General features: G+C 69.1%; 52 protein-coding genes and 1 tRNA gene (2 of these 53 cut by a window edge). 36 read left to right on the top strand and 17 right to left on the bottom strand.

Annotated elements, in window-relative coordinates; genetic code table 11:
- From ACWH49_RS15345 to ACWH49_RS15295, 11 genes are all read left to right on the top strand, one after another.
- Positions 1-1,058: the 3' portion of a ribonuclease catalytic domain-containing protein gene (locus tag ACWH49_RS15345; RefSeq protein WP_448172233.1), read on the top strand. It extends 997 nt beyond the left edge of the window; 1,058 of the gene's 2,055 nt are visible here — the last part of the coding sequence; the start codon falls outside the window, past its left edge; its stop codon occupies positions 1,056-1,058.
- Positions 1,059-1,070: 12 nt separating this feature from the next.
- Positions 1,071-1,931 (top strand): energy transducer TonB, encoded by an 861-nt coding sequence (locus tag ACWH49_RS15340; protein ID WP_448172232.1) that lies wholly within the window; start codon positions 1,071-1,073, stop codon positions 1,929-1,931.
- Positions 1,928-2,785 (top strand): shikimate dehydrogenase, encoded by an 858-nt coding sequence (gene aroE / locus ACWH49_RS15335; protein ID WP_448172231.1) that lies wholly within the window; start codon positions 1,928-1,930, stop codon positions 2,783-2,785. The genes ACWH49_RS15340 and aroE overlap by 4 nt, the downstream gene beginning before the upstream one ends.
- Positions 2,782-3,561, top strand: a complete 780-nt coding sequence (locus ACWH49_RS15330; RefSeq protein ID WP_448172230.1) for a transglycosylase domain-containing protein — start codon at positions 2,782-2,784, stop codon at positions 3,559-3,561. Before aroE ends, ACWH49_RS15330 begins: the two co-directional genes overlap by 4 nt.
- Positions 3,562-3,583: 22 nt before the next feature.
- Positions 3,584-4,186, top strand: a complete 603-nt coding sequence (locus ACWH49_RS15325) for a hypothetical protein (protein WP_448172229.1) — start codon at positions 3,584-3,586, stop codon at positions 4,184-4,186.
- On the top strand, positions 4,183-4,707 hold the full coding sequence (locus ACWH49_RS15320) for a TlpA disulfide reductase family protein (protein ID WP_448172228.1): 525 nt from the start codon (positions 4,183-4,185) through the stop codon (positions 4,705-4,707). Before ACWH49_RS15325 ends, ACWH49_RS15320 begins: the two co-directional genes overlap by 4 nt.
- Before the next feature lie 276 nt (positions 4,708-4,983).
- A complete protein-coding gene (gene accB / locus ACWH49_RS15315; RefSeq protein ID WP_448172227.1) occupies positions 4,984-5,448 on the top strand; it encodes an acetyl-CoA carboxylase biotin carboxyl carrier protein in 465 nt (154 codons plus the stop codon).
- Between the two features lie 7 nt (positions 5,449-5,455).
- Positions 5,456-6,805 carry an acetyl-CoA carboxylase biotin carboxylase subunit gene (gene accC / locus ACWH49_RS15310; protein ID WP_448172226.1) on the top strand — a complete coding sequence of 450 codons (1,350 nt, stop codon included), beginning with the start codon at positions 5,456-5,458 and terminating at the stop codon, positions 6,803-6,805.
- Positions 6,806-6,807: 2 nt separating this feature from the next.
- The gene (gene prmA / locus ACWH49_RS15305; protein ID WP_448172225.1) at positions 6,808-7,710 is read left to right on the top strand and encodes a 50S ribosomal protein L11 methyltransferase; all 903 of its coding nucleotides are present in this window, start codon (positions 6,808-6,810) and stop codon (positions 7,708-7,710) included.
- Positions 7,711-7,736: 26 nt separating this feature from the next.
- On the top strand, positions 7,737-8,693 hold the full coding sequence (locus tag ACWH49_RS15300; RefSeq protein ID WP_448172224.1) for a zinc-ribbon and DUF3426 domain-containing protein: 957 nt from the start codon (positions 7,737-7,739) through the stop codon (positions 8,691-8,693).
- Positions 8,694-8,753: 60 nt separating this feature from the next.
- On the top strand, positions 8,754-9,659 hold the full coding sequence (locus ACWH49_RS15295) for a carbohydrate kinase family protein (protein ID WP_448172223.1): 906 nt from the start codon (positions 8,754-8,756) through the stop codon (positions 9,657-9,659).
- Between the two features lie 78 nt (positions 9,660-9,737).
- Here ACWH49_RS15295 and ACWH49_RS15290 read toward each other — a convergent pair whose 3' ends face one another.
- The 8 genes from ACWH49_RS15290 to ACWH49_RS15255 form a co-directional block, all read right to left on the bottom strand.
- Positions 9,738-10,163 carry a histone H1-like DNA-binding protein gene (locus ACWH49_RS15290; RefSeq protein WP_056461439.1) on the bottom strand — a complete coding sequence of 142 codons (426 nt, stop codon included), beginning with the start codon at positions 10,161-10,163 and terminating at the stop codon, positions 9,738-9,740.
- Between the two features lie 252 nt (positions 10,164-10,415).
- A complete protein-coding gene (locus ACWH49_RS15285; protein WP_448172222.1) occupies positions 10,416-11,606 on the bottom strand; it encodes a ribonucleotide-diphosphate reductase subunit beta in 1,191 nt (396 codons plus the stop codon).
- 178 nt (positions 11,607-11,784) lie between these two features.
- Complete coding sequence (locus ACWH49_RS15280) at positions 11,785-14,667, bottom strand: ribonucleoside-diphosphate reductase subunit alpha (RefSeq protein ID WP_448174358.1); 2,883 nt, start codon at positions 14,665-14,667, stop codon at positions 11,785-11,787.
- 443 nt (positions 14,668-15,110) lie between these two features.
- Complete coding sequence (ampD, locus tag ACWH49_RS15275) at positions 15,111-15,704, bottom strand: 1,6-anhydro-N-acetylmuramyl-L-alanine amidase AmpD (RefSeq protein ID WP_448172221.1); 594 nt, start codon at positions 15,702-15,704, stop codon at positions 15,111-15,113.
- Entirely contained in the window at positions 15,701-17,248 is a 1,548-nt protein-coding gene (locus ACWH49_RS15270; RefSeq protein ID WP_448172220.1) for a sigma-54-dependent transcriptional regulator, read from the bottom strand. The genes ampD and ACWH49_RS15270 overlap by 4 nt, the downstream gene beginning before the upstream one ends.
- A 19-nt stretch (positions 17,249-17,267) precedes the next feature.
- Complete coding sequence (locus ACWH49_RS15265; RefSeq protein WP_448172219.1) at positions 17,268-19,217, bottom strand: ATP-binding protein; 1,950 nt, start codon at positions 19,215-19,217, stop codon at positions 17,268-17,270.
- A complete protein-coding gene (locus ACWH49_RS15260; protein ID WP_448172218.1) occupies positions 19,214-19,465 on the bottom strand; it encodes a PP0621 family protein in 252 nt (83 codons plus the stop codon). The genes ACWH49_RS15265 and ACWH49_RS15260 overlap by 4 nt, the downstream gene beginning before the upstream one ends.
- 12 nt (positions 19,466-19,477) lie before the next feature.
- Positions 19,478-20,323 carry a cytochrome C assembly family protein gene (locus tag ACWH49_RS15255; RefSeq protein ID WP_448172217.1) on the bottom strand — a complete coding sequence of 282 codons (846 nt, stop codon included), beginning with the start codon at positions 20,321-20,323 and terminating at the stop codon, positions 19,478-19,480.
- Between the two features lie 63 nt (positions 20,324-20,386).
- On the opposite strand from ACWH49_RS15255, the gene ffh reads away from it, so the two are divergent.
- Both ffh and ACWH49_RS15245 read left to right on the top strand, forming a co-directional pair.
- A complete protein-coding gene (ffh, locus tag ACWH49_RS15250; protein ID WP_448172216.1) occupies positions 20,387-21,763 on the top strand; it encodes a signal recognition particle protein in 1,377 nt (458 codons plus the stop codon).
- A gap of 46 nt (positions 21,764-21,809) precedes the next feature.
- Entirely contained in the window at positions 21,810-22,526 is a 717-nt protein-coding gene (locus ACWH49_RS15245; protein ID WP_448172215.1) for a DUF2726 domain-containing protein, read from the top strand.
- 27 nt (positions 22,527-22,553) lie between these two features.
- On the opposite strand, the gene ftsY is transcribed toward ACWH49_RS15245, so the two are convergent.
- Complete coding sequence (ftsY, locus tag ACWH49_RS15240) at positions 22,554-23,741, bottom strand: signal recognition particle-docking protein FtsY (protein ID WP_448172214.1); 1,188 nt, start codon at positions 23,739-23,741, stop codon at positions 22,554-22,556.
- Positions 23,742-23,846: 105 nt separating this feature from the next.
- Between ftsY and ACWH49_RS15235 the strand changes: the two genes are divergently transcribed.
- Positions 23,847-23,923: transfer RNA gene (locus tag ACWH49_RS15235), tRNA-Met, on the top strand.
- Between the two features lie 62 nt (positions 23,924-23,985).
- Here the strand turns inward: ACWH49_RS15235 and ACWH49_RS15230 are convergent.
- On the bottom strand, positions 23,986-25,068 hold the full coding sequence (locus tag ACWH49_RS15230) for an NAD-dependent epimerase/dehydratase family protein (protein ID WP_448172213.1): 1,083 nt from the start codon (positions 25,066-25,068) through the stop codon (positions 23,986-23,988).
- A 290-nt stretch (positions 25,069-25,358) separates the two neighbouring features.
- On the opposite strand from ACWH49_RS15230, the gene ACWH49_RS15225 reads away from it, so the two are divergent.
- The 10 genes from ACWH49_RS15225 to ACWH49_RS15180 are packed head-to-tail and all read left to right on the top strand — an operon-like array spanning position 25,359 to position 36,393.
- Positions 25,359-26,396 carry a glycosyltransferase family 2 protein gene (locus ACWH49_RS15225; protein ID WP_448172212.1) on the top strand — a complete coding sequence of 346 codons (1,038 nt, stop codon included), beginning with the start codon at positions 25,359-25,361 and terminating at the stop codon, positions 26,394-26,396.
- Between the two features lie 8 nt (positions 26,397-26,404).
- Positions 26,405-27,670 carry a methyltransferase domain-containing protein gene (locus ACWH49_RS15220; RefSeq protein WP_448172211.1) on the top strand — a complete coding sequence of 422 codons (1,266 nt, stop codon included), beginning with the start codon at positions 26,405-26,407 and terminating at the stop codon, positions 27,668-27,670.
- Between the two features lie 13 nt (positions 27,671-27,683).
- Positions 27,684-28,268: a dTDP-4-dehydrorhamnose 3,5-epimerase family protein gene (locus ACWH49_RS15215; RefSeq protein WP_448172210.1), complete on the top strand. Its 585-nt coding sequence runs from the start codon at positions 27,684-27,686 to the stop codon at positions 28,266-28,268.
- Positions 28,258-29,601: a DUF4910 domain-containing protein gene (locus ACWH49_RS15210; protein ID WP_448172209.1), complete on the top strand. Its 1,344-nt coding sequence runs from the start codon at positions 28,258-28,260 to the stop codon at positions 29,599-29,601. The genes ACWH49_RS15215 and ACWH49_RS15210 overlap by 11 nt, the downstream gene beginning before the upstream one ends.
- Complete coding sequence (locus ACWH49_RS15205) at positions 29,598-30,374, top strand: sugar phosphate nucleotidyltransferase (protein WP_448172208.1); 777 nt, start codon at positions 29,598-29,600, stop codon at positions 30,372-30,374. The genes ACWH49_RS15210 and ACWH49_RS15205 overlap by 4 nt, the downstream gene beginning before the upstream one ends.
- Positions 30,375-30,388: 14 nt before the next feature.
- Positions 30,389-31,039 carry a PIG-L deacetylase family protein gene (locus ACWH49_RS15200; RefSeq protein ID WP_448172207.1) on the top strand — a complete coding sequence of 217 codons (651 nt, stop codon included), beginning with the start codon at positions 30,389-30,391 and terminating at the stop codon, positions 31,037-31,039.
- Position 31,040: 1 nt separating this feature from the next.
- Positions 31,041-31,802, top strand: a complete 762-nt coding sequence (locus ACWH49_RS15195; RefSeq protein WP_448172206.1) for an SDR family NAD(P)-dependent oxidoreductase — start codon at positions 31,041-31,043, stop codon at positions 31,800-31,802.
- A gap of 30 nt (positions 31,803-31,832) precedes the next feature.
- Positions 31,833-32,942, top strand: a complete 1,110-nt coding sequence (locus tag ACWH49_RS15190) for a polysaccharide biosynthesis/export family protein (RefSeq protein ID WP_448174357.1) — start codon at positions 31,833-31,835, stop codon at positions 32,940-32,942.
- Positions 32,939-35,107: a GNVR domain-containing protein gene (locus tag ACWH49_RS15185; protein ID WP_448172205.1), complete on the top strand. Its 2,169-nt coding sequence runs from the start codon at positions 32,939-32,941 to the stop codon at positions 35,105-35,107. Before ACWH49_RS15190 ends, ACWH49_RS15185 begins: the two co-directional genes overlap by 4 nt.
- Positions 35,104-36,393 (top strand): oligosaccharide flippase family protein, encoded by a 1,290-nt coding sequence (locus tag ACWH49_RS15180; RefSeq protein ID WP_448172204.1) that lies wholly within the window; start codon positions 35,104-35,106, stop codon positions 36,391-36,393. The genes ACWH49_RS15185 and ACWH49_RS15180 overlap by 4 nt, the downstream gene beginning before the upstream one ends.
- Positions 36,394-37,562: 1,169 nt before the next feature.
- Here the strand turns inward: ACWH49_RS15180 and ACWH49_RS15175 are convergent.
- The 3 genes from ACWH49_RS15175 to ACWH49_RS15165 are packed head-to-tail and all read right to left on the bottom strand — an operon-like array spanning position 37,563 to position 40,619.
- On the bottom strand, positions 37,563-38,819 hold the full coding sequence (locus tag ACWH49_RS15175; protein ID WP_448172203.1) for a glycosyltransferase: 1,257 nt from the start codon (positions 38,817-38,819) through the stop codon (positions 37,563-37,565).
- 6 nt (positions 38,820-38,825) lie between these two features.
- Positions 38,826-39,971, bottom strand: a complete 1,146-nt coding sequence (locus ACWH49_RS15170) for a glycosyltransferase family 4 protein (RefSeq protein ID WP_448172202.1) — start codon at positions 39,969-39,971, stop codon at positions 38,826-38,828.
- Positions 39,972-39,992: 21 nt separating this feature from the next.
- Entirely contained in the window at positions 39,993-40,619 is a 627-nt protein-coding gene (locus ACWH49_RS15165; protein ID WP_448172201.1) for a sugar transferase, read from the bottom strand.
- 500 nt (positions 40,620-41,119) lie between these two features.
- Here ACWH49_RS15165 and ACWH49_RS15160 point away from each other — a divergent pair, with 500 nt between their 5' ends.
- Positions 41,120-42,688, top strand: coding sequence for a glycosyl hydrolase family 28-related protein (locus ACWH49_RS15160; protein WP_448172200.1), 1,569 nt, complete (start codon positions 41,120-41,122; stop codon positions 42,686-42,688).
- A 7-nt stretch (positions 42,689-42,695) separates the two neighbouring features.
- Here the strand turns inward: ACWH49_RS15160 and ACWH49_RS15155 are convergent, their stop codons facing one another.
- From ACWH49_RS15155 to ACWH49_RS15145, 3 genes are read right to left on the bottom strand one after another with little or no spacing between them, the layout of a single operon-like run.
- Positions 42,696-44,192 (bottom strand): tripartite tricarboxylate transporter permease, encoded by a 1,497-nt coding sequence (locus ACWH49_RS15155; RefSeq protein WP_448172199.1) that lies wholly within the window; start codon positions 44,190-44,192, stop codon positions 42,696-42,698.
- Between the two features lie 7 nt (positions 44,193-44,199).
- The gene (locus ACWH49_RS15150; RefSeq protein WP_448172198.1) at positions 44,200-44,682 is read right to left on the bottom strand and encodes a tripartite tricarboxylate transporter TctB family protein; all 483 of its coding nucleotides are present in this window, start codon (positions 44,680-44,682) and stop codon (positions 44,200-44,202) included.
- A gap of 9 nt (positions 44,683-44,691) precedes the next feature.
- Positions 44,692-45,654 (bottom strand): tripartite tricarboxylate transporter substrate binding protein, encoded by a 963-nt coding sequence (locus ACWH49_RS15145; RefSeq protein WP_235580301.1) that lies wholly within the window; start codon positions 45,652-45,654, stop codon positions 44,692-44,694.
- A 150-nt stretch (positions 45,655-45,804) separates the two neighbouring features.
- Between ACWH49_RS15145 and ACWH49_RS15140 the strand changes: the two genes are divergently transcribed.
- From ACWH49_RS15140 to ACWH49_RS15115, 6 genes are all read left to right on the top strand, one after another.
- Positions 45,805-47,160, top strand: coding sequence for an MATE family efflux transporter (locus ACWH49_RS15140; protein ID WP_448172197.1), 1,356 nt, complete (start codon positions 45,805-45,807; stop codon positions 47,158-47,160).
- Between the two features lie 119 nt (positions 47,161-47,279).
- A complete protein-coding gene (locus tag ACWH49_RS15135) occupies positions 47,280-47,570 on the top strand; it encodes a BufA1 family periplasmic bufferin-type metallophore (protein ID WP_056461362.1) in 291 nt (96 codons plus the stop codon).
- Between the two features lie 17 nt (positions 47,571-47,587).
- Positions 47,588-48,436, top strand: a complete 849-nt coding sequence (gene bufB, locus ACWH49_RS15130) for an MNIO family bufferin maturase (RefSeq protein WP_448172196.1) — start codon at positions 47,588-47,590, stop codon at positions 48,434-48,436.
- Positions 48,433-49,203, top strand: a complete 771-nt coding sequence (locus ACWH49_RS15125) for an HvfC/BufC family peptide modification chaperone (RefSeq protein ID WP_448172195.1) — start codon at positions 48,433-48,435, stop codon at positions 49,201-49,203. The genes bufB and ACWH49_RS15125 overlap by 4 nt, the downstream gene beginning before the upstream one ends.
- The gene (locus ACWH49_RS15120) at positions 49,200-49,685 is read left to right on the top strand and encodes a DoxX family protein (RefSeq protein WP_448172194.1); all 486 of its coding nucleotides are present in this window, start codon (positions 49,200-49,202) and stop codon (positions 49,683-49,685) included. Before ACWH49_RS15125 ends, ACWH49_RS15120 begins: the two co-directional genes overlap by 4 nt.
- A 134-nt stretch (positions 49,686-49,819) precedes the next feature.
- Positions 49,820-50,377: a hypothetical protein gene (locus ACWH49_RS15115; protein ID WP_448172193.1), complete on the top strand. Its 558-nt coding sequence runs from the start codon at positions 49,820-49,822 to the stop codon at positions 50,375-50,377.
- A 20-nt stretch (positions 50,378-50,397) separates the two neighbouring features.
- Here ACWH49_RS15115 and ACWH49_RS15110 read toward each other — a convergent pair whose 3' ends face one another.
- Positions 50,398-51,237: an IclR family transcriptional regulator gene (locus ACWH49_RS15110; RefSeq protein WP_448172192.1), complete on the bottom strand. Its 840-nt coding sequence runs from the start codon at positions 51,235-51,237 to the stop codon at positions 50,398-50,400.
- A gap of 110 nt (positions 51,238-51,347) precedes the next feature.
- On the opposite strand from ACWH49_RS15110, the gene ACWH49_RS15105 reads away from it, so the two are divergent.
- The 5 genes in view from ACWH49_RS15105 to fahA are tightly spaced (at most 11 nt apart) and all read left to right on the top strand, a layout consistent with a single transcriptional unit that may run on beyond the window.
- Entirely contained in the window at positions 51,348-52,307 is a 960-nt protein-coding gene (locus ACWH49_RS15105; protein WP_448172191.1) for an MBL fold metallo-hydrolase, read from the top strand.
- A gap of 4 nt (positions 52,308-52,311) precedes the next feature.
- Positions 52,312-53,991: an FAD-dependent oxidoreductase gene (locus ACWH49_RS15100; RefSeq protein WP_448172190.1), complete on the top strand. Its 1,680-nt coding sequence runs from the start codon at positions 52,312-52,314 to the stop codon at positions 53,989-53,991.
- 11 nt (positions 53,992-54,002) lie between these two features.
- The gene (locus ACWH49_RS15095; protein ID WP_448172189.1) at positions 54,003-54,209 is read left to right on the top strand and encodes a DUF2783 domain-containing protein; all 207 of its coding nucleotides are present in this window, start codon (positions 54,003-54,005) and stop codon (positions 54,207-54,209) included.
- 4 nt (positions 54,210-54,213) lie between these two features.
- Positions 54,214-55,509, top strand: coding sequence for a homogentisate 1,2-dioxygenase (gene hmgA / locus ACWH49_RS15090; RefSeq protein WP_448172188.1), 1,296 nt, complete (start codon positions 54,214-54,216; stop codon positions 55,507-55,509).
- Positions 55,506-56,076, top strand: partial view of a fumarylacetoacetase gene (gene fahA, locus ACWH49_RS15085; protein ID WP_448172187.1) — the start only. The gene runs 746 nt beyond the window's last position; the window shows 571 of its 1,317 coding nt (coding positions 1-571); its start codon is at positions 55,506-55,508; its stop codon lies beyond the right edge, outside the window. Before hmgA ends, fahA begins: the two co-directional genes overlap by 4 nt.

Here is a 56,076-nt window from a genome sequence, read left to right as displayed (position 1 = left end):
TGGACGAGGCGACGTTCGCGATCACAGGCAGCGAAACCAAGCTGGAACGCGTGCCGATCGCCGCCAACCTGCGTCACGACCAGCTCGACAGCGTGATCACCGAGGCCACGCTGCTCGGCGACGCGCCGGCGGACTACGAGTTCGCACCCGAGCTGGCGTTCGCGTTCCGCCTCGCGCGCCACCTGAAGGCGCAGCGCGAGATCGTGCGCGGCAAGCCCGAGAACTTCAACCGGCCCGACTACAACTTCCGCCTCGACGGTGTCGAAGGCGGCGAACCGAAGGGCACGGAACAGGTGCTGATCACGACGCGCCAGCGTGGCTCGGCACTCGACCTGATCGTGGCCGAGGCGATGATCCTGGCCAACAGCACCTGGGGCGGCTGGCTCGCCGATTGCGGCGTGCCCGGCATCTACCGCAGCCAGGCCAGCATGGCGCCGGGCGTGAAGGTGCGCATGAGCACCAAGCCTGCGCCGCACGCCGGCATGGGCGTCGCCCAATACACCTGGGCGACCTCGCCGCTACGGCGCTATGTCGACCTCGTGAACCAGTGGCAGATCATCGCCTGCGCGCGCCACGGCCGCACCGCGGCGCTGGCCGCGCCGTTCAAGCCGAAGGACGTGCAGCTGTTCGCAATCATCTCGGGCTTCGACTCGGCCTACGCCGAGTACAACGGCTTCCAGCAGGCGATCGAGCGCTACTGGGCGCTGCGCTCGCTGGCCCAGGACGGCATCACCGAGCTCGACGCCGTCGTGATGAAGGATGGCCTGGTGCGCGCCGACACGCTGCCGCTGGTGTTCCGCGTCGGCGGCGCCGAGTCGCTGCCGCGCGGCGCGCACGTGCGGGCACGCGTGGTCGGCACCGACCTGCTGACGCTCGACCTGCATGCGACGCTGGCAGCGCGCCTCGATGACGTGCCGGCCGATGCCGCCGCTGCCGCCGAGCCCGATGCCGACGAACTCGCCGAGAGCGCCGGCCCGTTGACCCTGGCGATCGACGTTCAGGGTGACGACGCCGCCGACCCGGCGGCCGCGCAGACTGCCGACACCACCACGCCCTGACCCGCCCCGCCGATGCTGCGCAAGCTCTCGACCCTGCAACTCGCGTTGATCGTCTCGTTCGGTCTGCATGCGGCGCTGCTGACGGTGCGCATCGTCGATCCGGAGGGCTTCAACCGCATCTTCCAGGACACGCCGCTCGAGGTGATCCTGGTCAACTCGCGCTCGGGCGAGCCTCCGGAGAAGGCGCAGGCGATCGCGCAGGCCGCGCTGGCCGGCGGCGGCGAGGCCGAGGCGGGGCGCGCCACTTCGCCGCTGCCGCCGTCGGCGCTGGTCGAGGTGGGGGACTCGAACGAGGAGGCACGCAAGCGCATCGAGCAGTTGCAGGAGACGCAGCAGCAGCTGCTCGCGCAGATCCGCCGCGAGCTCGCGCTGCTGCCGGCGCCCGACCCGCAGCGCGAGCAGGGCAATCCGGACGAGGCGGCGCAGGAAGAACGGCGGCGCCAGCTGGTGCAGTTGCTCGCGGAGATCGAGAAGCGCGTCAACGAGGAGAACGCGCGCCCGAAGAAGCGCTACATCAGCCCCGCGACCCGCGAAGAGGTCTATGCGCTGTACTACGACGCGCTGCGTCGCAAGATCGAGGAGCGCGGTACCCGCAACTTCCCCGAGAACCAGGGCAAGAAGCTGTACGGCGAACTGACGATGAACGTGACGGTGGACACCGAAGGGCGCGTCGTCGACACCGAGGTGGTGCGACCGTCCAAGTCACGCGTGCTCGATCGCCGCGCCATCGCGATCGTGCGGGCGGCGGCGCCGTTCGGGCCGTTCAACGCGGCGATGCGCAAGCGTGCCGACCAGCTCGTGATCACCTCACGCTTCAAGTTCACGCGCGAAGAGGGTCTCGAGACCACACTCAGCGCCACCCCGTCGAATTGAGTTTCCCCATGGACAAGTACGTCGTCGCCGGCAACCCGGTGGAGCACAGCCAGTCGCCGTTCATCCAGAGCGAGTTCGCGCGCCAGACCGGGCAGGCGATGGAATACGGGCGCCAGCTGATCCCGCTCGACGGCTTCGTCGCCGCGATCCGCGCGCTGGCCGATGGTGGCGCGAAGGGCTGCAACATCACCGTGCCGTTCAAGTTCCACGCGTTCGAACTGGCGGCACGGCGCACGCCGCGTGCCGAGCTGGCCCGCGCGGCGAACGTGCTGCGCTTCGACGCGCCTGGCTGGCTGGGCGACAACACCGACGGCATCGGCCTGGTCCGCGACATCGAGCGCAATGCCGATGTGCCGCTGGCCGGCGCGCGGGTGCTGCTGATCGGCGCCGGCGGCGCGGCGGCCGGCGCCCTCGGGCCGCTGCTGGCCGCGCACCCGGCCGAAGTGGTGGTCGCGAACCGCACGCTGGACAAGGCGAAGGCGCTGGTCGAGCGGCACCGCCCCGTGGCGGTCGAGACCTTGCTGAGCGCCGCGACGCTGGAAGGCTGCGGCCGCGACTTCGACGTCGTCATCAACGCATCTGCGAGCAGCCTGCAGGGCGCCGCGGTACCGGTCTCGCCGGTCACGCTGGCCCCGGGCGCACTCGCGCTCGACATGATGTACGGCGCTGCCGCGGCACCGTTCCTGGCCTGGGCCGAGGACCACGGCGCCCGCGGCCGCGACGGTCTCGGCATGCTGGTCGAGCAGGCGGCGGCGGCGTTCGAACTCTGGCGCGGCGTGCAGCCGGCCACCGCCCCGGTGCTCGCGGCCCTGCGCGAGCGGATGAGCAACGCGTCCAAGGCCGCCGAGGCGTGAGATCCGCCTGGCGCCTGTTCGCGCTGGTGCTGCTGTCGGCGCTGGCGTTCCAGCTCTTCCTGCTGGCTCGCGTCGCGCTGATGACCGTGGTGGATCCCCAGTCCACCACGTTCCAGCGCTCCGAGGCCTGGCGGCTGCTGACCGAGAAACACGCGCTCGCCTGGAACCAGCAATGGCAACCCTACGCCCGCATCTCGCCGAACCTGAAACGCGCGGTGATCGCGTCGGAGGACGCCGGCTTCGCCGAGCACAGCGGCGTCGAGTGGGACGCGCTCGAAAAGGCGTGGGAGCGCAACCAGAAGGCCGAGGCGCGGGTCGAGAAGATCAACGAACAGTTCGACCGACGCCTGCAAAAGCTGCCGCCGGCCAGGGCGGCGGCGGTCAAGCTGCCGCCACGCGCCCAGCCCAAGGTGGTCGGCGGCTCGACGATCACCCAGCAGCTCGCGAAGAACCTGTTCCTGGGCGGCGAACGCAACCTGTTGCGCAAGGCGCAGGAGTTCGTCGTCACCTTCATGCTCGAGGGCCTGCTCAGCAAGCAGCGCATCCTGGAGATCTACCTGAACAATGTCGAGTGGGGCGAGGGCGTCTTCGGCGCCGAGGCGGCGGCGCGCCATTACTTCCATGTCGGCGCCGACCGGCTGGGCGCCACGCAGGCGGCGCAGCTCGCGGTCATGCTGCCGGCGCCCAAGCGCTTCGAGAAGCGACCTGGCTCGGCCTACGTGATCGGCCGGGCGGGTACGGTCAGCGCGCGGATGGGCGCGGTCGAGCTGCCCTGAGCGCTTGTTCCTAGAATCACGCATGAGTTCAGCGCTGACCGAAGAGATCGCCGCCGCCGCGGCGCGCCTCGTCGTCGAGGAAGGCATGGAGTACGGCCCGGCCAAGCGCCGCGCGGCGCGAACGCTGGGGCGGTCATCGACCCGGGCGTCCGAATTGCCCGGCAACGACCTGGTCGAGGACGAGGTGCGCCAGTACCTCGCGATCTTCTGCGCCGAGACCCAGCCGCGCGAACTCGCTGCGCTGCGGACCGTGGCACTGGTGTGGATGGAGCGCCTCGCCGAGTTCCGCCCGCACCTGACGGGCGCGGTCTGGCGCGGCACCGCGACCCGGCTGAACAACGTGCACCTCGAACTGTTCTGCGACGACTCCAAGGCCGCCGAGCTGGCGCTGATCGACCGGCACGTGGACTACGACGTCGGCAGCCGGCCGGGGCCGCGCGGCGAACCGATCGATGTGCTGAGCGTGGCGCATGCCTGCCCGGAACTGGGCGAGCGCGTCACGGTGCACCTGAGCGTGCTCGACCACGACGACCTGCGCGGTGCACTGAAGCCCGATTCCGGCGGCCGTTCGCAGCGCGGCGATCTCGCGGCGTTGCGCAAGTTGATGGCGGCCGAGGCCGAATGAACCGGCGCGGCGTACTCGTGGGCGGCGTGGCCGTGACGGCCGCGGCCGTCGGCGCCGGCGTGGCCTGGCGGCGCCATGCCGCCGCGCCGGGCGACGACGCCGAGCGCGAACTCTGGCGCGCCCGCTTCGAGCGGCCCACCGGTGGCAAGCCACTCGCGTTCGAGGCCCTGCGCGGCCGCCCTCTGCTGCTGAACTTCTGGGCCACCTGGTGCCCCCCTTGCGTCGCCGAGCTGCCGATGCTCGATCAGTTCCAGCGCGACCAGGCCAAGAGCGGGTGGCAGGTGGTCGGACTCGCGGTCGACAACCTCGAGCCGGTGGTCTCGTTTCTCGCCCGGCGCCCGGTCTCCTTCGACATCGGCCTGGCGGGTGTCGATGGCATCGTGCTGGCCAAGCGGCTCGGCAACACCGGCGGCGGGCTGCCATTCAGCATCGTCTTCGACCGATCCGGACGTGCCGCGCAGCGAAAGCTCGGCGCCATCGGTGTCGACGACCTGCAGCATTGGGCGGCGACGGTCGGGTGATCACCTCGGACCGCGAAATTCGGCATTGGTCTTTCAGCGCTTGTCAACTGCACGCAATTTCAGTCAAGTCGCGTAAAGTACCGCACCTTGTTGTTGCAAACCCGGGTCGGAGGAATCGACTTCACCGGGTGACTCGTCTGAAAAAGATCACGACGCCTATCGGCACGATGAATGCAAGAAGCCGGTCCCTAGGACCGTGAACCGGCGCAACGCCACCTCCGACTCATTCTCCCGGCTGCCCGCGCGGCAGCCGCCCCGACAGGAACCGCACACGCCATGGACCTCCGCAAACTGAAGACGCTGATCGACCTCGTCTCCGAGTCGAACATTTCCGAGCTCGAGATCACCGAGGCCGAAGGCAAGGTACGCATCGTCAAGGCCGATCCGGCCGGCGCGCCGGCCACCATGCAGTACGTGCAGCAGATGCCGATGGCGATGCCGGCCCCCGCCGCGCCCACAGCCGCGCCGGCCGCCGCGGCCGAAGTGCCGGCTGCGCCGGTCGAGACCGGACATGTGGTGAAGTCGCCGATGGTCGGTACGTTCTACCGCGCCGCCAACCCGAACTCGAAGGCGTTCGCCGAGGTCGGCGATCCGATCAAGGAAGGCGACCCGATCTGCATCATCGAGGCGATGAAGATCATGAACGAGATCGAGGCCGACAAGTCCGGCACGGTCACGCGCATCCTGTGTGAGAACGGCCAGGCCGTCGAATTCGGGCAGCCCTTGTTCATTATCGAATAAGGCCACCATGTTCAAGAAGATCCTGATCGCCAACCGCGGCGAAATCGCCTTGCGGATCCAGCGCGCGTGCCGCGAGATGGGCATCAAGTCGGTCGTCGTCTATTCCGAGGCCGACCGCGACGCGAAGTACGTGAAGCTGGCCGACGAGGCGGTCTGCATCGGCCCGGCATCGTCCGCGCAGAGCTACCTCAACATGCCGGCGATCATCTCCACGGCCGAGGTGACCGACGCCGAGGCGATCCACCCGGGCTACGGGTTCCTGTCCGAGAACGCCGACTTCGCCGAGCGCGTCGAGCGCAGCGGCTTCACCTTCATCGGGCCGACGCCGGCATCGATCCGCGTGATGGGCGACAAGGTGTCGGCCAAGCAGGCGATGATCAAGTCCGGCGTGCCGTGCGTGCCGGGCTCCGAGGGCGCGCTGTCCGAAGACCCGAAGGAGATCATCAAGGCGGCGCGCGCAGTCGGCTACCCGGTGATCATCAAGGCCTCGGGCGGCGGCGGCGGCCGCGGCATGCGGGTCGTGCACACCGAAGCGGCGCTGATCCATGCGGTGCAGACGACGCGGGCCGAAGCCGGCGCCGCGTTCGGCAACCCGGCCGTGTACATGGAGAAGTTCCTCGAGAACCCGCGCCACATCGAGATCCAGGTGCTGGCCGACGAACACAAGAACGCGGTCTGGCTCGGCGAGCGCGACTGCTCGATGCAGCGGCGCCATCAGAAGATCCTCGAGGAGGCCCCCGCGCCCGGCATCCCGCGGCGCGTGATCGAGCGCATCGGCGAGCGCTGCGCGGCAGCCTGCAAGAAGATCGGCTACCGCGGCGCCGGCACCTTCGAATTCCTGTACGAGAACGGCGAGTTCTTCTTCATCGAGATGAACACCCGCGTCCAGGTGGAGCACCCGGTCACCGAACTGGTGACGGGCATCGACATCGTGCAGATGCAGATCCGCATCGCCGCCGGCGAGAAACTGCCGTTCACGCAGCGCAACGTGCAGATGCGCGGGCATGCGATCGAGTGCCGGGTCAACGCCGAGGACCCGTACAAGTTCACTCCGTCGCCGGGTCGCATCACGATGTGGCACCCGCCGGGCGGCCCCGGCGTGCGCGTCGATTCGCACGCGTACACCAACTACTACGTGCCGCCGAACTACGACTCGATGATCGGCAAGATCATCGTCCACGGCGACACCCGCGACCAGGCGCTCGCGCGCATGCGCATCGCGCTGTCGGAAATGGTGGTCGAGGGCATCCAGACCAACATCCCGCTGCACCGCGAGCTGATGGTCGATGCCAAGTTCATCGAGGGCGGGACCAGCATCCACTACCTCGAAGGCTGGCTCGGACAGCACAAGCGCTGACCATGGTCGAGCTGATCCTGCTCGCGCCCGAGGACAGTGTCGAGAACGTCAGCGATGCGCTGATCGACGAGCTCGACGCGTTGTCGGTCTCGGTCGAGGACGCCGACGCCGACACCGATGCCGAGCACGCGTTGTTCGGCGAACCGGGCATGCCGGCTCCGAAGGCCGGCTGGCAACGCTCGGTCGTGCGCGCGCTGTTCCCGGACGACGCGGCGGCGACCGAAGCGGCGACGCTGCTGCTGGCGCAGGACTGGGCGCAGGCCGTCCATGTCCAGGCGATCCAGCCGGTGCCCGAGCAGGACTGGGTGCGCCTGACGCAATCCCAGTTCGCGCCGGTCCCCGTGACGCCCGAGTTCTGGATCGTCCCCAGCTGGCACGAGCCGCCGCCCGGCGCGACCCGCGTGATCCGGCTCGACCCGGGTCTGGCGTTCGGCACCGGGACACACCCGACCACCCGCATGTGCCTGCGCTGGACCGCGCAACAACCCGCGGAGCGCCGTGCGCGCTGGAACCGCGTGCTGGACTACGGCTGCGGCTCCGGCATCCTCGCGATCGGCGCGGCGCTGCACGGCGCCGACCGGATCGACGCGGTCGACATCGATCCCGCCGCGGTCGAATCCACCACCGCGAACGCCGTGGCGAACGGCGTCACGCTGAACGCGGGCCTGCCCGATGCGGCGAGCGGCACGTATGCGCTGGTGTTCGCGAACATCCTCGCGACGCCGCTGACGCTGCTGGCGCCGCTGCTCTGCGCCCACGTCGCGGCGGGGGGCGACCTGGTACTCGCCGGCATCCTGGAACGCCAGGCCGATGCGCTCCGGACAGCCTACGCGCCGTGGCTCGCGCTGCAGGTCAGCGACACCGAAGACGGCTGGATCCTGATGACCGCGCGCCGGCCCGGCTGAAGCGAGCGCTGCGAGATGATCCGCCGATGAGCCTGGCCACGCGCTGCACTGCCTGCGGCACCGTCTTCCGGGTGGTGCAGGACCAGCTCAAGGTGTCCGAAGGCTGGGTGCGCTGCGGCCGCTGCAGCGAGGTGTTCAACGCGCTCGAAGGCCTGTTCGACCTGACACGGGAAACCCCACTCGAAGCGCCGATCGACCTGCCGCCGCAAGTGCCACGGCCGGCCGCGGGCATCGACGCAGCGCTCGGCGACAAGATCGATGCGCAACTGCAGCGCACACCCGACGAGCCCGACCAGGCCCCGGCGGTCAGCGCGCGCGACCGGCTCGAGTTCCCGGACGCGCGCTTCGATACCCACCTGCTGTCCGAGCCGGGCAGCGAGGTGGCGCAGGACGATGGCGCGGCACTGACCGTGGCGTCCGATGAAAGCGCGCTGCTCGACGACGACATCGAGGCCGCATCGGCCGAGCCGGCGCCCGAATTCGTGCAGCGCGCGCAGCGCCAGGCCCGCTGGCAGTCGCCCACGATGCGCGCCGCGTTCGGCGGCGCTGCCGCCCTGCTGATCGTCGTACTCGCGCTGCAGGTCATGCACCAGCAGCGCGATTTCATCGCCGCGCGCTGGCCCGCGACGGCACCGGCACTGGCGTCCTGGTGCGAGGCGCTGTCGTGCACGATCGCCGCGCCGCGCCGGATCGAGGATGTCGCGGTCGACAGCACGGCCTTGACCCAGTCGACGTTGCCCGACGCCTACCGCCTGGCGGTCGTGTTGCGCAACCGCGGCGCGATTCCGGTCGCGATGCCTTCGCTCGACTTGAGCCTGACCGACACGACCGGGCAGCTGGTCGCGCGCAAGGTGCTGACGCCGCGGGATTTCCGCGCGGCTGCGGCACCGATCCGTCCCGGCACCGATGCCTCCTTGCAACTCGAGTTCTCGGCCGGCGGTGCACGCGTCACCGGCTACACCGTCGAGGTGTTCTACCCCTGATCCGGTGGTCCGCGCCCTGGCACGCGACCCTTCCTTTCCCACTCTTATCGGAGCCCTTTCATGTCGGCACTCATTTGCGGATCGCTCGCCTTCGACACGATCGCGACCTTCCCAGGCCGCTTCGCGCAGCAGATCCTGCCCGAACAACTGCACATCCTGAACGTCTCGTTCCTCGTGCCGACGTTGCGCCGCGAGTTCGGCGGCTGCGCCGGCAACATCGCCTACTCGCACCGCCTGCTCGGCGGTCAGCCGCTGATCATGGCGGCCGTCGGCACGGACGGCGCCGAGTACCTGCGGCGCATCGAGTCGTGGGGCGCGAGCACGGCGCTGGTCCGCAACGTCGCGGACACGCACACCGCGCAGGCGATCATCATCACCGACACCGACAACAACCAGATCACAGCGTTCCATCCGGGCGCGATGCAATCGGCCCACCTGAGCCAGGTGCCGGCCGACGCCGACATCCGCGTCGCGATCATCGCTCCGGACGGCCGCGACGCGATGCTGCAGCACGCGGCGCAACTGGCGCAGGCGAAGATCCCGTTCATCTTCGATCCGGGCCAGGGTCTGCCGATGTTCGACGGCGCCGATCTGCGCGACTTCGTCGCCAAGGCGAGCTGGGTGGCGGTCAACGACTACGAGGGGCAGATGCTGTGCGAGCGCACCGGCGAGACGCTGGCGAGCCTGTCGCGATCGCACCTGAAAGGCATCATCGTCACGCTCGGCGCCGAAGGGTGCGATCTGTGGCAGCAGGGCGAGTGCGTCCGGGTGCCGGGTCACCGTGTCGACAACGTCGTCGACCCGACCGGCTGTGGCGACGCGTTCCGCGCGGCGCTGCTCTACGGCATCGAGCAGGGCTGGCCGCTGGAGCGCAGCGTGGCGCTCGGCAACCGGATCGGCGCGACCAAGGTAGCCTACCGCGGCGGGCAGAACCACCCGGTGAACCTGGCCGAGCTCGAGGCTTGACCGAACCGGCGCGCAAGAGTCGCGCGCCCAAATAAAACAGCCCGGCAAAAGCCGGGCTGTGTGCTCACGCGCTCGCGATCAGGGCTTGCTGCCCGTCGGGAACGGCCAGGCGGCCTGAGGGCTCAGGGCGGTCTTGGCAGGGGCAGCCGGCGCAGGGGCAGCGGCAGCGGCCTTCTTCGCAGCAGGCTTCTTGGCCGCCTTTTTCGCAGCGGCCTTCTTCGCGGGGGCCTTCTTCGCAGCCGCCTTCTTCGCAGGAGCCTTCTTCGCAGCGGCCTTCTTCGCCGGAGCCTTCTTCGCAGCGGCCTTCTTCGCAGGCGCCTTCTTGGCGGCGGCCTTCTTCGCCGGCGCCTTCTTGGCGGCGACCTTCTTGGCCGGAGCCTTCTTGGCCGGAGCCTTCTTGGCGGCCGCCTTCTTGGCCGGCGCCTTCTTCACGGCCGCCTTCTTGGCCGGAGCCGCCTTCTTTGCAGCGGCTTTCTTTGCCGGAGCTTTCTTCGCAGTTGCCATTTCGTTTCTCCTTGATCAAGTTGCAAAAAGAACCGCTGCACATCGGCGTACGCCGCTGTGCAGCAGCTATTCATCGCCCGGAGTCTGCCCAGGAGGGGCGCCCCAGTACGGTGAATCCAGTGGCGACCCGCGTGCACCGCTTCTTTGTCGGCGCATCACGCATCGCAAATCTTGATCACTCTGCTGCTTTCGCCCGTCCCGGCACGAAAGACTTCATGGCCCGCGCGCACAGCACGCTGCGCGAAGGCCGCATCAATCCCAGGAAAGCGCACCACCACTCTGATACTCGATCACACGAGTCTCGAAGAAGTTGCGCTCCTTCTTGAGGTCGATCATTTCGCTCATCCAGGGGAACGGGTTTTCCTCGTTCGGGAACAATTCTTCAAGGCCGATCTGCGTGGCACGCCGGTTGGCGATGTAGCGCAGGTAGCCCTTGAACATCGACGCGTTCATGCCGAGCACGCCGCGCGGCATGGTGTCCTCGGCATAGCGATACTCGAGCTCGACGGCTTTGTGGAACAGCGCGACGATCTCGGCCTTGAAATCGGCCGTCCAGAGCTGCGGGTTCTCGAGCTTGATCTGGTTGATCAGGTCGATGCCGAAATTGCAGTGCATCGACTCGTCGCGCAGGATGTACTGGTACTGCTCGGCCGCACCGGTCATCTTGTTCTGGCGGCCGAGCGCGAGGATCTGCGTGAAGCCGACGTAGAAGAACAGCCCTTCCATCAGGCACGCGAAAACGATCAGCGACTTCAGCAGCGTGCGGTCGTTCTCGACCGTGCCGGTGTGGAAGTGCGGATCCATGATCGCCGAGATGAACGGGATCAGGAACTCGTCCTTGTCGCGGATCGACTGGACTTCGTTGTAAGCGTTGAAGATCTCGCTCTCGTCGAGACCGAGCGACTCGACGATGTACTGATAGGCGTGGGTGTGGATCGCCTCTTCGAACGCCTGGCGCAGCAGGAACTGCCGGCATTCGGGTGCGGTGATGTGACGATACGTGCCGAGCACGATGTTGTTCGCGGCGAGCGAATCGGCGGTCACGAAGAAGCCGAGGTTGCGCTTGACGATGCGACGCTCGTCGTCGGTCAGGCCGTTCGGATCCTTCCAGGTCGCAATGTCGCGCGACATGTTGACCTCTTGCGGCATCCAGTGGTTCGCGCACGTGGCGAGGTACTTCTCCCACGCCCACTTGTACTTGAACGGGACCAGCTGATTCACATCGGTCTGGCCGTTGATGATGCGCTTGTCGGCGGCCTTGACGCGGCGCCTCTCTGCGACATGTTCGGCGGCCGGTTCGGTCTTCGCCGTGGCCGGCGCGAGCGGCGCGGCAGAGGCAACTGCTGGAGACACTTGAGCGACAGGCGCCGAAGACATTGAAGTCTGCGCCAGCGTCGCGGCGTGAACTGTCGAGGGCTTAACTTCTTCTTCCCAAACCAGCATGGTGAAATTTTCCTGTGCGTTCCAATTATGAGAGTGTTGCGCGATAACCCCAAGCACTTCTTGACATTCGCGCGCGTTGCTTGTTGCGGTATCGCATCGACTCTTCGTCATCGATGTCACGCACTGCGTGACATCGATGTGTTCTTCATCGCGTGATGCGTTGCGATGCGTCAGCGACTCACTGGCACGCTTCGCAGTCGGGGTTGTCGATGGCGCAGAACTTCATGTCGGTCGCGGGGTCGACATGGTTCAGGCTCATCGATGCATCGACCGCCTGCGCAGCCGTCGCAGCGGCCGCGTTTTGCGCCGCCGACTTGGACACGCCGCCATCGCTGGACACCGCGTTCAGGTGGCCGGCCTTCACCGTCGACTTCTCGGCATGCGTCGCGCCGACGGTGCGCAGGTAGTAGGTCGTCTTCAGGCCGCGCAGCCAGGCGAGCTTGTAGGTCTCGTCGAGCTTCTTGCCGGACGCGCCGGCCATGTAGATGTTGAGCGACTGCGCCTGGTCGATCCACTTCTGGCGCCGCGCCGCGGCCTCGACCAGCCACTGCGTCTCGATCTCGAACGCGGTCGCGTACAGCGACTTGAGGTCCTCGGGCACGCGGTCGATGCGGCGCAGCGAGCCGTCGAAGTGCTTGAGGTCCATGACCATCACGTCGTCCCACAGGCCGAGCTTCTTCAGGTCGCGCACCAGGTACTCGTTGACGATGGTGAATTCGCCCGACAGGTTCGACTTGACCGACAGGTTGCCGAACGACGGTTCGATCGAGGCGCTGACGCCGACGATGTTCGAGATCGTCGCGGTCGGGGCGATCGCCGTACAGTTCGAGTTGCGCATGCCGTGCTCGCGGATGCGGGTGCGCAGCGCGTCCCAGTCCAGCGTGACGCTGCGGTCGACCTCGACGTAGCCGCCGCGCTGCTCGGCGAGCAGGTCGAGCGAGTCGATCGGCAGGATGCCGCGGTCCCACAGCGAGCCGCGGTAGCTCGAGTAGCGGCCGCGCTCGGCAGCCAGTTCGGTCGAGGCCCAGTAGGCCTGGTAGCAGACGGCTTCCATCGACTGGTCGGCAAACGCGACCGCCGCGTCGGAGGCATATGGCACCCCGAGTTCGTACAGTGCGTCCTGGAAGCCCATGATGCCCAGCCCGACCGGGCGGTGCTTCAGGTTCGAATCGCGCGCCTTCTTGACGGCGTAGTAGTTGATGTCGATCACGTTGTCGAGCATGCGCATCGCGGTCGACACGGTCTTCTTCAGCTTGGCGTGGTCGATGCCCTTGACGCCGTTCGCGTCGACGGCAATGTGGTGCACGAGGTTCACCGAGCCGAGGTTGCAGACCGCGATCTCGGTCTCGCTGGTGTTCAGCGTGATCTCGGTGCACAGGTTGCTCGAGTGCACGACGCCGACATGCTGCTGCGGCGAGCGCACGTTGCAGGCGTCCTTGAAGGTGATCCAGGGGTGGCCGGTCTCGAACAGCATCGAGAGCATGCGACGCCACAGGTCGCGCGCCGGCACCTTCTTGAACAGCTTGATCTCGCCGCGTGCAGCCTTGTCCTCGTAGGCGGTATAGGCCGCTTCGAACGCCTTGCCGAACTTGTCGTGCAGGTCGGGGCAGGTGCTGGGCGAGAACAGCGTCCAGTCGCCACCGTCCATCACGCGCTTCATGAACAGGTCGGGAATCCAGTTCGCGGTGTTCATGTCGTGCGTGCGGCGGCGGTCGTCGCCGGTGTTCTTGCGCAGCTCGAGGAACTCCTCCAGGTCGAGATGCCAGCTTTCCAGGTAGGCGCAGACCGCCCCCTTGCGCTTGCCGCCCTGGTTGACCGCCACCGCGGTGTCGTTGACGACCTTCAGGAACGGCACCACGCCCTGGCTCTTGCCGTTGGTGCCCTTGATGTGCGAGCCGAGCGCACGCACGTTGGTCCAGTCGTTGCCCAGGCCGCCGGCGAACTTGCTCAGCAGCGCGTTCTCCTTCAGCGCCTCGTAGATGCCGTCGAGGTCGTCGGCCACGGTCGTCAGGTAGCAGCTCGACAGCTGCGAGCGGCGCGTGCCGGCGTTGAACAGCGTCGGCGTGCTGCTCATGAAGTCGAAGCTGGACAGCACCTCGTAGAACTCGATCGCGCGCGCCTCGCGGTCGATCTCGTTCAGCGCCAGGCCCATCGCGACGCGCATGTAGAACGCCTGCGGCAGCTCGATGCGCTGCTCGTCGATGTGCAGGAAGTAGCGGTCGTAGAGGGTCTGCAGGCCGAGGTAGTCGAACTGCAGGTCACGGTCGGCCTTCATCGCCGCGCCCAGGCGCGGCAGGTCGAACTGCAGCAGCTTGTCGTCGAGCAGCTCGGCCTGCACGCCCTTCTTGATGAAGCCGGGGAAGTACTCGGCGTAGCGGGTCTGCATGTCCGAATGCAGCGTCTCCTCGCCCAAGATCTCGCGGCGGATCGTGTGCAGCAGCAGACGCGCGGTGGCGCGCGTGTAGCCCGGATCCTTCTCGATCAGCGTGCGCGCGGCCAGGATCGAGGCCTTGTGCACCTCGTCGATCGGCACGCCGTCGTACAGGTTGCGGCGGGTCTCGGCCATGATCGGCTCGGGCTTGACCTCGCTGCCCAGGCCGGCGCAGGCCGAGTCGATGATGGTCTGCAGGCGGGCGAAGTCGAGCGGCACGCGCTGGCCGCGGTCGATCACGGTCAGCGCCGGCTCGGCGACCGGCGCCGGGTGGCCCTGCTTCGCACGCTCCTGGGTGCGGCGCTCGCGGTACAGCACGTAGGCGCGCGCCACTTCATGGTGACCGCCGCGCATCAGGCCGAGTTCGACGTGGTCCTGCACGTCCTCGATGTGGAAGGTGCCGCCGCCCGGACGCGAACGCAGCAGCGCGCGCACCACCGACTCGGTCAGCCCGTCGACCGTCTCGCGCACGCTGGCCGAGGCTGCGCCCTGGGTGCCGTGGACCGCCAGGAACGCCTTCATCAGCGCGACCGCGATCTTGTTCGGCTCGAACGCGACGACCGCGCCGTTGCGGCGGATGATCTGATAGCCCTGGTAGACCGACGGCGCGGCGGCGCCGGGAGTGGCCATCGGCCTCGCGGCGACGGCAGCAGGAACGGTGGGGGTGGCGGCGGACGGTTGCATTGAATTCCTCGGTCGAATGTTCTGGGAAAGCGCATCAACCGGCGGTTCGGGCCGGCTGTGCGGAAAGTGCGTCAAAGGTGTGTTGGCGGGTCGCCGCAAGTGCGACGGATCAGGCTCGCGAGCGTTGCAGTGAGCCGGAACGCGAGCGCGTCGATGTCTCGTGTTCAGACCCCATATCTAGGGTGCGGGACCGACTTTACCACTACCTATAGTGTGCGCAAGCACCGACGAACACTACCCGAGATGGCGCCGCACGACTCCGCGGGCCGCCAGCCCGCGCCGCTGCTGGGCCTGGCGGAGCGCACCCGCGCCAAGCCTTGCACAGCGCGCCAAATGGGGTTGCATCGTGCACGCCCGCGTGCCTTGCGCGGGACGCGCCGCGGGCGTCGTCAGGGGGTCTCGGGAAAGTCCCGATCTCGAAGCGGGTGCTGCGCACGCAACCAGGCCCAGTCGAAGCCCGCGCCCGGGTCGTTCTTGCGGCCGGGAGCGATGTGTTCGTGCCCGACGATCGCAGCAATCGGGTAGCGCACCTGCAGCGCAGCGAGCAACTGCACCAGCGCGTCGTATTGCGCCGGCTCGAAGCGCTCGCCTTCCAGGCCTTCGAGTTCGATGCCGATCGAAAACGCATTGCAATCCGCGCGCCCGCGCCACGACGACGCGCCGGCGTGCCAGGCCCGCGCGTCGCACGAGACGAACTGGAGCAGCTCGCCGTCGCGGCGGACGAGAAAGTGCGCCGAGACTTCGAGACCGCGGATCGCGCCGTAGTACGGATGCGCGTCCCAGTCGAGCCGGTTCGTGAACAGGCGCTCGATCGCGTCGCCGCCATACTCGCCGGGCGGCAGGCTGATCGAGTGGACCACGACCAGGTCGATCGGCAGGCCGTCGGGCCGCGGCCCGAAATTCGGCGACGGGCAATGGCGCGCCGTCGCCAGCCAGCCTTCCGGCGAAAAGGCGTCGTCTGCTTCGCCGTCGCGCCGGTTCACTCGCGATCGGGGCTGTCGCCGCCGACGTTGACGCCCAGCCGCGCCATCCGGTAGCGCATTTGGCGCAGAGAGAGCCCGAGGCTCGCGCCCGCCGCGGTGCGGTTGAACCGGTGACGCTCGAGCGCGCGCACGAGGATGTCGCGCTCGACCTGGTCGAGGTGCAATTCCAGATCGTCCGGAAGCGGCACTTCCACCGGCACCGGGGGCAGCGATTCGCGAATCGCCTGCAGCACGTCGCCGCGCGTGTTCTCGGTGATCAGGTCCAGCTCCTGCGCGGCGCTGTCGGTGAATACCGATTCGGGCAGGCCGAGGTCGTAGACGTCGATCGTCTCGCCACCCGACAGCGCGACCGCGCGGTGCAGCAGGTTCTCGAGTTCGCGCACGTTGCCCGGGAAGGGATAGCGCTCGAGATGCACCAGCGCGTCGCGGGTCAGCCGCGGCGGCGGCGAGACGCCCGCATCGCTGGCGATGCGCTCGAGCACGCGCTCGCTGATCGAGACCAGGTCCTCGAGACGCTCGCGCAGCGGCGGCACGCGGATCTGGATGACGTTGAGGCGGTAATAAAGATCCTGGCGGAACTGCCCGGCGTGCACTTCGGCCGCCAGGTCCTTGTGGGTGGCGCTGAGCAGACGGACGTTGACCGGCACTTCGGTGACCGCACCGACCGGTCGCACCGAGCGTTCCTGGATCGCCCGCAGCAGCTTCGACTGCATCGCCAGCGGCAGGTCGCCGATCTCATCGAGGAACAGCGTGCCGCCGTTGGCGGCCTGGAAGAAGCCCTCGCGGTCGTCGATCGCGCCGGTGAACGCGCCCTTGCGGTAGCCGAAGAACTCGGCCTCGAGCAGCTGCTCGGGAATCGCGCTGCAGTTGACCGCGACGAACGGCTGCGTGCTGCGCACGCTGACCTCGTGGATCGCCCGCGCGACCAGTTCCTTGCCGGTGCCCGATTCGCCGTGGACCAGCACCGGCGCCATGCTGCGCGCGACCTTGTCGACCAGCGAGCGGACCTGCTGCATCGCGCTGGAGTGGCCGGCCATCCGGCTCAATGCCTGGCTGACCGGCGCGGGCGGCGGCGTCGGTGCCGCGGGCGGGCGCTTGACGGCGGTGGCCGGTGCACCGGTCTCGGACGGCAGCGTCGCCGGGTCGATCGTCGGGCCGATCGCGCTGCCCGCGCGGCCGAGCGCCGAGCCCACGACGGCACGGAACTGCTTCAGGTCGACCGGCTTGGTCAGGTAGTCGTACGCACCGGCCTTCAACGCCTCGACCGCGTTCTCGGCCGAGCCGTACGCGGTGATCACGATCGTCTTCTCGCGCCGGCCGGCCTCTTCGATCCAGCGCAGCACGTCCAGGCCGGAGCCGTCAGGCAGCCGCATGTCGGTGATCACGGCGCTGTAGGTGCGATCCTTCAAGTGCAGCAACGCGCCTTGCACCGTGCCGGCGGTCTCGATGTCGTAGCCCTCGCGCAGCAGCGTCAGTTCGTACAGGGTGCGCAGGTCGGGTTCGTCGTCGACGACCAGCAGGCTGAAGTGCGAAGGGTTTGTCATGGGTGCATGAAGGGTCTGATCAGCTCAACAGACTCGGGCCCAGTGCCTTGCGCTGCATGTCGACGTAGAACTCGTTGCGCTGCGCGAGGTGGTCCGCCCGCAACCGGTAATCGATGGTTGCGCCGTAGCGCTCGCACAGCTCGCGACAAATATACAGGCCCAGCCCGGTCCCGCGGCTGCGCGTCGAGAAAAACGGCTCGAACAGGTAGGGCTCCACATCGGGCGGGATCGGCGCGCCGTCGCTCGCGACGCTGAGGAACGCCTGCGCCTCGTGCCGGGAATCGAGCCGCAGGTGGATGGCACCGGGATTGCGGCTGGCATGGCGCAGCGCGTTGTCGAGCAGGTTGACGAGCACGCGGCGCAGGTGTTCGCCGTCGAAGAGCACGCCGACCGGCTCGGTCGGCAGGTCGACGCGCAGGATGCTGTCGGCACCGAGCGCCACCTGGTTCGCGCGCGCCCACTCGCTGCACACGGCGCCGACCTGCGCGGTGGCATCGAGCACGCCGACCTCGGGCACGGCCCCGGGTGCGACCTCCATCACGTCGTCGACGATGCGCTTGAGACGCTCGACGTTGTCGCTGACCATGGCCATCAGGCGGCGCTGGGCCGGATCGGTCGCGTCCTCCTCGAGCAACGCATTGGCCTGCGAGATCGCCGCGAGCGGATTGCGGATCTCGTGCGCGATGCCGGCCGAGACCCGGCCCATCGCGGCGAGCTTCTCCTGGCGGCTGCGGGCCTGCATGTTGCGCACGTCCTCGAGGAACATCACGCAGAACTCCTCGATCGTCTGCGGCTCGCGCTTGCGGGTGAAGCGCACCCGCACGCGCAAGGTGCGCTGCGCGCCGATCGCGTTCACCGAGCTGTTCTCGAACTGCAGCACCACGTCGCGGCCGGCCTCGGGCCAGGTGGCCTCGCTGAAGGCGCGCTCGACGGTCTTGACCAACGCGTCCCACGCATGCACGCCGCGCAGCTGGAACGGCGCCGGCCGGCTCATCCCGTTCGGCGCGAGCAGCCGGCGCGCGGCCGGGTTGGCGGCGCGCACGCGGCCGCGCCGGTCGACGACGAGCACGCCGTCCTGCATCTCCTCGATCACGAGCCGGTTCAACTGCGCCTGCTGGCGCGCCATCTCGAGGCTGCCGCGCGCGGTCAGCTCCTCGCGCGCGAGCCGCCCCGCCAACTCGCCCGCGAGCACCGTGATCACGAAGAAGCCGGTGCCGGCCAGGCCCGCCTGCGTCATCTGCACTGTGCCTTCGGTGCCGCCGACGAGGTTCAGCCACGCGGCCACCAGCAGCGCGATCGTCACGCCGGCCGCCGTCGCCAACGCCGCCAGGCGCGGCGTCAGCACCCCGGCCATCAGGACCGGCAACACCAGCAGGGCCACGTAGTTGAGACTTGAGCTGGTCGCCAGCACGTGCAGCGCCGTGAAACACACGAGGTCGACGCCGATCGTCGCGATCCACTGCGTGCGGGTCAGATGCGCCATCTCGCGCGGCGGCGGCGCGCGGCGCTGGAACGGCAACAGCCACAAGCCGATCGCCAGAGCGGCATACGCCACGCTGATCGCGGTGACCGCGGGCGTCGGCCGCAGGCCGAACACGCCGCCGACGGCCAGCGCGGCCACCAGCGCGAGCCCGAGCGCGGCGCGCGCCGCCGTGAACGCGCGGTACAGGCGCTCGAAGGCGGTCTGGCCGAGTTCCGCGACGCGGCTCGCGGTGCGCGAGACGAAACGCCAGTCGGTCGCACCCGACCGGTCGCCGCGCGCGGCGGCCGCCGGGTCGGGCTCGAGGTGTGCGCTGTCGCGTGCGTCGAGCGCGGCAGCGTCCGCGAGGTCGGACGTCCCGTCGTCGCGGACCTGGGTATCCGCGTCGTAGGCGAACGCGCCGAACCAGGACTCGTCGGCCGCTGCCGGGCGACGCGAGCGCCGCCGGTCGCCGAAACGCCGTTCGGACGCGCGTTCCGCGGCCGTCATGGCAGCGGATGCGCCCGCTCGTAGGCCGTGCGGTGCGCCGCACCGCAGAACACGCCACCGCGACCGGGCAGAGCCTCGTCCCGCGGCAGATGCAGTCCGCACTCGGCACAACGCAGCATGGCCTGCGGGCCGGACTCCGCGTCGGTCGGCGGCCTGGCCGACGGCGGTGGCCGGCGCAGCCGCTGCACGCTGCCCCGCAACAACCAGAGCAGCACGAGCACGGCGATCAGGAACAACAGGAACTTCATGGCGGATTCCGGTCAGGCAGGCGGGCGGTGCAGCAGCACCTCCAGCACGAAGCGCGAGCCCACGTAGGCGAGCAGCAGCAGCCCGGCGCCGACATATACCCCCCGGGTCGCCACCGGCCCGCGCCACCCGAACGCGCGGCGGCCCGCGAGCAGGCCGGCGAACACCAACCAGCCGAGCACCGAGAACACGGTCTTGTGGTCCCAGTGCCAGGGGTGCGCGAACCACGCGCCAAGCACCAGCGCGGCCGACAGCACGACGAACCCGGCGCCGACGAACGTGAAGGTCAGGCGTTCCAGGCGCAGCAGCGGCATGCCGCGAGCGGGCTCGAGCGTGCGCGGCGCGGCGCGCATCTGGCGCTCCGCGCGGTTCAGCATCGTCGCGTGCAGCACTGCGGCGCCGAACAGCCCATACGAGGCAATGCCCAGTGCCCAATGCAGCGGTGCCCAGCGCGAATCGACCTGCGGGCGCACTTCGCCCGGGAAGGCCCAGGCCAGAACGACGACGACGACGGCCAGCGTGGCAAGCACACGGCGCGCACCGGGCAGCGGCACGAAGCGGGTCTCCACGAGGTACACCGCGAGCACGAGCCACACCGTCATCGACAGCGCCGGCGCGAAGCCGAAGCGCGCGACGTCGGACATGCTGCCAACGCCGGAGATGTCGACGCAGATCGCCACCGCATGGGCCACGAAGCCGGCCATCAGGAAGGCCCTCAGGGCGGCGCCATGGCGCTCGGGCCACACCGCGGCACCGGCATAGGCGACGATGGCGAGCAGGCTCGGCAGGCCCAGCCACCAGCCCGAAGGCGATGCGGCTGCGGCGGGCGCGGTCATCGCAAGGGCCGACGATAGAATCATCGTCACAGTGTACTTTCGCGCCGGCCCCTGAGACTGCACGCAGCGGGCGGCGCCCGACCCCGAATGGCTTCCACCCTCACCGACCGGCTCAGCCGGCTGGTCAAGACGATGCGCGGCCAGGCCCGCATCACCGAAGACAACGTCCAGGACATGCTGCGCGAGGTGCGCATGGCGCTGCTCGAGGCCGACGTCGCCCTGCCGGTGGTGCGCGATTTCGTCGCACGGGTCAAGGAGAAGGCGCTCGGCGCCGAGGTGGTGGGCTCGCTGTCGCCGGGCCAGGCGCTGGTGGGCATCGTCAACCGCGAACTCGCCGCGACGATGGGCGAAGGCGTCTCCGACATCAACCTGGCCGCGCAGCCGCCCGCCGTCATCCTGATGGCCGGCCTGCAGGGGGCAGGCAAGACGACGACGACCGCCAAGCTCGCCAAGCACCTGATCGAGAAGCGCAAGAAGAAGGTGCTGACCGTCTCGGCCGACGTCTACCGCCCGGCCGCGATCGAGCAGTTGAAGGTGGTGACGAAGCAGGCCGGTGCCGAGTGGTTCCCGTCCACCAGCGAAGACAAGCCTCTGGCCATCGCCCTGGCCGCGCTCGACTACGCGAAGAAGCACTACATCGACGTGCTGCTCGTCGACACCGCCGGCCGCCTCGCGATCGACGAGGTGCTGATGGCCGAGATCAAGGGCCTGCATGCGGCGCTGAACCCGGTCGAGACACTGTTCGTGGTGGATGCGATGCAGGGCCAGGACGCGGTCAACACCGCCAAGGCATTCAGGGAAGCGCTGCCGCTGACCGGCATCGTGCTGACCAAGATGGACGGCGACTCGCGCGGCGGCGCGGCGCTGTCGGTGCGGCAGATCACCGGTGCACCGATCAAGTTCGCGGGCACGAGCGAGAAGATCGATGGCCTGGAAGTCTTCGACGCGCAGCGCCACGCCGGCCGCGTGCTCGGCATGGGCGACATCGTCGGTCTGGTCGAGGAGGTGCAGAAGGGCGTCGACATGGCGGCGGCCGAGCGGCTGGTCGCCAAGGTCAAGTCCGGCGACAGCTTCGACCTGAACGACTTCCTGTCGCAGCTGTCGCAGATGAAGAAGATGGGCGGCCTCGGCGGCCTGATGGACAAGCTGCCGAGCCAGATGACCGGCGGCAAGATGCCCGGCCAGGCCGACATGGACCGCGCCGAGCGCGACATGCGTCGAATGGAAGGGATCATCAACTCGATGACGCCGCTCGAGCGCCGCAAGCCCGACCTGCTGAAGGCCACCCGCAAGCGCCGCGTCGCTGCCGGCGCCGGCGTGCACGTGCAGGAGGTGAACCGCCTTCTCAATCAGTTCGAGCAGATGCGCGACATGATGAAGAAGATGAAGGGCGGCGGCATGATGAAGATGATGAAGCGCATGGGCGGCATGAAGGGTCTCGGCGGGCCGGGCGGTCCGCGTTGAAGGGCATGGCGCCCGCGCGCGCCGCCACGGCATCAAGGAAGTTGCGATGACGACACTGCAGATCGTGCTGGGGCTGTTGGCGGTCGTGCTGCTGATGGCATGGTGGTGGACGCGGCAGCGCGCCGGCGCCGCCGCGAGCGAACGCGGCAGCGCCGACCGGATCGACACCGTGACCGGCTGGCCGCCGCAACCGACGCGCGTGCTGAGCACGCAGGAGCGGCTCGCGTACAACGTGCTGACCCGCGCACTGCCCGACCACATGGTGCTCGCGCAGGTGCCGCTGTCGCGCTTCCTGAACGTGCCGCGGCGCAATTCCTACGCGGACTGGCTGCGCCGCATCGGCAACCAGTGCGCCGACTTCGTCATCTGCGACATGGCGGCCCAGGTGATCGCCGTCGTCGAACTGCAGGGCGCGCAGGCGACCGATCGACAACGCAAGCGGCTCACGCGCATCCAGCGCACGCTGAAGGCGGCGAAGGTGCCGCTCTACCTGTGGAACGAAGCCGCGCTGCCGGGCGTGGACATGGCGCGCGAGCAGTTGCTGCCCGAGCCCCCCGCTCCCGTCGCGACGTCGCCCGCGCCCGCACCCTTCCCCGGCGCGGCCGCGGGCGCGGCAGCCGCGGTCGCCACCGCGGCCCCGAACCCGTTCGACGAGTCGAACCGCGATTCGACGCACGACGAATTCATCGAACTGCTGGAGCCGCCGCCGTCCACCTGGTACGACGAGCTCGACAGCGGCCCGACGCCGCTCAAGAAGAACTGAGCGGCGCGGGAGCACGCCCGCGCGCGGCTAGCTCAGCAGTGCCTGCGCAAACTCGCGCGCATCGAAGGTCTGCAGGTCCTCGAGCTTCTCGCCGACCCCGATGAAGTAGACCGGCAACGGCGCCGCGCCGGCATGCTCACGCTCGCGCGACCACAGGGCGATCGCGGCGAGCACGCCGCCCTTGGCGGTGCCGTCCAGCTTGGTGATGATCAGCCCGGTCAGCTGCAGCGCGGCATCGAAGGTCTGCACCTGCGTCAGCGCGTTCTGCCCGGTGTTGCCGTCGACCACCAGCAATACCTCGTGCGGCGCGCCGGCCTGCGCCTTCGCGATCGTGCGGCGGATCTTCTTCAGCTCGTCCATCAGGTGCAGCTGCGTCGTCAGGCGCCCGGCGGTGTCGGCAATCACCACGTCGCTGCCGCGCGCCTTGCCGGCGACGACCGCGTCGAACGTTACGGCGGCCGGATCGCCGCCCTCCTGACCGACGATCTCGACCTGGTTGCGCCCGGCCCACACGGCCAGTTGTTCGCGTGCCGCGGCCCGGAACGTGTCGGCGGCGGCCAGCAGCACCTTCTGGTTCGCCTCGGCCAGATGCCGGGTCAGCTTGCCGATGCTGGTGGTCTTGCCGGCGCCGTTGACGCCGACGACCATGATCACCGTCGGCACGTGCTCGCCGACCTGCAGCGACTTTTCCAGGGGCTTGAGGAGGTCCGTGATCGCGTCGGCCAGCAAGGCCTTGACGGCCTGCGGCGTGCGCGCGCGCTCCTCGTTGACACGCCATTTCAGGTCGGTCAGCAGGTGCTCGGTCGCCTTGATGCCGGCGTCGGCCATCAGCAGTGCGGATTCAAGCTCCTCGTACAACGCATCGTCGATCTGCGTGCCTGTGAACACCTCGGCGATGCTCGAGCCGGTCTTGCGCAGCCCGCCGCGGAGCTTCTCGATCCAGCTGCGTCGATCCGCGACCGGTGCGGGCTCCGTCGGAAGATGGGGCTGGCGCAGCGTGAGGTCCACGGACGGCGCGGCCGCCACGGGCGGGGGCGGCGGGGGCGCCGGGGCGATTTCGGGCGCAGCGGGGGATGGCGCCGCCTCGGGCGTGCCGCGCAGCCGATCCAGCCAGCTGCGGCGTTCCGGGTCGGGCGCCGATTCGACAGGAGACGGTTCGACAGGTGCCGGCGCCGCCTCGGGCGTCGCCGGCTTCTTCTTGAAGAAACTGAACATGCGGTCGGGCCGGAGCCCGGTTGAAAGCGGTGGATGGGCGGAACGCCGACAGGAGCGCCGGGGGCGGTTGGCGCCGCCCAAAGGGACGTTATAATTATGGGCTAAGGCGCTTTAGCTCAGTCGGTTAGAGCGACGGAATCATAATCCGCAGGTCCGGGGTTCGAATCCCTGAAGCGCCACCAGAAGTAAAGAGGGGCTGAAGCAGCGATGCTCCAGCCCCTCGTCTTTTGTCGCCGGGGACGCGTCAGGTCCAGCGCAACGCGCTGTCCAGCCGGCCGCGCTGCCGAAGCATGCTCAGCGCCTGCAACCGAACGAGGTACGAGGTCCGGAACGCCGAAGTGCGAAAGTCCGAGGCCTGGATGCTGTCGACCAGTTCGCGCACCGTCTGCGCCAAAGGTTTTCCCGATTTCGCCTGCGCGTTGAGCGATGCGTACAGGGAGAAGTCGACCCGGTACGAGCGCTTGTCCGCGGGTGCGGCGGTGTTGATGTTCACGCTCGCGGTCGGCAACTGCTCCTGCACGGCATAGGCGAGATCGCGAATCGTGTAGTTCTGGTCGTTGTAGCCGACGTTGACCGCGAGGTGCGCCCCGCCCTGGGACGCGTCTCGCGTCAGCGCCCAGGCGATGGCCCGGCACATGTCCTCCACGTCGATCAGCGGCCGCCACGGCGCGCCATCCGACAGGATCTTGATCTCGTCGGTCAGCAGCGCGCTGGCGACGAAGTCGTTCAGCACCAGGTCCAGCCGCAGCCTCGGGCTCGCGCCGCATGCCGTGGCGAAGCGCAGGCAGGTGACGACGAAGTCCCGATCCGCGTGTGGCTGCAGTGCCTGTTCGCACGAGACCTTGGACCTCGCATAGGCCGTCAGCGGGTTGATCGTGGAGTGCTCGCTCTTCATCTCGGCGCCGCCTGCGCCGTAGATGGAGCAACTGCTGGCGTAGACGAAGCGCCTGGCACCCGCGCGCCTGGCCAGATCGGCGAACCGCGCCGCAGCGGCGGAGTTGATCTCTTCGGTCGGTCCTTCGTACAGGTTGCCCATCGGGTCGTTCGAGATGGCTGCCAGGTAGATCACCTGGTCGATGCCGATGAGGTGCTCGGCGCGAACGCTGCGGACGTCGGCGTGAATCTGAAAGTCGAGCAAGTGGTCCACCGGGGTGAGCGGATCGAGCAGGCAACCGGAGAAGTATCCGGTGTCGTAACCAACCAGCGACGTGTCCCGGTGTTCCTTGCGCAGGAACGCCGTCAACACCGGTCCGATGTAGCCGAGGTTGCCCACGATCATCGTGCGCGCGGTTCGGTCCTTGTTGATCGATCGATTGATTGTTGACATTAGTTCAAATTTCATCGGATGAGGACCGATTTAATCGCAACGCCACGGCACGCGACCGGCGATTCTGCCCTCGCGGGGATGGCTCGTTCTGATGAGGGTCCCTGCGGGAATGAAACCGCGACATATTTGGTTTTCAAGTTGTACCGACGCGTGAATAGGGGGTTCCGGTTCATGCGCGTCAACCCAAAATGTGGGAACGCTGACAGTCGCGAATGAGACGTGATGTCTATGGACCGGCATCGTGAAGCTGCCGGCCATTCGTTGCTGTCGAAGACTCCGAGAACGCCCTGATGTTGGTCACGATCGTCGTACTAAACTACAACTACGAAAAGTTCGTCGGCAAGGCCATCGATTCCGCGCTGGCGCAGACCTACCCGGCGCTGGAGGTGGTCGTGGTCGACAACGGCTCGACCGACCGCTCGTTGGCGGTCATTGCGCGCTTCGCCGAGCGCGTGCGCGTGGTTCGCGTGCCGACCAACATCGGTCAGGGCCAGGGCTACAACCAGGGTTTCGAAGCGGCGCATGGTGACTGGATCGTCTGGCTCGACGCCGACGACGTGCTGGACGCGGACGCGATCTCCACCTGCATCGAACTCGCCAAGGCGACCACTGCCAAAGTCCAGTTCCCGCTGCGCTGCATCGACCAGGACGGCAGGCCCTTGCCCGGGACGGTGCCTTACCTGCGTCATCACGGCAACGTGCTGCCGCTGATCCGCCTGTTCGGACACTACGGCGGGCCGCCGGGCAGCGGCAATCTGTACCGCTGCAGCGCCATTCGCCCCTACTTCCCGGTCGATCCCGGCCAGTGGCCGATCGGCACCGACACCGTTCCGTTTCTCACCGCACCGTTCCACGGCAACGTGATCGATGCCGGTCGGGCGCTGGGCAGCTACCGCCTGCACCGCAAGGCGGTTGCGACGGCGCCGGGCTACCGCGGCAACTATTCCACGTCGATGGCCAGCGAAGTTCGCCTCAACTACCGAAGCCGGGACCTGGTGCTGGACATGCTGCGGCAGCGCTCGGGGGTGCTGATCGACCCGCCACCGCTGACCTTGCCCGTGCATGTTCGACACCGGGTCGTGTCGTGGCGATCGTCGCGCGAGCAGCACCCGTTTCCGGCGGATTGCGCCCGCTCGCTGCTGCAGCTCATGAGCGACTCGCTGAAGGCGTGTCCCGGCTATTCGCTCCTCGACCGCTTGTCGATCCGCGCCTGGACAGCGGGCGTGCTGTTCGCACCGATGAGTCTGGCCAACAGATTGATGCGAATAGACCGGTCCCGCTCCTTATTCAACTCCGTCCTGCGCATCGGTCGGCGCGCACTTCGATGATCGACCCGATGAACCACCCCTCTTCCCTCGACTCGCCGTTGCGGCCGACGTGCCGGTTCTGCGCGTCACCGCTGTCCCGGACCTTTGTCGATCTGGGCATGAGCCCGCTGTGCCAGACGCATGTCGAGCCGGCGCAGTTGGAGCAGAGCGAGGCGTTCTACCCGCTGCATGCGCTGGTGTGCGATCAGTGCTTTCTGGTGCAGTTGCGCCAATTCGTGCACCCCTCGGACATCTTCAGCGAATACGCCTATTTCTCGTCGTTCTCGAGCAGTTGGGTCGAACATGCGCGGCAGTTTGCCGAGATGGCGATCTCGCGCTTCGACTTGGCGTCGACCAGCCGGGTCGTCGAGGTGGCGAGCAACGACGGCTACCTGCTTCAGCACTTCGTCGCGCGCGGCATCCCGGTGCTCGGCATCGAGCCGGCGGCCAATGTCGCCCGGCACGCCGTCGAGCGCGGCGTACCCAGCATCGTGGAATTCCTCGGCGAGGACACCGGCCGGGCGATCGCGCGCCAGCACGGCCACGCCGACCTGGTGATCGGGAACAACGTGCTCGCACACGTGCCGGACATCAACGACTTCGTTCGCGGTCTGCAGGCGCTGCTGGCGCCGGACGGCGTGATCACGATGGAGTTTCCGCACCTGCAGCGGCTCATCGAAGGCAGCCAGTTCGACACGATCTACCACGAGCATTTCAGCTACCTGTCGTTCACGACGGTCGAGCAGATCTTCGCCGCGCACGGCCTGACGCTGTTCGACGTGGAGGAACTGCCGACGCACGGCGGCTCGCTGCGCATCTTCGCGCGGCATGCCGGCGCGGCGCAGCGCACCATCGGCCCGCGCGTCGTCGAACTGCGGGAGCGGGAACGCGCGCTCGGCTACCGCAGCCTGGCACCGTACGCGGACTTTGCCGCATCCGCGCGGAACATCAAGAACGCGCTGCTCGCGTTCCTGATCGGCGCCAAGCGTGCCGGCAAGAGCGTCGCCGGCTATGGCGCGCCCGGCAAGGGCAACACGCTGCTCAACTACTGCGGCATCCGCACCGACTACCTCGATTTCACCGTCGACGCCAACCCGTACAAGCAGGGCAAGTACACGCCGGGCACGCGCATCCCGATCCTGGCGCCCGACGCATTGCGCTCAGCCCGGCCGGACTACGTGCTGATCCTGCCCTGGAACCTGAAGACCGAGATCGTCGCGCAGGCCGCCTACATCGGCGAATGGGGCGGCCGGTTCGTGGTGCCGATCCCGAGCCTGCAGCTCATCGAACCGTGAAGGCGCACGCGTCGTGAAGATCACCCCACTCGCCCTCGACGGCGTCCACCTGGTCGAGATCGAACCGATCCGCGACGAACGCGGCTTCTTCGCACGCGCATGGTGCAGGGACGAGTTCGCACAGGCCGGGCTCGACTTTGATGTCGCGCAGGCCAGCGTCTCGTTCAACGCGCTGGCCGGCACGGTCAGGGGCCTTCATTTCGCGTGGCCCCCGGCGCGGGAGGCCAAGCTCGTGCGCTGCACGCGCGGGCGTGTCCACGACGTGCTCGTCGACCTGCGGCCGCACTCGCCGCAGTTCCTGCAGCACCTGAGCGTGGTGCTCGACGCCGGGCAGCACAACGCCCTGCACGTGCCGCCGGGCGTGGCCCACGGTTTCCAGTCCCTGGTGGACGACACCGAGGTGCTGTACCTGATGAGCGAGGCCTACCGGCCCGAACTCGCGTCGGGCGCACGTTTCGACGACCCGCGATTCGGCGTGGCCTGGCCGCTGGACGTCACGTGCATCTCGGCGGCCGACCGTCAGCGCGCGGCCTTCGACGAGGGGGCCCATGTCGGCCTGTTCGGAGCCCATGCACGGGCAGATCGCCATGTTGCTTGACGCGCTGCGGCGCCCCGACGCCCTGGCCGACGTCGCCCGCGAGGCTGTCGCGTTGATGCGCGAGCTGTTCCCCCTGTGCCGCAGCATCACCGGCGACGGGGTGCGGCGCACGCTCGACCTCGTGAACGCGTGGGCACCGCTGCAGCGAAGCGAAGTGCCGAGCGGCACGCCGGTGTTCGACTGGAACGTGCCGGCCGAATGGAACATCGTCGACGCCTACGTCGCCGACACCTCCGGCCGCCGGCTGATCGACTTCCAGGCGCACACGCTGCACATCGTCAGCTACTCCACGCCGGTGCGCGCGCGCATGACGCGCGCCGAGCTCGAGCCGCACCTGCATTCGCTGCCCGAGCATCCCGACCGCATCCCCTACCGCACGAGCTACTACCGCGAGAGCTGGGGCTTCTGCCTGCGCGACGTCGACCGGCAGCGCCTGGGCGACGGCCCGTTCGACGTGGTGGTCGACAGCACCCTCGCGCCGGGCCACCTGAGCTACGGCGAGTGCGTGGTCCCCGGGGAGGCCAGCGACGAAGCGCTGATCTACACGCACGTCTGCCATCCCTCGTTGGCGAACGACAACCTCACCGGCATCGCGGTCGCCGCCGCGCTGGCCCGCGCCCTGCGGGCCGAGCAGCCACGGCTGACCTGGCGCTTCGTGTTCGCGCCCGGCACCATCGGATCGCTCACCTGGCTGGCGCGCAACGAAGCGCTGCTGCCACACCTGCGCAGCGGTCTCGTGATCGGCCTGCTCGGCGACAGCGGCGCGCTGACCTACAAGCGCAGCCGACGCGGCGATGCGCTGATCGATCGCGCCGCCGACCTGCTCGTGCCCGGTGCCGGCGGGCGGCAGATCGACTTCGACCCGTACGGCTACGACGAGCGCCAGTTCTGTTCGCCGGGGTTCGACCTGCCGGTCGGGCGGCTCACACGCACACCGAACGGCCGCTATGACGAGTACCACTCATCCGCCGACGACATGACGCTGGTCAAGCCGGCGGCGATCGAAGGCGCGCTCGCCGTCCTGATCGACCTGATCGCCGTCATCGACGCGAACCGCCGCTGGCAGAACCTGTCCCCGAACGGCGAGCCCCGCCTGGGCAAGCGCGGCCTATATGGCGCGGTCGGCGGCACCGGTCCCAGCGAGCGCGAACGCGCGCTGCTGTGGCTGTTGAACCAGTCGGATGGCCGCCACGACCTGGTCTCGATCGCGCGCAAATCCGGTTCGCCGCTCGCGGCGCTGATCCACGGCGCGCAGGCCCTCCAGGCGGCCGGTCTGCTGGCGCCGCTCGAGGACAGCGTCGCCGGCGCTTTCCATCCAGGAACATCCCCATGAAAGTGGTCCTCTTTTGCGGTGGCCAGGGCACACGCCTGCGCGAGTATTCGGATGCGATCCCGAAGCCGCTGGTCCAGATCGGCGCCCGGCCGATCGTCTGGCACCTGATGCGCTACTACGCGCACTACGGGCACACCGAGTTCATCCTGGCCCTGGGCTACAAAGGCCAGGCCATCCGCGACTACTTCCTGGACTACGACGAGTGCCAGTCGAACGACTTCGTGCTCACTGGCGGCAAGACGGCGCAGGCCCTGACCAGCGACCTCCAGGACTGGCGCATCACCTTCATCGACACCGGCCTGCAGTCGAACATCGGCGAGCGTTTGAAGCGGATCCGCCCGCACCTGCATGGCGACCCCGAGTTCCTCGCGAATTACGCCGACGGCCTGAGCGACCTGCCGCTCGATCGGCACATCGCCGACTTCCGCGCGCGCGGCGTGGTGGCCTCGTTCGCGGCGGTGGCCTCGCCGCAAAGCTTCCACGGCGTGCATGCCGACGACAACGGTCTGGTGACGTCATTCGGTCGCGTCGCCGACAGCGACTTCTGGATCAACGCCGGCTTCTTCTGCCTGCGGCAGGAGATCTTCGACGTGCTGCACGACGGCGACGAACTGGTCGAGCAGCCGTTCCAGCGCCTGATCGAGCGCCGCCAGCTCGGCGTGTACCGCCACCGCGGGTTCTGGCAGGCCATGGACACGTTCAAGGACAAGATGTCCTTCGACAGCATGGACGAGCGCGAGCAATGTCCGTGGATGGTCTGGAAGAAGCGTTGAGCGCGACGACGACCATGTTGTCCTTCGACTTCCGGCCGGCCGGCCGACCGCTGCATGTGCTGTGCCTCGGCGCGCACAGCGACGACATCGAGATCGGCTGTGCCGGCACGCTGATGCGCTGGGCCGCCGAGCGGTGCCCGCTGGTCGTCACCTGGGTCGTGTTCATCGCCGAGGGTGTGCGGGCCACCGAGGCGCGGCGCAGCGCGCGCGCGCTGCTCGGCCGCGGCGCCGCGCTCGAGGTCGTGCTGGGTGGCTTCACCGACGCGCGCCTGCCCCAGCAGGTCGACGGCGCGAAGGATCTGCTGTCCCAGCTGGCGCGCCGCTGTTCGCCGGACGTGATCCTGACCCACCACCTCGAGGACCGGCACCAGGATCACCGCTGCGTCGCCGAGCTGACGTGGCAGACCTGGCGCAACCACGCGATCCTCGAATACGAGATCGCCAAGTACGAAGGCGACCTCGGTCGACCCAACCTCTACGTGCCGCTGGCCGACGCGGTCGCCGAACGCAAGCTGCGGCACCTGGCGCGCCATTTCCCGTCGCAAGGTGGCAAGGACTGGTTTCGGCCCGCAAGCTTCCGCGGGCTGATGGCCCTGCGCGGCCTCGAATGCCGAGCGCCAACCGGCATGGCGGAAGCCTTCCACCTGCGCAAGGCCGTGATCTGACATGGGCCCCCGCACTGACACGGCAGGCACGACCGCTGCGGTCCGGCAGCTCGCGCTGGTCACCGGCAGCGCCGGCGGCCTCGGCCGCGCGCTGTGCGACGAGCTGTGCGACGGCGGCTTCACGGTGCTGCGTTTGGCACGCCGTGCCGACCATGCGCAGGGCGTCGCGATCGACCTGAGCGATCCGGTCGCAAGCGCGGCCACGCTGGCGCGCTGCCTCGCGCCCTTCGATCTCGCGGCACTCGAGCAGTTCTTGTTCGTCAGCAACGCCGCCACGATCGAACCGCTGGGGCCGGTCGAGCAGTCCCCCGTCGACGCGCTGGCGCGCAGCCTGCATGTCAATCTGGTGTCGCCGGTCGCGCTGATCGCGACGGCGCTGCAGATGCTCGCGTCCTCGCCAGCGCGCAAGGTGCTGGTCAACGTGACGAGCGGCAGCGCGCTTTCGGCCCGCGCCGGCGTCGCGCTCTACAGCGCCGCCAAGGCCGGCATGGAGCACTTCGTGCGCTGCCTGGCGGCGGAACAGGCGCACGCCGTGTCGCCCTTCGTGGTCGTGAACGCCGACCCCGGCGCGATGGACACCGCGATGCAGGCGACCCTGCGCGGCGCCGAACCGCATGCCTTTCCGGACGCGGCGCACTTCGCCGCGCGGCATGCACGCGGCGAGCTCGCGGACCCGCAGGCCGTCGCGGCCGCGATCGTCCGCCTGGCGCTGTCGGACACGCTGGTATCCGGCACGCGGCGGCACGTCCGCGACCCCTTGTGATTGTTTGAGAGGACCCCTCCCGTGCACACCATGCCCCCGGCCCGCCCCAGGCCGTATTTCAGGCTCCTGTTCGTTCACCTGCTCGCCGCGATGCTGGCCGCCTGCGCCCACGCGCCCGGCATGACGCTCGATGCCGGCTCCGACGATCTGAAGGCGCGCGCGAACCTCCAGTCGATCGACACGCCGACGCTGAGGCAACTGCAGACCGATCGCCGCACCCGACTGGCCGACGAGGCCGCCGCGCTGCCGGCCGCCTTCAGGTCTTCGACGGCGCGCTACGACTATCTCGTCGCGCCGCAGGACGTGCTGCGCATCACGGTGTGGAACCAGCCCGAATTGACCAATCCGGCGAACACGACCACCGAACTCTCGGGCCGCGTGGTCAATTCGGACGGTTCGATGTTCTTCCCGTATGTCGGCAAGTTCCAGGCCGCCGGCCTGGCCGTGCAGGACATCCGCGCCCTGCTCGTCAAGGGGCTGTCGCGCGTCATCAAGTCGCCCCAGGTCGACGTTTCGGTGCTGCAGTACCGCGGCCAGCGCGTGTACGTGTCCGGCGAGGTCCGGACGCCGGGCGCGGTGCCGGTGACGGACGTGCCGCCCGATCTCGCCGACGTGATCGCGCGGTCGGGAGGCAGCACCGCGGAAGCCGATCTGTCGGCGGTGACGATCACGCGCGGCGCCGCCACGCTGCGCGTGAACCTGCAGGCGCTCTACTACAACGGCGACGGACGCGCGAACCTGCGGCTGCAGAACGGCGACATCGTCAACGTGCCCGAGCGCCGCTTCGCGCGCGTCTTCGTGACCGGTGAAGTGCTGCGCCAGGCGGCGCTGCCGATGCCGCGCGGCGACATGACGCTGGCCGATGCGCTGGCGGACGCGGGCGGCGTCAACCCGCTGTCCGCGAACGCCGGCCAGGTCTTCGTGATCCGGGCGAGCACCGATCCGAAGCCGTTCGTCTATCACCTGAACGCTGCGGCGCCCGACGCGCTGCTGCTGGCCGACCAGTTCGTGCTGCAGGCCCGCGACGTGGTGTACGTGGACACGGCGCCGGTGGTGCGCTGGTCCCGCCTGATCAACAACGTCCTCCCGTCCGCCAGCTTCCTGCGCGACACGTGGACCGACAACCGGATCACCCGATGAGCGCCCCCTACGCAATCGAACGCCGAGCCGTCAACCGCCTCCCGCCCGCCCCGCCGCCGGGCGATGCCTTCGGCGTGCGCGCCGCGGCCGACGCGGTGCTGCAGCACAGCCGGCTCGCCCTCGGCGTGTTCCTGGCGGTGCTGACCCTGGCCGTTCTCTACCTCGTGCTCGCCGCGCCGGTCTTCCGGGCCGATACGGTGATCGAGATCAGCGGTCAGCTGCGCAGCCCGCTGCTTCCGAGCCTGGCCAATGCCGAACGTGGCGCGCCCGCCATGCAGACCCCGGTCATCAGCGGCGAGATGGAAGTGCTGCGGTCCAGGGAGGTGCTGCTGCCCGTCATCTTCGCGAGCGGCGCCGACATTGAACTGTCGAACGGGAAGCGCTTCGGCTTCCTGCCGATCGGAACCCGGCACGGGTTCACGGCGATCACCTTTCACGTGCCGGACTCGCAACGCGGGATCGCCTTCTCGCTGACGGTCGCCGCCGGACGGTGGGAACTGTTCGATGCGGCCGACGCGAAGGTGGCGTCGGGACGGGTCGGCGAGGCCGGCCGCTTCGCGCTGGACGGACAGCCGGCAGAATTGCGGATCGACGGCCCATCCGACGCACCGGCCACGCAGTTCGGCCTGCGCGCCCATCACCCGCTCAAGGCGTACGAAGAGGTGCTGGAGCGCCTGAAGATGTTCGAGCCGTCACGCGAATCGAATGTCGTTCGGCTCAGCTACGAAGACACCGATCCGGCGCGTGCCGCCGCCGTGCTGAACGGTCTGGTCAACCGCTACCTCGAGGAGTCGGTCGGCCGCCGCAGCCGCGACAGCGAGAAGGCGCTCGGCTTCCTCGAGGCTCAGCTGGCCAAGCTGAAGCGCCGCGTCAGCGCCGCCGAGGACGCCCTCCGCGTCCAGCAGGGCCGCGGCTCGGCCACGCCGTTCGCCGCCGAGGCCGAATCCACGCTGCGTCAGCGCAGCGACCTGGAACGCCAGAGCGTGGAACTGCGCATCAAGCAACAGCAGCTGGCGCAGACGCTGACGCCGCAGCACCCCGAGATGGCCGCGGTGACGGCCCAATTGGCCACGGTGCAGCGGGCGCTCGATCGCCTGCAGGACAACCTGCGCCAGTTCCCCGAGCAGCAGCGCGAACTGCTGCCGCTGCAGCGCGAACTGCAGATCAGCACCCAGCTCTACCTGGCGATGCTGACGCACGTTCAGCAGCTCCGCCTCGACGGTGCCAGCGGCTTCATCAGCGTCCGTCAATTGGACGCAGCGGTCGAGCCGTTCGAGCCGGTGCGGCCGCGCGCGGCCGCCGTGCTGTCGATCGGCGCCGGTGTCGGCCTGTTGCTCGCGTTGCTGGCGGTCGTCACGGTCCGTTCGCTGCAGCCCACCGTGTCCGACCTGCACGAGTACGAGAGCCTCACGAGCCCGGCCACCGTCGGCGTGATCGCGCAGAGCGAGGCGCAGCTTCGCCTGATGAGCAGCCGCGTGAAGGACGGCGAGGCGATCGAGGAACTCGGCACCCACCGCCTGCTGGTGCGGGCCGCCCCCGACGACCCGGCCGTCGAGGGCCTGCGCTCGGTCCACCTGTCGCTGATGCTGCGCACGCGCAGCAGCGAATGCCGGGTCGTGACGATCACTGCACCCTCGTCCGGCACCGGCAAGGCCTTCATCGCCGCCAACCTGGCGGCTCTGATGGCCGAGGGCGGCAAGCGCGTGCTGTTGATCGACAGCGACATGCGCAACCCGGGCGTCCACGACCTGATCGGCCTGGACCAGCATGCCGCGGGGCTGGCCGATCTGCTGGGGGGCCAGCGCTCGCTCGACCAGGTGATCCATCCGCATGCGGCGCTGCCGATGGATGTGATCCTGCAGGGCACACCGACGAACAACCCCGGCGGCATCCTGCTGTCCCCCGCACTCGCAGAGACACTGGCCACGCTGCGCGAACGCTACGACGACATCGTCATCAACGCGGCACCGCTGCTGCCGTCGAGCGACGCGCTGTCAGTCGGGCGCCTGTCCGATGTCGTGCTGCTGGTCGTGCGCGCCGAACAGAGCCTGCTGCGCGAGACCCGGATGGCGCAGCGGCGGCTGGAGCAGGCGGGCATCCGGCTCGAGGGCATCCTGGTCAACGGGGTCAAGCGCCATCGCCTGAACGGGCCTCGCTTGACATGACGCTTGCGGCTTCCGCAACGGCGCGCGACTCCGGACGCCGCGACGCGGCGCGCAACATGGCCTGGCTGCTCGGCGACAAGTCGCTCGCGCTGCTGATCGGCCTGGGCGTGCAAGGCCTGATCGCGCGCCACCTGGGGCCGGTCGGATCGGGCCACTTCGCCTATGCCGCCGCGCTGTTGCAGGTGGGCCTGGGCCTCAGCCTGGTATGCGCCGGCGTCGCACTGCTGCCCCGGTTCTGCCGCATGCAGGCGGCCTTTCCAGGCGCGATCGCCAACATCTTCGCGCTGCGTTTCCTGGCCAGCCTGATCGCGATGGCGGCGATGATGCTGTTCTGCGGGGTGATGGTCGGCGATCCGCAACGTCGGCAGGTGTCGATGATCCTGCTGCTGGCCGTGCCGCTGATCGAGCCCTTCTACGTGATTGCGACGTACTGGCTCAGCCGCAACCACAACCGCCCGACCGTGGTGGCCCGCTCCTGCGGCCTGGTGCTGCGCGCGATCACTGTGGTGGTCTGCGTCTACCTCGGCGCCCCCGTCTGGGCCATCGCGGGGGCGTGGGTGCTCGAGTCCGCGGTCAATGCATCGTTGCAGGCCTACCAGGCACGCAAGGCTTTCCCGAACCGGCGCTTCGCGCGCTTCGTGCGCTGGTCGCGGATGGGACGCTACTTCAGCTTCGGGATCCGGTTCGTGTCGGCCTTGTGGCTCTCGCAGCTGTTCCTGCGTCTGGACCGGCTGGTGCTCGCGAACTGGATGGAGCCGCTCGAATTCGGCCTGTATGCCGCGCCGATGCAGTTGGTGGAGGTCTGGACCCAGGTCGCTTACCTCGTCGGCACCTCGATCGGCACGGCCTACCTGTACCGGCAGATGCGCGAGCGCACCGCCGTGAACGCATTCCTCACCGCCGTGGCAGCGATGACGGCCATCGGTCTCGTCGGCCTGCTGGGGGCCTGGCTGCTCGGCCCGACCGTGTTGCGCGTCGTCTATGGCGCCGGGTTCGACATGAGCGCGCCGTACCTGCTGGCGGGCGCCGGTTTCGCGACGCTGCTGTTCGCCGATCAGGCGATCGACATGCTGATCACCGGTCTCGACCTGCCGCGCCTGCTGGCCGCGAAGTGGCTGATCGCGGTCGTCGTCGCCGTGGCCGTGTTCTTCGCCGGCTTCCCCCGCTTCGGGGCGTTCGTCGGGCCGATCGGCATGTCGTGCGGCGTGGTGGCGGGTTGGCTCGGCCTGCTGGTGCCGCTCGCCCGGTCCGTCAACGGCGGCCGCGACGCCGCGAGCACCCCGTGATGCGCGCCGACGCCGCCCCGGCGATCGCGCGTCCCGCTCCGTCCGGCGCGGCAACCCGGCGCGGGGCCGACCTGTGGTGGCTCCAGCCGAGCGCCATCGTGCTGCTCGTCATCGCGCCCGTCTACCTCGCGATCATGAGCTACGACTTCGCCGGGGTCGTGCAGAACGTCTACGTGCCCGGTCCGCTGTACGGCTTCGGCCTGGTCCTGATCCTGGCCATCGCGGTCGGCGCGCAATGGGCGTTGTCGGTGCGCCGCGAGGGCCCGGTGCTGACCCCGCCGCTCGTCTCGAAGACGGCGATGATGGTGCTGCTGGTGCCGACCCTGTGCGCCTACGCGCTCTGGTTCGGCCCGCTGCTCGGCCAGCCGCAGCTGCTGTGGGAGGTGGCCACCGGCCTGCGGCGGGAGATTCGCGACTCGGTGTCCACCGTCCCTGGCGTCACGACATTCACCCAGTTCGGTGTCGCCTACGCCATTGCCTTCGGCATCAAGTGCGGCGCCGGCATGCAGCGGGTCGACAAGGTCGAGCGCCTCGGCTTCGCGCTGATCGTGATGCTGGCGGTCTTCCGCGGCTTCGCGTGGGCGGAGCGGCTCGCGGTCATCGAGGTGCTGGTGTGCTACGCCGTCGCGCGCCTGGCCTACCTGCCGATCGCCAGCGCCCGGTCGTGGCGCCTGGCCGCGACGGCCCCGGCGATCGCGCCGTTCCTGCTGTACCTGGTGTTCACGGCGTCCGAGTGTGTCCGCTCGTGGGAGTTCTACAGCAAGCAGTACAGCTCGGTCTGGGCGTTCACGCTCGAGCGGCTGATCACGTACTACGCGACCGCCGTGAACAACGGCATCGGCATGCTGGTCGAAACGCCCGACTGGCCGCTGTACAGCGGCGCGTTCTCGCTGGATTGGGCGTACCTCATGCCGGGGCTCGGCCGGTTGCTCGAGTCGAGCTTCGGTTCACCGCAAGGCTTGTACAAGGACTTCCTGGAAATCTACGCCCGGCCCGAATTCAACAGCCCCACCGCCTACTTCCGCGTCATGCTGGACTGGGGCTACCTCGGCTCGATCGTGTACTTCGTGCTGGGCGGGTACCTGATCGGGCGGGCCTATGCCGGGTTTCGCCGTGGCCACCTGTTCGGCCTGCTCGGCTACCCGGTGTTCGTCCTGTTCCTGATCGAGTCACTTCGCTACAGCTACTTCGCGGAGTCCCGGGTGGTTCCCGCGCTGGGGGGCCTGATCCTTGTCGGCCTCGACATGCGGGAGTCTCGTCGCCATCAGGCCTTTCGCCAAGCCCCGACCTGACGGTTCGGCCAGCGCGACGACACGGGACACGCGCCGGTCCTCCAGGCCGTACAGACCCAGCAACCGGCTGCGAAAACTGCCGCTGCCGAAGCGCTCGCGCGCGTCGGTGCGCGCGGCGCGGGAGAAGCGGGCGCGCAGCGCCTCGTCCTGCACCAGGCGGCGGGTGCCGATCAGCATCGCGTCGGCGTTGTCGGACACGAAGCCGGTGATGCCCTGCCGCACCGCATCGCGGTTGCCGACCACGTTGGTGACGATGCACGGCACGCCGGCCGCCAGGGCTTGCAGGACCGACAGCGGCATCCCCTCCCAGCGCGAACATTGCACGTAGACCGTGGCGCAGGCCAGCAACTGCTGCACGGCCGCCGGGTCGAGCCAGCCGGTGACCTGGACGCCGGCCGCACGCAGCCGGGCCTCGTCCGCGGCGGTGCCGCTGCCGATCCAGACGAAGCGGCTCGGGATGTCGGCGACGCCGAAACGGATCGCCATCTGCGCAAAGCGCTCGGGCGCCTTCTGGTAGCAGATGCGCCCCATCGTCACGATCAGGGGCGGCGACGACGGTGCGGCCGCACGCAACTGGAAGAAGCCGTCCTCGACCGCGTTCTCCAGGACCCGGGCCGGCTTCGGCCCGAGGCGTCCGAGCAGTTCGGCCTCGCCGCGGCTGCACCCGACGGCCGTGAACGGCACCGCGCGGGCCGCCAGCCATTCGAGGGCCGTGAACGCCCCACCGAGCATCGGATAGCGACGGTTCAGGAACGACAGGCCGTGCGGCGAGTAGAAGACCCGCGGCGCGGGTTTCACGCCGCGCAACGCGAGGCGGCCGAGGAAGCCGGCCTTCGACGAATGAAGGTGGACAGCCGTGCCGGCGTGCGCCTCGAGCTGTCGGCGCAGTTCGCGGGCCAGGGCGCGGAAGTAGCGCGCATAGGCGCGACCGAGTGGCGGCAGCTCCACCAGCTCGAGCCGCGGGTCGAACTGGGCCCGCACATCGGACGGGGTATCGGGCCGGCGTGAGTACACCAGAACCTGGCGAACGCCGGCTTCCGCCAATTCGCGCGTGGCCTGCATCAGGAAATTCATCGTGCCGCTCGCCAGGCACTCGGTGACGTGGACGATTCGCGCGGGGGCTGTGGAGGTCATGGTGGGTCAGGTCGAAGGGAACGGGAGCCGCGCAGACCATTCGGTGGCGGGACGCAGTTGGCGCTCCAGCAAGTACTGCAACAGGATCCGCGCGTTTTCGGACCAGTTGTAGGACGCCAGGCGGCGCTGTCCGGCGTGCACCAGCGACTCCCGCAGTTCCGGACGGGCGGCCACGGTGGTCAGCAGATCGGCCAGCGAGCGCGGATCGCTGGCATCGAAATAGAAGGCGCCGTCGCCGCACACCTCCGGGATCGACGCGGCGCGCGCTGCCAGCACCGGACAGCCGTTGGCCATGGCCTCCACGGCGGGCAGGCCGAACCCTTCGTACAGCGACGGGAACACGAACCAGGCCGCATTGCGGTACAGCGCCGACAACTCGTCGTCCGGCACGAAACCCAGGAACTTGAAGCCGGCGGGCAGGATCGAGGCGTCGCGGAAGATGCCGATGTCCTTGGCCCCGGCAATCGCGACCGTCCACGGGCACGGCGCCAGCAACTGAACAGCCCGGCCGATGAGCCCGAAGTTCTTGTTCGGCTTGACGCTGCCGACGCCCAGAATGAACCTGCCGCGCTCGAGCCGGTGCTTGCGCAGGACCGCAGCGTCATCGGCAGCGAGCACCGCGTGCTCACCGCCCTCGCGGCCCACGAGGATCCCGCCGCGCGCGAGCCCGAACCAGCGCGCGAGTTCGTCGGCAGAGAATTCGGACACCGTCATCACCCGGTCGACCGTTCGGCCCAGAACGCTGACCATCGCGTTGTGGAACCAGCGGTAAGCCAGCGAGAAGGCCTGCGGCATGGCGCGCACGGTCGCGTCGTGCACGGTGATCAGCTGCTGCCGCTTGAGCAGGGGGCCGGAGTAGTTGAAATTGACCACGTAGCTGCCGCGCGAAAAGCGCCACAGTGACCACTGCTCCCACCGGTGGCTTCCGCGTCCCGGCAGCCGTACCTGCGGAATGACCTGCAGCGGCAGGGCGCTGGCGTCGTCCGGCACGGCAAGCACCACGTCGAGACGCGCGCCCAGCGAGTCGTCCGCGGCGAGCAGGCGATCGAGCGCGAGCACGGTTTCCGCGCCGTAGCGCTGGACACCCGTATGCACCTGGGCCAGGAAGCGGCCGTTCAGGACAATGCGCGGCCGACCCGCGTGCATGGCCATCTCGGGGAGTCCGGACCGGGATCAGTGCGCGCCGTCGCGGGTCAACAGCACCTTGACCGTACGCAGCACGATCCAGCTGTCGAAGATCGGGTTGCGCGACTCGACGTACTGCGAGTCGTACTCGACCCGCTCGCCATAGGTGGTGTTGTTGCGCCCGCTCACCTGCCACAGGCCGGTCAGGCCCGGTCTGACGGACAGGTAGTGGCGCTTCGAGGCGCCATAGCGGGAGAGTTCCTCGACGGTCACCGGCCGCGGGCCGACGAAGTGCATGTCGCCACGCAGGATGTTGAAGAGCTGCGGCAGCTCGTCCAGGCTGGTCTTGCGCAGGATCCGGCCGATCGGCGTCACGCGCGGGTCGTCGCGCAGCTTCTGGTCGCGCGCCCATTCCTCCCGGGCCGCTTCGCTGTCGCGCAACACGGCGTCCAGCACCTCCGCGGAGTTGCGCACCATCGTCCTGAACTTGAGGCACCGGAACAGCTCGCCACGCCGACCCACGCGGTAGTGACCGAACGTGAGGGGCGCGCCATCTTCGCGCCAGATGCGAAATGCGACATACAGGAACAGCGGCGACAACAGCAGGATGACGATCGCGGCAAGGGCCTGATTGAGCGCGGTGTAGGCCAGATCGATCGGGGAGCCCCCCGACATGACGCTCCGTCGAGCGGGCGTCACCCGGCGGGCAAGGAGCAACTGGGTCGATTCGGCCGGCATGACGGACGCCTGTCAGAGAGAGAGAGAGAGAGAGAGGGAGAGCGAAAAGTAGGTGAGTGGAAACACCGTTGCGCGGTCGCCTGGGAACGCGCAACCGAGTGAAACATGCGGGCCACCGCATCGCCACCCGCGATCCGGGGGGTCCGTTGCTCCTGGGCATGAACCGTGCCAGATTTTTACCCCCCTAGTTTGTAAATCGTTAGGGGCCGCACGACCGAAGCCCACTTGGTCGACCACGTCTTTGTTGACAACCGTGTTATTCGCGGTGGCGGTTCTGAGGCGCCGGCAATATCCCCTTACGGGTCGGAAAGGTGCCTGAACACAAGCTTCACGGCACCCACATCTCTTTCCCGGTCCCCGTCATGAGCTCCCTCTCTTCCTCCCCCGCATCGATTCGCAAAATCCAGCACCGCGGCCGTTGGCTCGTTCCCTTCGTGATGACCGCGCTGACCGCCTGCGGCGGCGCCGACGGCACGGCACCGGCCGCCGATGGCATGGAGCAGGCGCTCGCGCGCCGGATCAGGGCGACGCCGATCGGCACCGCCCCGGCCCCGGCCCCGGCGCCCGCGCCCGCGCCTATGCCAGCCCCTGCGCCGACGCCAAGCACCGCCAGCTGCAACGCGGCTGCCGCGCCGGCGAAGCCCGCCGACGCGCTCGACGTTCGCAACTTCGGCGCCATCCCGGACGACGGACGCGATGACACCGCCGCCATCCAGGCCGCGCTCGACGCCCTCAAGCCCGGCCAGTGGCTGGTCTTTCCGGCGGGCACCTACCTGCACTCGCAGCGCCTGAACGTGCGCGTGCCCGGTGCGGTGCTGTGGTCGGAAGGCGCGACCCTCAAGGCCACCAACGCGCAGGACCAGGCCGTCATGCTGTCCGCCGACGGCGCCAGCATCTACAACTTCACGCTGACCGCGGTCACCGGCTCGCGCCTCGGGGCACCGTGGCAGTCGCGCATCGCGATCTTCGACCGGGTCGACCGGACCTCGCACCTGGTGGGCAATGTCATTCGCGGCAATCACGTCATCAATGGCGGCGACTCCGGCACGGCACTGGCCAACAGCGCGTCGTCGGCGGGCATCTTCGTCTACCGTGCGGACGGCTTCCTCGTTGACGGCAACTTGGTGCGGCGCAGCCTGTCGGACGGCATCCACGTCACCGGCGGCTCGCGCAACGGCCGCGTGATCAACAACGTCGTCCGGGAAACCGGCGACGACATGATCGCGATGGTCTCGTACCTCAGGACGGGCGACTGGATGACCGAGACGGCCGCGTCGCTGTCGTCGACCTTCGCGGCCGATGTCGACCTGCAGCGCGTGCGCAACGTGCTGGTCTCGAACAACGACGTGGAAGGCCAGTACTGGGGCCGCGGGATCAGCGTCGTCGGCGGCGCCGACATCACGATCCGCAGCAACCGCATCGCGCGCACCACGCTCGCGGCCGGCGTGCTGATCGCCCGCGAAGCCAACTACGTGACCTGGGGCGTCTCGAACGTGCTGGTCCAGGGCAACACCATCAGCGACGTGCAGACCACCACGCCGCTCTACACCCCGGCGGGCTGGCCCACCACGGTCTCGCGCACGTATCACGGCGGGATCGAGATCCACGCCTTCATCTTCGACGACGAGCGCAAGGCGGACACGCTGGCGACGCAGCTGGCGGTGCGCGACGTGATGGTCGACGGCAATTCCGTGACCGGCACCCTGGCCGACGGCGTGCGCATCGGCGAAGGAACCGGCGTGTCGACGACCTACTCCGGCCTGCGCGCCGACGGCTCGTCCGTGTCGCGAACCGCCTCGGGCGGCGCCATCGGACGGGTGTCGTTGCGCTCGCTCGCCCTGTCGGCGACGGGCTACAAGCCGCTGGAGATCAAGACCCAGCCGACGACGACGATGAACGTGTATTGCGAAGCCCTGACCAGCCAGGGCGCACCGCTCACCGACGCCAGTTGTTTCGGCGCCGCGCCGATCGTCTCGGGCGCCGCGATGTCCTGCGGCGGCGCGTGAGCCGAGGTCAAGCCGGCCGCGGCTGAGCGCGGCCGCGCCGGCGCCGCAGCAGCGGCGACAGCCAAATCAGGATCGTCACCACGCCCAGCGTCGCGGCGATCGGCCGCTCGAAGAACGCCAACGCGTTGCCGTTGGATTTGATGAGCGACGACACCAGGTTCTCCTCCAGCATCCCGCCGAGCACGACACCGAGGATCAGCGGCGAGATCGGAAAGCCGTTCTGCTCGAGCAGGTAGGCGACCACGCCGGCAATCAGCATCACGCCGATGTCGAACGCGGTGTTGTTGATCGCGAACGCGCCGACCACGCAGAACAGCAGGATCACCGGCATCAGGATGTCGCGCGGCACCTTCAGGATGCGCTTGGCGACCTTGATGCACAGGTAGCCCAGCGGCAGCATGATCAGGTTCGCGATGATGAACAGCAGGAACACCGCGTAGATGTTCTGTGGGTTGGTCGTGAACAGCGTCGGTCCCGGGTTCATGTTCTTCATGTAGAGCACGCCGATCACGATCGCGGTGATCGAATCGCCCGGGATGCCGAACACCAGCGCCGGAATCCACGCGCCGGCCAGCGCACTGTTGTTGGCCGAACCGCTCTCGACGATGCCCTCGACGTGGCCGGTGCCGAACTTCTCCGGCTCCTTCGAGAAGCGCTTGCTCATCGCATACGACATCCAGGCCGCGATGTCGGCGCCCGCGCCGGGCAATGCCCCGACGATCGTGCCCAGCACGCTGCCGCGCAGGATCTGGGTCGGGTACTTCTTGGCCAGCGTCCACATGCCCTTGAAGACGTTGCCGACCTGCGCTTCGACGAGCAGCGCCGACGGCGAGGTGTCGACCACGAAGCGGATGATCTCCGAGACCGCGAACATCCCGATCATCAGCGGCACCAGGCCGACGCCGCCGAGGAGTTCGGTGCTGCCGAACGTGAAGCGCGGGAACGCCGCCGGGTTGTTCAGGCCGACGCTGGCGATCAGCAGACCGAAGAACAGGGTCACGAGGCCCTTCAACGGGCGGTCGCTCGAGATGAAGACCGCGCAGGTCAGCCCCATCAGCACCAGCCAGAAGTACTCGAAAGAGCTGAACTTGAGCGCGAACTCGGCCAGCGACGGCGCCGCGATCATCAGCACCGCGGTGCCGAACAGGCCGCCGACCGCCGAGAAGACCAGCCCGGCGCCGAGCGCGGTCTCGGCCAGGCCCTTGCGGGTCATCGCATAGGCCTCGTCGGTGTAGGCCGCGGAGGCCGGCGTGCCGGGCATGCGCAGCAGGCAGCCGGGGATGTCGCCGGAGAAGATCGCCATCGCCGTGGCGGTGACCATCGCCGCGATGGCCGGGATCGGCGCCATGAAGAAGGTCACCGGCACGAGCAGCGCGGTCGCCATCGTCGCGGTCAGGCCCGGCACCGCGCCGACGAACAGGCCGAACAGCGACGCCCCCAGCATCACGAGGATGGTGTACGGGTCGAACACCATCGCGAAGGCCTGCCCCCAGGCGCCACTCATCGGGAGGTCACCATGCGATGGGCTGCAGCACACCCCAGGGCAGGGGCACGCGCAGCAGTTTGTAGAAGCAGTAGTGGATCAGCAGCGTCATCACGAGCGCGACCGTGATCGCCAACACCGGCCGCACCCGCAGCACGAGCATCAGCGCCGCCAGGTAGATCCAGCCGGTGATGACGAAGCCGATGCGGTCGACGCCGAGCACGTACAGCAGGTTGATCGCCACCAGCACCGCGAAGCCGAGCAGCTGCGGGCGCGAGGCGAACCAGTCCGGCAGCACCACCCACGGCAGGCCGCCGGCCGCCGCGTTGGCGCGCAAGCCGTTGACGAACAGCAGCGCGCCGCACACGGCCAGACCCACGGCGAGCGCCTTCGGCAGCGCACCCGGGCCGACCGACTGGCCGGGGATCGCCGGGAAGCCTTGCGCGTGCACGAACAGCAGCCCGGCGAAAACCACCAGCGCAGCGCCCCAGAGCGCGTCGTTGAACTTCACGACGCGCGGCTACTTCGCGATGCCGACGGCCTTCATCGTCGCGCCGAGATCGGCATCGGACTTGGCCATGAACTTCGCGAAGTCGTCGGGGCCGCGATAGACGACGCCGAAGCCGCGGCTCGCCATGAACTCGGTGTACTCCTTGCTCGCCGCGATCTTCTTGATGGCGGCCACGAGCTTGTCGTTCGCCTCGGCCGGCAGGTTCTTCGGCGCCGCGATGCCACGCCAGGCGCCGAGCTTCCAGTCGCTGCCGGTGGCGGCCTTCAACGTCGGCACGTTCGGGTACAGCGTCGACGGCGTGTCGTTCATGATCGCCAGGCTCTTGACCTTGCCGGCGTCAATCAGCGAGCGCGCCTCGGGCAGCGAGCAGGGCACGATCTCGACGCCGCCGGCCACCAGATCCTGCAGCCCCGGCGCGGCGCCGTTCGACGGCACCCACGGCACCGAGGTCGGATCGACCTTCAGGTCCTTCAGCATGCCGGCGATCGCGAGCTGCCAGATCCCGCCCTGCCCGGTGCCCGAGGCCTTGAACTTGCCGGGGTTGGCCTTGATTGCGGCGATCAAGTCGTTGGCCGTCTTGTACGGCGCATCGGCCCGCACCTGCAGCCCGGCCGGGTCGAAGTTGACGAGACCGATCGGCGTGTACGAGGCGCCCGACAACTCGGTCAGGCCCTGCCAATGCATCATCGCGATCTCGACCGTGATCAAGCCGATCGTGTAGCCGTCCGGCGCGGCGGCCGCGATGGCCTGGTGCCCGACGACACCGCTGCCGCCGGTGCGATTCACGACGTTGATCGGCTGCCCCAGCTCCTTCTCGAGCAGCGAGCCGATGATTCGGGCGGTCGCGTCGGTCCCGCCGCCGGCGCCCCACGGCACGATCAGCGTGACGGGCCGCTCCGGCCAGGCCGCGTGCGCCACGGCACTGAACAGGCCGAGCGTGAAAGCCGCGACAGCGCCGAGAAGGATGGGCATGGGCTTCTTCTGCATGAATGCGTCTCCGGGAGGTTCGATGGAAGAACCGGTGGACTGTGCGTGCTCGGTGCCGAGCGCGCCACCGGGCCGACCCTAACCGCGGACTCGGGAGTGCGCCATCATCGCGGGCTGTCCTTCCGTCCCTTCCCGATGACCCCGTCTGCCCGATTCATTCGCGAGAGCCGCTCGCTGCTGCGCCTCGCGAGCCCGATCATCCTGTCGCAGATCGCGCAGATCCTCGTCGGCTTCCTCGACACCGTGATGTCGGGCCATGCCGGCGCGGCCGAGCAGGCGGTCGTCGCGATCGGCGTCGCACTCTGGATCCCGATGTTCGTCGGCCTGTCGAGCACGGTGCAGGCGGTCTCGCCGATCATCGCCCACCACGTGGGCGCGCGCGACCACGCGGCCGTGGTGCGCGACGCGCGCGAGGGCATCTGGCTGGCCGCGCTGTTCGGCCTCGCGCCGCTGCTGCTCGTGCCGTTCGCCCCGGCGGTGCTGACCTTCGCGGGCATCGAGCCCCACCTCGCGGAACGCACCACGGTGTTCCTGTGGGGCATCGGCCTGGGCATGCCGGCTGCGCTGGTCTACCGGTCGCTGGCGTTCTACTCGTCGAGCATCAACCAGACGACGCCGATCATGGTGCTGTCGTTCGTCGCCCTCGGCGTCAATGCGCTGCTCAACTGGGTCTTGATTTACGGCCATTTCGGGATGCCGGCCATGGGCGGCGCCGGCTGCGGCTGGGCGACCGGCATCGGCATGTGGGTCGGCCTGCTGTTGCTGTTCTTCTGGACGCGCCGGGCCGCGGCCTACAAGCCGTACTACCTGTGGCGCGACTGGGCGCTGCCGACCCGCGCGGCGCAATTGCGCCTGTTGCGGCTGGGCGTGCCGATGGGGACCACCGGGTTCGCGGAGGTCGCGGCGTTCTCCAGCATCGCGGTGCTGGTCGGCCGCTTTGGCGAGGTGCAGATCGCGGCGCACCAGATCGCGCTGAACTTTGCCGCGATGGTGTTCATGCTGCCGATGGGCCTGTCGGCGGCGATCACGATCCGCGTCGGCCAGTCGCTCGGCGCGCGCGACCCGGTCGGCGCCCAACGGGTCGCGTGGATCGGCATTGCGCTCGGACTCGTGATCGCGGCGCTCGCGATCGTGCCGATCATCCTGCTGCGGCACCAGATCGCGGCGGTCTACAGTGCCGACGCGGCGGTGCGCGCGCTCGCGGCCACGCTGCTGCTGTTCGCAGCGTTCTGGCAGCTGTTCGACGCGACCCAGGTCTGCGCGATCGGCGCGCTGCGCGGCTACAAGATCACGCTGATGCCGATGGTGCTGATGCTGGTCGCGTTCTGGGCGGTCGGCGTGCCTATCGGCACCTGGCTCGGGTACCACGGCCTGGACGGCGAGCCGATGCGCGTCTTCGGGTTCTGGATCGGGCTGGTGATCGGCCTGGTGCTGGTGTCGGTCGGTCTGGCAATCGGCCTGCGCCGCGCCGCCGAGGACGCGCTGCGCTGAAGCCGGCAGTCACGGCGCAAAAATTTTTGCGTGTGGCGGTGTAACCCGATGCCCGGTTCGAACGAGTTAGTGGCGAGCGTGCCGTCGGGCGCGTTCCCCATCAACCACCGGAGCTTCACATGAACCGTTCGATCGCCATCACCGCCTTCACCCTGTCCGCACTCGCCGCCGGCGCCGCCATGGCGCAGGACAGCAAGCCCATGGCCGACAAGATGGCCGCCAGCATGGAGAAGTGCTACGGCGTATCGCTCGCGGGCAAGAACGACTGCAAGGCCGGCGCCGGCACCACTTGCGCGGGCACGTCGAAGATGGACTACCAGGGCAACGCCTGGAAGAACGTGCCGGCCGGCACCTGCACGACGATGAAGACGCCGAAGGGCACCGGCTCGCTGACCGAGATCAAGTCCTGACCCACCGGGCTGCGGGCATGACCTCGCCCCTGCTTGCGGGCCTCGGGTTCAAGCCCGAGCACGTCGACGAGGCACTCGGGTGCACGGCCGCAGGCCTGTGGTTCGAGGTGCATGCGGAGAACTACCTCGTGCCCGGTGGGCCGCGCCTGCGGGTGCTGGACGCCCTCCGCGCGGCGCATCCGCTGTCGCTGCACGGCGTGTCGCTGTCGCTCGCCGGCGCGGCACCGCTCGACACGTCGCACCTGGCGCGGCTGGCCGCGCTGGTGCGGCGCGTCGAGCCGGCGCTGGTGTCGGAGCACCTGGCGTGGTCCGCCTGGGACGGCATGCACCTGCCGGACCTCCTCCCTTTCCCGCGCAGCGACGAGGCACTGCGCCGCATCGCGTCGCACATCGACCAGCTGCAGTCGGCGCTCGGCCGGACGATCGCGATCGAGAACCCGTCGCACTATCTGCGCATCGACGGCCACGCGTGGGACGAGATCGGCTTTCTGCGCGAACTGGTGCGGCGCACCGGCTGCACGCTGCTGCTCGACGTCAACAACGTGTTCGTCTCGGCGCGCAACCTCGGCTTCGAGGCCCGCACCTACCTCGACGCGTTCCCGGCCGACAGCATCGTCGAGGTCCACCTCGCCGGTCACACGGCGGACGCCGTGCACGGTGAGGCGCTGCTGATCGACTCGCACGACGCGCCGGTCGCTCCCGACGTGTGGCGCCTCTACCGGCACCTGATCGAGCGCATCGGCACCCGACCGACGCTGATCGAACGGGACGGCAACCTGCCCGCGTTCGAGGTGCTGCTGGCCGAAGGCGCGCAGGCCGCCGCCGAGCTGAGGCGCCGCGCCGAACCGTGCGGATGCGCGCCGTGAGCGGGTCGTCTCTTGCGGCGTTCCAGGCCGGCTTCGTCGCGTCGCTGTTCGACCCGCTCGCGTCGTCGGCGCTCGCCGCGCAACCGGCGTTCGCGGTCTACCGCAACACCATGATGAGCGGCTGCATCGATGCGCTGCAGGCCAACTTTCCGAGCGTGGCGCGGCTGGTCGGCAGCGACTGGTTCCGCGCCGCCGCGGCGACCTGCGTCCGGACCGACCCACCGCACGATGGCCGGCTGCTGATGTACGGCGAACGCTTCGCGGACTTCCTCGCCGGGTTCGAGCCGGCGCGCGAACTGCCCTATTTGCCCGGCGTCGCCCGTCTCGACCGGCTCTGGATCGAAGCGCACACCGCCGCGGACGCGAACGCGGTCGAGGCGGCCTGGCTCGCGCAACTGTCGCCCGAGCAGCTCGGCGCGACACGACTCGGGCCGCACCCGGCCGCGCGCTGGTGCCACGTCGCCGACCTGCCGGTCTATTCGATCTGGTCGACCAGCCGACAAGGCATCGATCCGCCCGCCGCATTCGTCTGGCAAGGCGAAGGTGCGCTGCTGACGCGCCCGGCAGCCGACGTGCAGTGGCAGCCGCTCGAGGCCAGCGGCTGCGTCTTCCTCGACGCCTGTGCGGACGGGCAGACGCTGGCCGAGGCGGCCAGCGCGGCACTCGGCCACGCGCCCGAGCTCGACATCGCGGCCCTGCTTTCACAACTCCTGTCGGCCGGCGCGTTGACCTTCGGCCCGACCCCTGCCAACGGAAACCACCCATGAACCCATCGACCACGGCCACCGCCACGACGTTCGCGAACGCGCCCCGCGGCCTGCGCGGACGCTGGAACAGCCTCGCGGAAGGACTCTCGCGCCGGATCGGCCACGACCTGCTGGCGTTCGCCTGCCGCCTGGCGACCGCGGCGATCTTCTTCCTGTCCGGCCGCACCAAGGTCGAGGGGCTGCTGACCATCACCGCCAGCACTTACGAGCTGTTCCGCACCGAGTACCGGCTGCCGCTCGTGCCGCCGGAGATCGCGGCGCACCTGGCCACGTATGCCGAGCACCTGTTCCCGATCCTGCTCGTGCTGGGACTACTGACGCGGCTCTCGGCGCTGGCGCTGCTCGGCATGACGCTGACGATCCAGTTGTTCGTGTACCCGGATGCGTGGCCGACGCACCTGTCATGGGCCGCATTGCTGCTGTACCTGACCGGGCGCGGCGCCGGCAGGTGGTCGGCCGACCGGGCACTGCGGATCGCGTGATGTCGGCCCGCTGACGGCCGGCGTCGGACGCGTCCTGCAATTCATCGCGCCTTCGACTTGCACCCCGGCGCCTCGCGGGCGGGCAGGATGGCGCATCGCCGTCGCGCTGCACGGCCCACTTTCCCGGAGCTGCCATGAACCTCGACCCGACCTACACCGACGACAGCGACGCGTCCGCCAATGTGCCCACCAGCGCGGCCGAGGCCGTCAGCGACATCGTCAACGAGTATCCGCTGGCGGCCGTGTTGACTTCGGCCGCGATCGGTGCCGGACTCATCGCGTTGATCTCGATGGCGGCGCGCGACGACCGTCCTTCCGCCCCCAGCGTGCTGCGCACGGTCCCGCGCTCGACCCGCGAGAGCGCCGGCGACGCCCTGGACGAACTGCGCGCGCAGATCAGCGAACTCGGCCGCAAGCTGAGCTCGGCGCTGCCGTCCCCGAAGGAGGCGCGTCGCACCACCAACGACGTGGCGGAGAAGGCGAGCGAAGCCTGGAGCACCGTGCGCGAGCAGGCCCAGGCGGCCCTCGATCAGGTCGGGCCGAAGATCAGCGCGGCGGCGGACATCGCCCGCGCCAATCCGCTGTGGGTATCGGTCGTGATGGGCGCCATCGGCGCGTTGCTCGGCTCGCAGTTGCTCGGTCGGAGCGGTTCGACGGACGACGTCGCCGCGAAGATGGGCAGCGCGGGTTGACCGCGCGGCGCCTACGCTGATCAGGCCTGCGCGGCCAGCCCCGCGGCGCCCAGCCGCTGCGAGACCGCATCCGCCGCGACGCGCAATGCGCGCGCGGGTGCGCCATCCCACGCGGTGTCGAAGACGCCGGCGGGCCCGATCGCCGTGATCGACAGCACCATCGCACCGGTGTGGTCGAACACCGGCGCCGCCATCGCGTTGATCCCCGGCACGACCTCCCCGACCGACCTCGACAGCCCGTGCGCGCGTACCTCGGCGAGCTGCTGCTCGAACGCGGCCCACCCCGGCACTGGCGCGGGCGGCGGCATGCCGGCCACCACCAGCGCGGGCTGCAACTTGAGGCCTCTGCGCTCCTGCTCGAGCGCGGCACGCGCCTGCGCCGGCGGCTGGTAGGCCGCAAACAGCCGGCCCGAGGCCGTGTTGGCCAGCGAGAACACGGTGCCGTGCCGCATGTTCACGTGCACTGCCGCGGGCGATTCGGCCAGGCGCACGATCGTCGCGCCCCGCGTGCCCCAGACGGCGAGCGCCACGGTGTGACCGAGTTGCAGCGCCAGTTCGCCGATCAGCGGCGTCGCGACCTGCACCGGGTTGGCCTGCTGCAGGCTGATCAGGCCGAGCTGCAACGCGAGCGGCCCGAGGAAGTACATGCCGCTCTCGTCGTCCTGCGCGATCAGGCCGATCCGCGCGAAGCTGACGAGGTACGGGTGGGCCTTCGCCGGCGCCATGCCGGCCTCGCGCGCCAGGTCCTTCAGCGCCATCGGCCGGCCGTGGTGGGCCAGCGCGATCAGCACCTGACCGCCGACCTCGATGCTCTGGATGCCGCGCTGCGCGCGGTCGATCTTGTCAGCGCTCTCGTCCATCTTCCGATCGCCTCGAATCAGTTCATCACAAATCGCATTAGACATCATCTAACGATCCCACTAGACTCGGATTTTCGCCAAGACACCCCGCCGTTGCCGCAGGAGACCCGATGAGCCAGCCGAAAAAGTTCGCCAGTCAAGCCGACCTCGAGGAGAAGAAGGTCACCTTCGAGCAGCTCTCCGAGCACGCCTGGGCCTATACCGCCGAAGGCGATCCGAACACCGGCATCATCGTCGGCGACGACGCGGTGCTGGTCGCCGACACGCAGGCCACCCCCGCGATGGCCGCCGACGTGATCCGCCGGATCCGCGAGGTCACCGACAAGCCGATCAAGTACGTCGTGCTGACCCACTACCACGCAGTGCGGGTGCTCGGCGCCTCGGCCTACGGCGCGCAGCAGATCCTGGCCAGCCAGGACACCTACGACCTGATCGTCGAGCGCGGCGAGCAGGACAAGGCCAGCGAGATCGGCCGCTTCCCGCGCCTGTTCAGCAACGTCGAGACCGTGCCGCCCGGCATGACCTGGCCGACGATGACCTTCACCGGCAAGCTGACGCTGTGGCTCGGCAAGCTGGAAGTGCAGTTGCTGCAGTTGGGCCGTGGCCACACCAAGGGCGACACCGTCGTCTGGCTGCCGCAGGAGCGCACGCTGCTCAGCGGCGACTTGGTCGAGTTCGACGCCACGCCCTACGCCGGCGACGCATATTTCAACGACTGGCCGAAGACGCTCGAGAACGTCGCGGCGCTGAAGCCGCTCGCGCTCGTGCCCGGCCGGGGCCCGGCGTTGAAGGGCGAGGCCCAGGTGCAGGCCGGCCTGTCGAGCACGGCCGGCTTCATCGCCGACGTGCGCGCCAGCGTGCAGGCCGGCGTCGCCGCGGGCAAGGACCTGAACGCGGTCTACAAGGAGACGTTCGCGAAGTTGAAGCCGAAGTACGGCCACTGGGTCATCTTCGACCACTGCATGCCGTTCGACGTGACCCGCTGCTACGACGAGGTCACCAAGTACCCCGACCCGCGCATCTGGACCGCCGAGCGCGACATCGAGATGTGGCACGCGCTGGAAAGCTGATGCCATGCAGTCCGTGGCGGAGGTCGATTTCCAGTCGCTGCGCTTCGAACCGACGCGCCACGCCGACCAGCATGCGGCCGAGCCGCCGCGCCATCCGGTCGTCGTCGTCGGCGCCGGGCCGGTCGGCCTGACGCTCGCGATCGACCTGGCGCAGCGCGGCGTGCCCGTCGTGCTGCTCGACAACGACAACACGCTGTCGACCGGATCGCGCGCGATCTGCTTCGCCAAGCGCACGCTGGAGATCTTCGACCGGCTCGGTTGCGGTCAGCGCATGGTCGACAAGGGCGTGTCGTGGAACGTCGGCAAGGTGTTCTTCCGCGACGCGCAGGTCTACCAGTTCGACCTGCTCGCCGAGCCGGGGCACGAGCGGCCGGCGTTCATCAACCTGCAGCAGTACTACGTCGAGGGCTACCTCGCGCAGCGCGCGGCCGAACTGCCGCTGATCGACCTGCGCTGGAAGCACAAGGTCGCCGGGATCGAGCAGCACGCCGACCACGCGCTGCTGACGATCGAGACGCCGGACGGTCCGTACCGCCTGCGCGCCGACCACGTCGTCGCCTGCGACGGCAGTCGATCGACGCTGCGCGAACTGACCGGCCAGCAGAGCACCGGCCGCGTGTTTCGCGACCGCTTCCTGATCGCCGACGTGAAGATGAAACTGGACCGCCCGGCCGAGCGCTGGTTCTGGTTTGACCCGGTTTTCCATCCGAAGCAGAGCGTGTTGCTGCACATGCAGCCCGACGGCGTCTGGCGCATCGACTTCCAGCTCGGCTGGGACGCCGACCCGGAGGTCGAGAAGCGACCCGAGAGCATCATCCCGCGGGTCAAGGCCCTGCTGGGCGACGACGTTCAGTTCGAACTCGAATGGGCCAGCGTCTACACGTTCGCCTGCACGCGCATGGCGCACTTTCGCGTCGGCCGCGTGCTGTTCGCCGGCGACGCCGCGCACGGCGTCTCGCCGTTCGGCGCGCGGGGCGCGAACTCGGGCGTGCAGGACGCGGACAACCTCGCGTGGAAGCTCGCGCTGGTGCTCGATGGCCGGGCCGGCGACGCACTGCTCGACAGCTACGCCCGCGAACGCGAGGATGCCGCCGACGAGAACATCCTGAACTCGACCCGCGCCACCGACTTCATCACGCCGAAGAGCGAGATCAGCCGCCTGTTCCGCGACGCAGTGCTCGACCTGTCACGCGAGCATCCGTTCGCGCGCACGCTGGTCAACAGCGGCCGGCTCTCGGTGCCGGCCACGCTCGACCGGTCGCCGCTGAACACGCCCGACTCCGCGCATTTCGAAGGCCGCATGCGGCCGGGCGCGTCCGCGGTCGACGCGCCGGTCATCTGCGCCGAAGACCGCGCGAGCTGGCTGCTGCGCGAACTCGGCGACGGCTTCACCGCGCTGGTCTACGGCGACGCGTTGGCCGGCCGCCTGGCCACGGCGCTTGCGCAGGCCGCCGAAGGCCTCGCGCCGCTGCGCGTCGTGCACATCCGCCCGTGCGAGGCGGCGGCCCACGCCGAGGTGGCGCACAGCCTGGTCGACCACGACGGCTTCGTCGCCGAGCGCTACGACATGCTGCCCGGCACCGTCTACCTGCTGCGGCCCGATCAGCATGTCTGCGCACGCTGGCGCCAGCCCTCGCCCGAGGCGCTGCGCACCGCGTTGCAGCGGGCCCTCGCGATCCACTGAAAGCGTCTCCGATGCCCCTGATCACCGCCCCGCACCTGAGCGCACCGGACGACTTCTACGAGGCGCTGATCGACGCGCACCGCGACCTGTCGCCGGCCGACAGCCACGCGCTGAACGCGCGCCTCGTGCTCCTGCTCGCCAACCATGTCGGCGATGTCGACGTGCTGCGCGAGGCCCTGCGCGCCGCGCGCGACAGCGCCGCCCCTTCGAGGACCTGAACCCATGAGCGAATCGACCCTGCGGTACCTGACCGGCTTCGGCAACGAGCACGCGACCGAGGCGGTGCCCGGCGCGCTGCCGCAGGGTCGCAACAGCCCGCAGCGCGCGCCGTTCGCGCTGTACCCGGAACTGCTGTCGGGCACCGCGTTCACGGCGCCGCGGCACGAGAACCGGCGCACCTGGATGTACCGGCGCCAGCCGTCGGTCGTCGCCGGCCGCTACGAACCCATCGAGCACGCGTTCTGGCGCAGCGGCGGCGATCCGCGGACCGCGCTCGCGCCGGAGCCGATGCGCTGGGCGCCGCTGCCGATCGAGACGGTCGATGCCGACTTCATCGACGGCATGCGCACGCTCGCCGGCAACGGCGATGTCGAGGCGCAGACCGGGCTGTCCGTTCACGTCTACCTGGCAACGCGCTCGATGGACCGGCGCGCGTTCGTCAATGCCGACGGCGAGATGCTGGTCGTGCCGCAGCAGGGACGCCTCGTCATCACGACCGAGATGGGCGTGCTCGACGTGAAGCCGGGCGAGATCGCGCTGCTGCCGCGCGGCGTCGCGTTCAAGGTCGCGCTGCCCGATGGCCCGTCGCGTGGTTACGTCTGCGAGAACCATGGCGCACACTTCCGGCTGCCCGAGCTCGGCCCGATCGGCTCGAACGGGCTGGCGAACGCGCGCGACTTCCAGGCACCCGTCGCGGCGTTCGAGACCGCCGCCGGCGACTACGAAGTGATCAAGAAATTCGGCGCCCGGCTGTGGCGCGCGCCGATGAAGCAGACGCCGTTCAACGTCGTCGCCTGGCATGGCAATCTGGCGCCGGTGAAGTACGACACCGCGAACTTCATGACGATCGGCTCGATCAGCTTCGACCATCCCGACCCGTCGATCTTCACGGTGCTGACCTCGCCGAGCGATACGCCCGGCACCGCCAACTGCGATTTCGTGATCTTCCCGCCGCGCTGGCTCGTGATGGAGGACACCTTCCGCCCGCCCTGGTACCACCGCAACCTGATGAGCGAATTCATGGGCCTGGTCTACGGCCAGTACGACGCCAAGCCCGAGGGCTTCAAGCCCGGCGGCGCGAGCCTGCACAACTGCATGGTGCCGCACGGCCCGGACGAAGAGGCCTTCGAGCGCGCCAGCAACGCGCCGCTGGCGCCGCACAAGCTTGACCACACGCTGGCGTTCATGTTCGAGAGCCGGTACAAGTTCATTCCGACCGAGTTCGCGCTCACGAGCCCGCAACTCGAAGCCAACTACGCCGACTGCTGGGCCGGATTGAAGGATCAGTTCACGCCATGAATCTACTCAACGCCACCCACGATCCCGCGCTGCAGAGCTGGGTCGCCTCCGCCAACGGGGCGGGCTGCGACTTCCCGATCCAGAACCTGCCCTTCGGGCGCTTCCGGCGCATCAACACGACCGAGCCGTGGCGCATCGGCGTCGCGATCGGCGACCACCTGCTCGACCTGAGGCTCGCCGCCGACGCGGTCACGTGGAGCCCGGAGGTGCAGGTGATGATGGCGTCGCTCGCACTCGGCGACCTGCCCATCGTGATGGCACGCAACGCGGCGGCGCGCAGTGCGCTGCGGGCCGAGCTGTCCGCCGCGCTCGCCGCCGGCAGCCCGCATCGGGAGGCGCTCGACCGCGCCCTGCTGCCGCTGACCGAGGCGCAGATGACGCTGCCCTGCACGATCGGCGACTACACCGATTTCTACACCGGCATCCATCACGCGACCGCGGTCGGCAAGCTGTTCCGCCCCGACAACCCGCTGCTTCCCAATTACCAGTGGGTCCCGATCGGCTACCACGGCCGCGCGTCGTCGATCGGGGTCAGCGGCCAGCAGTTCCCGCGGCCACTGGGCCAGA

It is taken from the genome of Rhizobacter fulvus (assembly GCF_964020785.1).
The sequence above is the reverse complement of the archived record's forward strand: the minus strand, read 5'-3'. Positions and strand labels throughout refer to the sequence as shown.

What these genes read in the sequence shown, in the direction of transcription:
- ACWH49_RS15340 (WP_448172232.1), top strand. Translation starts at nt 1,071, where the DNA reads ATGCTGCGCAAGCTCTCGACCCTGCAACTCGCGTTGATCGTCTCGTTC.
- ACWH49_RS15325 (WP_448172229.1), top strand. Translation starts at nt 3,584, where the DNA reads ATGAGTTCAGCGCTGACCGAAGAGATCGCCGCCGCCGCGGCGCGCCTC.
- ACWH49_RS15320 (WP_448172228.1), top strand. Translation starts at nt 4,183, where the DNA reads ATGAACCGGCGCGGCGTACTCGTGGGCGGCGTGGCCGTGACGGCCGCG.
- accB (WP_448172227.1), top strand. Translation starts at nt 4,984, where the DNA reads ATGGACCTCCGCAAACTGAAGACGCTGATCGACCTCGTCTCCGAGTCG.
- accC (WP_448172226.1), top strand. Translation starts at nt 5,456, where the DNA reads ATGTTCAAGAAGATCCTGATCGCCAACCGCGGCGAAATCGCCTTGCGG.
- prmA (WP_448172225.1), top strand. Translation starts at nt 6,808, where the DNA reads ATGGTCGAGCTGATCCTGCTCGCGCCCGAGGACAGTGTCGAGAACGTC.
- ACWH49_RS15300 (WP_448172224.1), top strand. Translation starts at nt 7,737, where the DNA reads ATGAGCCTGGCCACGCGCTGCACTGCCTGCGGCACCGTCTTCCGGGTG.
- ACWH49_RS15295 (WP_448172223.1), top strand. Translation starts at nt 8,754, where the DNA reads ATGTCGGCACTCATTTGCGGATCGCTCGCCTTCGACACGATCGCGACC.
- ACWH49_RS15290 (WP_056461439.1), bottom strand. Translation starts at nt 10,163, where the DNA reads ATGGCAACTGCGAAGAAAGCTCCGGCAAAGAAAGCCGCTGCAAAGAAG.
- ACWH49_RS15285 (WP_448172222.1), bottom strand. Translation starts at nt 11,606, where the DNA reads ATGCTGGTTTGGGAAGAAGAAGTTAAGCCCTCGACAGTTCACGCCGCG.
- ACWH49_RS15280 (WP_448174358.1), bottom strand. Translation starts at nt 14,667, where the DNA reads ATGGCCACTCCCGGCGCCGCCGCGCCGTCGGTCTACCAGGGCTATCAG.
- ACWH49_RS15270 (WP_448172220.1), bottom strand. Translation starts at nt 17,248, where the DNA reads ATGACAAACCCTTCGCACTTCAGCCTGCTGGTCGTCGACGACGAACCC.
- ACWH49_RS15265 (WP_448172219.1), bottom strand. Translation starts at nt 19,217, where the DNA reads ATGACGGCCGCGGAACGCGCGTCCGAACGGCGTTTCGGCGACCGGCGG.
- ACWH49_RS15260 (WP_448172218.1), bottom strand. Translation starts at nt 19,465, where the DNA reads ATGAAGTTCCTGTTGTTCCTGATCGCCGTGCTCGTGCTGCTCTGGTTG.
- ACWH49_RS15255 (WP_448172217.1), bottom strand. Translation starts at nt 20,323, where the DNA reads ATGATTCTATCGTCGGCCCTTGCGATGACCGCGCCCGCCGCAGCCGCA.
- ffh (WP_448172216.1), top strand. Translation starts at nt 20,387, where the DNA reads ATGGCTTCCACCCTCACCGACCGGCTCAGCCGGCTGGTCAAGACGATG.
- ACWH49_RS15245 (WP_448172215.1), top strand. Translation starts at nt 21,810, where the DNA reads ATGACGACACTGCAGATCGTGCTGGGGCTGTTGGCGGTCGTGCTGCTG.
- ftsY (WP_448172214.1), bottom strand. Translation starts at nt 23,741, where the DNA reads ATGTTCAGTTTCTTCAAGAAGAAGCCGGCGACGCCCGAGGCGGCGCCG.
- ACWH49_RS15230 (WP_448172213.1), bottom strand. Translation starts at nt 25,068, where the DNA reads ATGTCAACAATCAATCGATCGATCAACAAGGACCGAACCGCGCGCACG.
- ACWH49_RS15225 (WP_448172212.1), top strand. Translation starts at nt 25,359, where the DNA reads ATGTTGGTCACGATCGTCGTACTAAACTACAACTACGAAAAGTTCGTC.
- ACWH49_RS15220 (WP_448172211.1), top strand. Translation starts at nt 26,405, where the DNA reads ATGAACCACCCCTCTTCCCTCGACTCGCCGTTGCGGCCGACGTGCCGG.
- ACWH49_RS15210 (WP_448172209.1), top strand. Translation starts at nt 28,258, where the DNA reads ATGTTGCTTGACGCGCTGCGGCGCCCCGACGCCCTGGCCGACGTCGCC.
- ACWH49_RS15205 (WP_448172208.1), top strand. Translation starts at nt 29,598, where the DNA reads ATGAAAGTGGTCCTCTTTTGCGGTGGCCAGGGCACACGCCTGCGCGAG.
- ACWH49_RS15200 (WP_448172207.1), top strand. Translation starts at nt 30,389, where the DNA reads ATGTTGTCCTTCGACTTCCGGCCGGCCGGCCGACCGCTGCATGTGCTG.
- ACWH49_RS15195 (WP_448172206.1), top strand. Translation starts at nt 31,041, where the DNA reads ATGGGCCCCCGCACTGACACGGCAGGCACGACCGCTGCGGTCCGGCAG.
- ACWH49_RS15190 (WP_448174357.1), top strand. Translation starts at nt 31,833, where the DNA reads ATGCCCCCGGCCCGCCCCAGGCCGTATTTCAGGCTCCTGTTCGTTCAC.
- ACWH49_RS15185 (WP_448172205.1), top strand. Translation starts at nt 32,939, where the DNA reads ATGAGCGCCCCCTACGCAATCGAACGCCGAGCCGTCAACCGCCTCCCG.
- ACWH49_RS15180 (WP_448172204.1), top strand. Translation starts at nt 35,104, where the DNA reads ATGACGCTTGCGGCTTCCGCAACGGCGCGCGACTCCGGACGCCGCGAC.
- ACWH49_RS15175 (WP_448172203.1), bottom strand. Translation starts at nt 38,819, where the DNA reads ATGACCTCCACAGCCCCCGCGCGAATCGTCCACGTCACCGAGTGCCTG.
- ACWH49_RS15170 (WP_448172202.1), bottom strand. Translation starts at nt 39,971, where the DNA reads ATGGCCATGCACGCGGGTCGGCCGCGCATTGTCCTGAACGGCCGCTTC.
- ACWH49_RS15165 (WP_448172201.1), bottom strand. Translation starts at nt 40,619, where the DNA reads ATGTCGGGGGGCTCCCCGATCGATCTGGCCTACACCGCGCTCAATCAG.
- ACWH49_RS15160 (WP_448172200.1), top strand. Translation starts at nt 41,120, where the DNA reads ATGACCGCGCTGACCGCCTGCGGCGGCGCCGACGGCACGGCACCGGCC.
- ACWH49_RS15155 (WP_448172199.1), bottom strand. Translation starts at nt 44,192, where the DNA reads ATGAGTGGCGCCTGGGGGCAGGCCTTCGCGATGGTGTTCGACCCGTAC.
- ACWH49_RS15145 (WP_235580301.1), bottom strand. Translation starts at nt 45,654, where the DNA reads ATGCCCATCCTTCTCGGCGCTGTCGCGGCTTTCACGCTCGGCCTGTTC.
- ACWH49_RS15140 (WP_448172197.1), top strand. Translation starts at nt 45,805, where the DNA reads ATGACCCCGTCTGCCCGATTCATTCGCGAGAGCCGCTCGCTGCTGCGC.
- ACWH49_RS15135 (WP_056461362.1), top strand. Translation starts at nt 47,280, where the DNA reads ATGAACCGTTCGATCGCCATCACCGCCTTCACCCTGTCCGCACTCGCC.
- bufB (WP_448172196.1), top strand. Translation starts at nt 47,588, where the DNA reads ATGACCTCGCCCCTGCTTGCGGGCCTCGGGTTCAAGCCCGAGCACGTC.
- ACWH49_RS15120 (WP_448172194.1), top strand. Translation starts at nt 49,200, where the DNA reads ATGAACCCATCGACCACGGCCACCGCCACGACGTTCGCGAACGCGCCC.
- ACWH49_RS15115 (WP_448172193.1), top strand. Translation starts at nt 49,820, where the DNA reads ATGAACCTCGACCCGACCTACACCGACGACAGCGACGCGTCCGCCAAT.
- ACWH49_RS15110 (WP_448172192.1), bottom strand. Translation starts at nt 51,237, where the DNA reads ATGGACGAGAGCGCTGACAAGATCGACCGCGCGCAGCGCGGCATCCAG.
- ACWH49_RS15105 (WP_448172191.1), top strand. Translation starts at nt 51,348, where the DNA reads ATGAGCCAGCCGAAAAAGTTCGCCAGTCAAGCCGACCTCGAGGAGAAG.
- ACWH49_RS15100 (WP_448172190.1), top strand. Translation starts at nt 52,312, where the DNA reads ATGCAGTCCGTGGCGGAGGTCGATTTCCAGTCGCTGCGCTTCGAACCG.
- ACWH49_RS15095 (WP_448172189.1), top strand. Translation starts at nt 54,003, where the DNA reads ATGCCCCTGATCACCGCCCCGCACCTGAGCGCACCGGACGACTTCTAC.
- hmgA (WP_448172188.1), top strand. Translation starts at nt 54,214, where the DNA reads ATGAGCGAATCGACCCTGCGGTACCTGACCGGCTTCGGCAACGAGCAC.